Source organism: Arthrobacter sp. P4_F10, assembly GCF_056401435.1.
In genome coordinates this window covers 1-56,583 of the sequence record NZ_JBFUJJ010000017.1, presented here as the reverse complement: position 1 = coordinate 56,583, position 56,583 = coordinate 1, and the positions used below count along the sequence as shown (strand labels likewise).

Annotated in this window: 52 protein-coding genes, 7 tRNA genes and 1 riboswitch (1 of these 60 only partly in view); of the genes, 38 read left to right on the top strand and 21 right to left on the bottom strand. The window is 67.7% G+C overall.

Translation table 11 applies throughout. From position 1 onward, the window contains the following. The 3 genes from AC1DR1_RS16235 to AC1DR1_RS16225 form a co-directional block, all read left to right on the top strand. Window positions 1–226: the end of an aconitate hydratase gene (locus tag AC1DR1_RS16235; RefSeq protein WP_229993269.1), read on the top strand. Its footprint begins 2,588 nt before the window's first position; only the last 226 of its 2,814 coding nucleotides appear in the window; the start codon falls outside the window, past its left edge; its stop codon occupies window positions 224–226. Window positions 227–437: 211 nt separating this feature from the next. Beyond that, window positions 438–2,411 carry a 1-deoxy-D-xylulose-5-phosphate synthase gene (dxs, locus tag AC1DR1_RS16230; RefSeq protein ID WP_229993270.1) on the top strand — a complete coding sequence of 658 codons (1,974 nt, stop codon included), beginning with the start codon at window positions 438–440 and terminating at the stop codon, window positions 2,409–2,411. Window positions 2,412–2,485: 74 nt separating this feature from the next. Then, entirely contained in the window at window positions 2,486–3,043 is a 558-nt protein-coding gene (locus tag AC1DR1_RS16225; RefSeq protein ID WP_229993271.1) for a hypothetical protein, read from the top strand. Window positions 3,044–3,071: 28 nt separating this feature from the next. Here AC1DR1_RS16225 and AC1DR1_RS16220 read toward each other — a convergent pair whose 3' ends face one another. Next, complete coding sequence (locus AC1DR1_RS16220; RefSeq protein ID WP_229993272.1) at window positions 3,072–3,383, bottom strand: hypothetical protein; 312 nt, start codon at window positions 3,381–3,383, stop codon at window positions 3,072–3,074. Between AC1DR1_RS16220 and AC1DR1_RS16215 the strand changes: the two genes are divergently transcribed. From AC1DR1_RS16215 to AC1DR1_RS16195, 5 genes are all read left to right on the top strand, one after another. Continuing rightward, a complete protein-coding gene (locus AC1DR1_RS16215; protein ID WP_229993273.1) occupies window positions 3,382–4,359 on the top strand; it encodes an aldo/keto reductase in 978 nt (325 codons plus the stop codon). The genes AC1DR1_RS16220 and AC1DR1_RS16215 overlap by 2 nt on opposite strands. 71 nt (window positions 4,360–4,430) lie before the next feature. Beyond that, window positions 4,431–5,459, top strand: a complete 1,029-nt coding sequence (locus AC1DR1_RS16210) for a nucleoside hydrolase (protein WP_476992889.1) — start codon at window positions 4,431–4,433, stop codon at window positions 5,457–5,459. A 144-nt stretch (window positions 5,460–5,603) separates the two neighbouring features. After that, on the top strand, window positions 5,604–6,425 hold the full coding sequence (locus AC1DR1_RS16205; protein WP_229993275.1) for an ECF transporter S component: 822 nt from the start codon (window positions 5,604–5,606) through the stop codon (window positions 6,423–6,425). Between the two features lie 64 nt (window positions 6,426–6,489). After that, window positions 6,490–7,248, top strand: a complete 759-nt coding sequence (locus tag AC1DR1_RS16200; RefSeq protein WP_364744490.1) for an energy-coupling factor transporter transmembrane component T — start codon at window positions 6,490–6,492, stop codon at window positions 7,246–7,248. After that, a complete protein-coding gene (locus AC1DR1_RS16195) occupies window positions 7,245–8,816 on the top strand; it encodes an ABC transporter ATP-binding protein (RefSeq protein WP_364744493.1) in 1,572 nt (523 codons plus the stop codon). The genes AC1DR1_RS16200 and AC1DR1_RS16195 overlap by 4 nt, the downstream gene beginning before the upstream one ends. 259 nt (window positions 8,817–9,075) lie before the next feature. Here the strand turns inward: AC1DR1_RS16195 and AC1DR1_RS16190 are convergent, their stop codons facing one another. The 9 genes from AC1DR1_RS16190 to AC1DR1_RS16150 all read right to left on the bottom strand — a co-directional run bounded on the left by AC1DR1_RS16190 (window position 9,076) and on the right by AC1DR1_RS16150 (window position 19,531). Continuing rightward, window positions 9,076–11,253 (bottom strand): 3-hydroxyacyl-CoA dehydrogenase NAD-binding domain-containing protein, encoded by a 2,178-nt coding sequence (locus AC1DR1_RS16190; RefSeq protein ID WP_364744496.1) that lies wholly within the window; start codon window positions 11,251–11,253, stop codon window positions 9,076–9,078. After that, the gene (locus tag AC1DR1_RS16185) at window positions 11,250–12,647 is read right to left on the bottom strand and encodes a thiolase family protein (protein WP_476967660.1); all 1,398 of its coding nucleotides are present in this window, start codon (window positions 12,645–12,647) and stop codon (window positions 11,250–11,252) included. Before AC1DR1_RS16185 ends, AC1DR1_RS16190 begins: the two co-directional genes overlap by 4 nt. Before the next feature lie 151 nt (window positions 12,648–12,798). Next, entirely contained in the window at window positions 12,799–14,157 is a 1,359-nt protein-coding gene (locus tag AC1DR1_RS16180; protein ID WP_229993279.1) for an HRDC domain-containing protein, read from the bottom strand. 61 nt (window positions 14,158–14,218) lie between these two features. Continuing rightward, on the bottom strand, window positions 14,219–14,866 hold the full coding sequence (locus AC1DR1_RS16175) for a DUF3000 domain-containing protein (RefSeq protein ID WP_476967659.1): 648 nt from the start codon (window positions 14,864–14,866) through the stop codon (window positions 14,219–14,221). A 72-nt stretch (window positions 14,867–14,938) separates the two neighbouring features. Continuing rightward, window positions 14,939–16,039, bottom strand: a complete 1,101-nt coding sequence (locus AC1DR1_RS16170) for a threonine aldolase family protein (RefSeq protein WP_476992888.1) — start codon at window positions 16,037–16,039, stop codon at window positions 14,939–14,941. A 99-nt stretch (window positions 16,040–16,138) separates the two neighbouring features. Beyond that, a complete protein-coding gene (locus AC1DR1_RS16165; protein ID WP_476967658.1) occupies window positions 16,139–16,921 on the bottom strand; it encodes an SDR family NAD(P)-dependent oxidoreductase in 783 nt (260 codons plus the stop codon). Then, window positions 16,918–18,336: a DUF6421 family protein gene (locus AC1DR1_RS16160; protein ID WP_476967657.1), complete on the bottom strand. Its 1,419-nt coding sequence runs from the start codon at window positions 18,334–18,336 to the stop codon at window positions 16,918–16,920. Before AC1DR1_RS16160 ends, AC1DR1_RS16165 begins: the two co-directional genes overlap by 4 nt. Window positions 18,337–18,500: 164 nt before the next feature. Beyond that, window positions 18,501–19,028, bottom strand: a complete 528-nt coding sequence (gene msrB, locus AC1DR1_RS16155; protein WP_229993283.1) for a peptide-methionine (R)-S-oxide reductase MsrB — start codon at window positions 19,026–19,028, stop codon at window positions 18,501–18,503. Window positions 19,029–19,042: 14 nt separating this feature from the next. Next, window positions 19,043–19,531 carry a hypothetical protein gene (locus AC1DR1_RS16150; protein WP_229993284.1) on the bottom strand — a complete coding sequence of 163 codons (489 nt, stop codon included), beginning with the start codon at window positions 19,529–19,531 and terminating at the stop codon, window positions 19,043–19,045. A gap of 121 nt (window positions 19,532–19,652) precedes the next feature. Between AC1DR1_RS16150 and AC1DR1_RS16145 the strand changes: the two genes are divergently transcribed. Then, on the top strand, window positions 19,653–21,035 hold the full coding sequence (locus AC1DR1_RS16145; protein ID WP_476992887.1) for an alpha/beta hydrolase family protein: 1,383 nt from the start codon (window positions 19,653–19,655) through the stop codon (window positions 21,033–21,035). 74 nt (window positions 21,036–21,109) lie between these two features. Here the strand turns inward: AC1DR1_RS16145 and ybaK are convergent, their stop codons facing one another. From ybaK to AC1DR1_RS16130, 3 genes are all read right to left on the bottom strand, one after another. Continuing rightward, on the bottom strand, window positions 21,110–21,607 hold the full coding sequence (gene ybaK, locus AC1DR1_RS16140; RefSeq protein WP_229993286.1) for a Cys-tRNA(Pro) deacylase: 498 nt from the start codon (window positions 21,605–21,607) through the stop codon (window positions 21,110–21,112). A 26-nt stretch (window positions 21,608–21,633) separates the two neighbouring features. Further along, on the bottom strand, window positions 21,634–22,107 hold the full coding sequence (locus tag AC1DR1_RS16135; RefSeq protein ID WP_229993287.1) for a SufE family protein: 474 nt from the start codon (window positions 22,105–22,107) through the stop codon (window positions 21,634–21,636). Window positions 22,108–22,207: 100 nt separating this feature from the next. Beyond that, a complete protein-coding gene (locus AC1DR1_RS16130; RefSeq protein WP_476992886.1) occupies window positions 22,208–23,125 on the bottom strand; it encodes a sulfurtransferase in 918 nt (305 codons plus the stop codon). Window positions 23,126–23,351: 226 nt separating this feature from the next. On the opposite strand from AC1DR1_RS16130, the gene zapE reads away from it, so the two are divergent. After that, the gene (gene zapE / locus AC1DR1_RS16125; protein WP_364748973.1) at window positions 23,352–24,389 is read left to right on the top strand and encodes a cell division protein ZapE; all 1,038 of its coding nucleotides are present in this window, start codon (window positions 23,352–23,354) and stop codon (window positions 24,387–24,389) included. Between the two features lie 182 nt (window positions 24,390–24,571). Here zapE and AC1DR1_RS16120 read toward each other — a convergent pair whose 3' ends face one another. The 6 genes from AC1DR1_RS16120 to AC1DR1_RS16095 all read right to left on the bottom strand — a co-directional run bounded on the left by AC1DR1_RS16120 (window position 24,572) and on the right by AC1DR1_RS16095 (window position 25,563). Beyond that, entirely contained in the window at window positions 24,572–24,841 is a 270-nt protein-coding gene (locus AC1DR1_RS16120; RefSeq protein WP_229995682.1) for an antitoxin, read from the bottom strand. Window positions 24,842–25,017: 176 nt separating this feature from the next. Further along, a tRNA-Val gene (locus AC1DR1_RS16115) sits at window positions 25,018–25,092 on the bottom strand. Between the two features lie 38 nt (window positions 25,093–25,130). Continuing rightward, window positions 25,131–25,203: transfer RNA gene (locus tag AC1DR1_RS16110), tRNA-Gly, on the bottom strand. Window positions 25,204–25,259: 56 nt separating this feature from the next. Further along, window positions 25,260–25,334: transfer RNA gene (locus AC1DR1_RS16105), tRNA-Val, on the bottom strand. Window positions 25,335–25,373: 39 nt separating this feature from the next. Further along, window positions 25,374–25,444, bottom strand: a tRNA-Cys gene (locus AC1DR1_RS16100). 46 nt (window positions 25,445–25,490) lie between these two features. After that, a tRNA-Gly gene (locus AC1DR1_RS16095) sits at window positions 25,491–25,563 on the bottom strand. A gap of 378 nt (window positions 25,564–25,941) precedes the next feature. Here AC1DR1_RS16095 and AC1DR1_RS16090 point away from each other — a divergent pair. From AC1DR1_RS16090 to hisF, 15 genes are all read left to right on the top strand, one after another. Beyond that, window positions 25,942–26,013 (top strand) — tRNA-Val (locus tag AC1DR1_RS16090). A gap of 86 nt (window positions 26,014–26,099) precedes the next feature. Next, window positions 26,100–26,945, top strand: coding sequence for a cytochrome (locus AC1DR1_RS16085; RefSeq protein WP_229995681.1), 846 nt, complete (start codon window positions 26,100–26,102; stop codon window positions 26,943–26,945). A 235-nt stretch (window positions 26,946–27,180) separates the two neighbouring features. Further along, window positions 27,181–27,753 (top strand): peptide deformylase, encoded by a 573-nt coding sequence (gene def / locus AC1DR1_RS16080; protein WP_476992885.1) that lies wholly within the window; start codon window positions 27,181–27,183, stop codon window positions 27,751–27,753. Next, complete coding sequence (fmt, locus tag AC1DR1_RS16075) at window positions 27,750–28,670, top strand: methionyl-tRNA formyltransferase (RefSeq protein WP_476992884.1); 921 nt, start codon at window positions 27,750–27,752, stop codon at window positions 28,668–28,670. The genes def and fmt overlap by 4 nt, the downstream gene beginning before the upstream one ends. Beyond that, a complete protein-coding gene (locus tag AC1DR1_RS16070) occupies window positions 28,667–30,268 on the top strand; it encodes an RsmB/NOP family class I SAM-dependent RNA methyltransferase (RefSeq protein ID WP_476992883.1) in 1,602 nt (533 codons plus the stop codon). The genes fmt and AC1DR1_RS16070 overlap by 4 nt, the downstream gene beginning before the upstream one ends. A gap of 67 nt (window positions 30,269–30,335) precedes the next feature. Continuing rightward, window positions 30,336–30,992, top strand: a complete 657-nt coding sequence (gene rpe / locus AC1DR1_RS16065; RefSeq protein ID WP_229995677.1) for a ribulose-phosphate 3-epimerase — start codon at window positions 30,336–30,338, stop codon at window positions 30,990–30,992. A gap of 135 nt (window positions 30,993–31,127) precedes the next feature. After that, window positions 31,128–31,279: riboswitch (FMN riboswitch) on the top strand. Window positions 31,280–31,373: 94 nt separating this feature from the next. After that, entirely contained in the window at window positions 31,374–32,072 is a 699-nt protein-coding gene (gene pnuC / locus AC1DR1_RS16060) for a nicotinamide riboside transporter PnuC (RefSeq protein ID WP_476992882.1), read from the top strand. 131 nt (window positions 32,073–32,203) lie between these two features. Continuing rightward, window positions 32,204–33,319 (top strand): bifunctional diaminohydroxyphosphoribosylaminopyrimidine deaminase/5-amino-6-(5-phosphoribosylamino)uracil reductase RibD, encoded by a 1,116-nt coding sequence (gene ribD / locus AC1DR1_RS16055; RefSeq protein WP_476992896.1) that lies wholly within the window; start codon window positions 32,204–32,206, stop codon window positions 33,317–33,319. Then, window positions 33,319–34,005 carry a riboflavin synthase gene (locus AC1DR1_RS16050; RefSeq protein WP_229995675.1) on the top strand — a complete coding sequence of 229 codons (687 nt, stop codon included), beginning with the start codon at window positions 33,319–33,321 and terminating at the stop codon, window positions 34,003–34,005. Before ribD ends, AC1DR1_RS16050 begins: the two co-directional genes overlap by 1 nt. Next, window positions 34,002–34,721: a 3,4-dihydroxy-2-butanone-4-phosphate synthase gene (ribB, locus tag AC1DR1_RS16045; protein ID WP_229995674.1), complete on the top strand. Its 720-nt coding sequence runs from the start codon at window positions 34,002–34,004 to the stop codon at window positions 34,719–34,721. The genes AC1DR1_RS16050 and ribB overlap by 4 nt, the downstream gene beginning before the upstream one ends. A 13-nt stretch (window positions 34,722–34,734) precedes the next feature. Then, window positions 34,735–35,430 (top strand): GTP cyclohydrolase II, encoded by a 696-nt coding sequence (gene ribA, locus AC1DR1_RS16040; RefSeq protein WP_229995673.1) that lies wholly within the window; start codon window positions 34,735–34,737, stop codon window positions 35,428–35,430. 138 nt (window positions 35,431–35,568) lie between these two features. Continuing rightward, on the top strand, window positions 35,569–36,054 hold the full coding sequence (gene ribH, locus AC1DR1_RS16035) for a 6,7-dimethyl-8-ribityllumazine synthase (RefSeq protein ID WP_229995672.1): 486 nt from the start codon (window positions 35,569–35,571) through the stop codon (window positions 36,052–36,054). A 149-nt stretch (window positions 36,055–36,203) separates the two neighbouring features. Then, window positions 36,204–36,467 (top strand): phosphoribosyl-ATP diphosphatase, encoded by a 264-nt coding sequence (locus tag AC1DR1_RS16030; protein ID WP_018772463.1) that lies wholly within the window; start codon window positions 36,204–36,206, stop codon window positions 36,465–36,467. Window positions 36,468–36,571: 104 nt separating this feature from the next. Beyond that, window positions 36,572–37,414, top strand: a complete 843-nt coding sequence (hisG, locus tag AC1DR1_RS16025; protein ID WP_229995671.1) for an ATP phosphoribosyltransferase — start codon at window positions 36,572–36,574, stop codon at window positions 37,412–37,414. 70 nt (window positions 37,415–37,484) lie between these two features. Next, window positions 37,485–38,261 carry an imidazole glycerol phosphate synthase subunit HisF gene (gene hisF / locus AC1DR1_RS16020; RefSeq protein WP_476992881.1) on the top strand — a complete coding sequence of 259 codons (777 nt, stop codon included), beginning with the start codon at window positions 37,485–37,487 and terminating at the stop codon, window positions 38,259–38,261. Window positions 38,262–38,353: 92 nt separating this feature from the next. Here the strand turns inward: hisF and AC1DR1_RS16015 are convergent, their stop codons facing one another. After that, a complete protein-coding gene (locus AC1DR1_RS16015) occupies window positions 38,354–38,998 on the bottom strand; it encodes a TIGR03085 family metal-binding protein (RefSeq protein WP_229995670.1) in 645 nt (214 codons plus the stop codon). Window positions 38,999–39,175: 177 nt separating this feature from the next. Between AC1DR1_RS16015 and hisI the strand changes: the two genes are divergently transcribed. From hisI to pyk, 11 genes are all read left to right on the top strand, one after another. Continuing rightward, on the top strand, window positions 39,176–39,604 hold the full coding sequence (hisI, locus tag AC1DR1_RS16010; protein ID WP_476967585.1) for a phosphoribosyl-AMP cyclohydrolase: 429 nt from the start codon (window positions 39,176–39,178) through the stop codon (window positions 39,602–39,604). 156 nt (window positions 39,605–39,760) lie between these two features. Next, window positions 39,761–41,326 carry an anthranilate synthase component I gene (locus AC1DR1_RS16005; RefSeq protein ID WP_364748951.1) on the top strand — a complete coding sequence of 522 codons (1,566 nt, stop codon included), beginning with the start codon at window positions 39,761–39,763 and terminating at the stop codon, window positions 41,324–41,326. Beyond that, on the top strand, window positions 41,326–42,006 hold the full coding sequence (locus tag AC1DR1_RS16000; RefSeq protein ID WP_229995249.1) for a Trp biosynthesis-associated membrane protein: 681 nt from the start codon (window positions 41,326–41,328) through the stop codon (window positions 42,004–42,006). Before AC1DR1_RS16005 ends, AC1DR1_RS16000 begins: the two co-directional genes overlap by 1 nt. Window positions 42,007–42,109: 103 nt before the next feature. Beyond that, window positions 42,110–42,397 carry an HGxxPAAW family protein gene (locus tag AC1DR1_RS15995; protein ID WP_229995248.1) on the top strand — a complete coding sequence of 96 codons (288 nt, stop codon included), beginning with the start codon at window positions 42,110–42,112 and terminating at the stop codon, window positions 42,395–42,397. Window positions 42,398–42,399: 2 nt separating this feature from the next. Next, window positions 42,400–43,218: an indole-3-glycerol phosphate synthase TrpC gene (gene trpC, locus AC1DR1_RS15990; protein ID WP_229995247.1), complete on the top strand. Its 819-nt coding sequence runs from the start codon at window positions 42,400–42,402 to the stop codon at window positions 43,216–43,218. Window positions 43,219–43,343: 125 nt separating this feature from the next. Continuing rightward, the gene (gene trpB, locus AC1DR1_RS15985) at window positions 43,344–44,708 is read left to right on the top strand and encodes a tryptophan synthase subunit beta (protein WP_229995246.1); all 1,365 of its coding nucleotides are present in this window, start codon (window positions 43,344–43,346) and stop codon (window positions 44,706–44,708) included. Beyond that, the gene (trpA, locus tag AC1DR1_RS15980; protein ID WP_229995245.1) at window positions 44,705–45,538 is read left to right on the top strand and encodes a tryptophan synthase subunit alpha; all 834 of its coding nucleotides are present in this window, start codon (window positions 44,705–44,707) and stop codon (window positions 45,536–45,538) included. The genes trpB and trpA overlap by 4 nt, the downstream gene beginning before the upstream one ends. Before the next feature lie 3 nt (window positions 45,539–45,541). Further along, complete coding sequence (lgt, locus tag AC1DR1_RS15975; protein ID WP_476967584.1) at window positions 45,542–46,831, top strand: prolipoprotein diacylglyceryl transferase; 1,290 nt, start codon at window positions 45,542–45,544, stop codon at window positions 46,829–46,831. 265 nt (window positions 46,832–47,096) lie between these two features. Next, window positions 47,097–51,713 carry a glutamate synthase large subunit gene (gene gltB / locus AC1DR1_RS15970; protein ID WP_364748940.1) on the top strand — a complete coding sequence of 1,539 codons (4,617 nt, stop codon included), beginning with the start codon at window positions 47,097–47,099 and terminating at the stop codon, window positions 51,711–51,713. Beyond that, the gene (locus tag AC1DR1_RS15965; protein WP_476992880.1) at window positions 51,706–53,163 is read left to right on the top strand and encodes a glutamate synthase subunit beta; all 1,458 of its coding nucleotides are present in this window, start codon (window positions 51,706–51,708) and stop codon (window positions 53,161–53,163) included. Before gltB ends, AC1DR1_RS15965 begins: the two co-directional genes overlap by 8 nt. Before the next feature lie 85 nt (window positions 53,164–53,248). Continuing rightward, window positions 53,249–54,757, top strand: a complete 1,509-nt coding sequence (pyk, locus tag AC1DR1_RS15960; protein ID WP_476992879.1) for a pyruvate kinase — start codon at window positions 53,249–53,251, stop codon at window positions 54,755–54,757. Between the two features lie 104 nt (window positions 54,758–54,861). On the opposite strand, the gene AC1DR1_RS15955 is transcribed toward pyk, so the two are convergent. Next, window positions 54,862–55,467, bottom strand: a complete 606-nt coding sequence (locus AC1DR1_RS15955) for an ANTAR domain-containing response regulator (RefSeq protein ID WP_476992878.1) — start codon at window positions 55,465–55,467, stop codon at window positions 54,862–54,864. A gap of 205 nt (window positions 55,468–55,672) precedes the next feature. Here AC1DR1_RS15955 and AC1DR1_RS15950 point away from each other — a divergent pair. Further along, window positions 55,673–55,754 (top strand) — tRNA-Leu (locus AC1DR1_RS15950). An 85-nt stretch (window positions 55,755–55,839) separates the two neighbouring features. After that, a partial coding sequence (locus AC1DR1_RS15945) for a site-specific integrase (RefSeq protein ID WP_476992877.1) occupies window positions 55,840–56,583 on the top strand: 744 nt, incomplete at its 3' end.

The window sequence follows — 56,583 nt, the reverse complement described above, 5'->3', positions numbered from 1 at the left end:
TGCTGCCAGCCTGGGCCTGACCGGCACGGAAACCTACGCAGTTGAGGGCGTCACCGCCCTGAACGAAGGCACTACGCCGAAGACCCTCAAGGTCACAGCCACGGCCGAGGACGGCACCGTCACGTCCTTCGACGCTGTGCTGCGCATCGACACCCCGGGCGAGGCGGACTACTACCGCAACGGTGGCATCCTGCAGTACGTCCTGCGCCAGATCTCCGCGCACTAGGCGGAGCTGCCGGCCAGTTTCGGTAACGCACGCAACGGCCCCGGCCGGTCASTGACCGGCCGGGGCCTTTGCGTTCCCGGTTCTGGACCGGTCTGGACCGGTTTTGGACAGGTTCCGGGACGGTGCGGGGGACCGGTGCAGGCTCCGGCGCGGCGGCTCGCCCGGAGGCGTTAGAGTTAAAAGGTATGTCTACCACCCGAAGGAGGGGCCGTTGGGAATCTTGGACACCATCCGGAATCCGCAGGACCTGAGTAAGTTGTCCGGGGCGCAGCTGGATCAACTGGCAGCCGAGGTCAGGGATTTCCTGATCGGCAACGTCTCCCAGACGGGAGGGCACCTGGGCCCCAACCTCGGCGTCGTCGAGCTCACCATCGCGGTGCACCGGATCTTCGATTCCCCCCGCGACAGCATCGTCTTCGACACAGGGCACCAGTCCTACGTGCACAAGCTCCTCACCGGACGGCAGGATTTCAGCACGCTCCGCCAGCAGGGCGGCCTGTCCGGCTACCCCGACCGCGGCGAATCCGAGCACGACATCGTCGAAAGCTCGCACGCGTCCTCGTCGCTGTCCTGGGCCGACGGCATCTCCCGCGCCCGGCAGCTGACCGGCGACGGCGACCGCTTCGTCGTCGCGGTGGTGGGCGACGGCGCCCTGACCGGCGGTATGGCCTGGGAGGCCATCAACAACATTGCGGCGGACAAGAAACGCCGCGTCGTGATTGTGGTCAACGACAACGGCCGTTCCTACGCCGCGACAGTCGGCGGGTTCGCCGACTACCTCGCGTCCCTGCGCCCCACCATCGATTCCCTCCGCGCCGCCCCCTCCTACGAAGGCACCCTCGAGTGGTGGAAGCGCAAACTGCAGAACGGCGGCCCCGCGGGCCAGTTCACCTACAAGAGCCTGCACGCCATGAAGAAGGGCCTCAAGGACTGGTGGGCCCCGCAGGGCATGTTCGAGGACCTTGGCATGAAGTACATCGGTCCCGTCGACGGCCATGACCTCCAGGCCATGGAAAACGCACTCTCCACAGCCAGGAACTACGCCGGCCCCGTGATCGTGCACGCCATGACGGAAAAGGGCCACGGCTACGCCCCGGCCCGCGCCCATGAAGCTGACCAGTTCCATGCCGTGGGCATTATTGATCCGGAGACCGGCGCACCCACCGAGGCCGGCGGCGCCAAATCCTGGACCGCCGTGTTCGCCGACGAGATCGCCGACATCGCCGACGAGCGCCAGGACATCGTCGGGATCACCGGCGCCATGCTGATTCCGGTCGGGCTGCACAAGTTCGCCGCCCGGCACCCGGAGCGTGTGTTCGACGTCGGCATCGCCGAGCAGCACGCCCTCACCTCGGCTGCCGGCATGGCGTTCGGGGGACTGCACCCGGTGGTCGCGGTCTACGCGACCTTCCTGAACCGTGCGTTCGACCAGTTGCTGATGGATGTGGCCCTGCATAAAGCCGGCGTCACGATCGTGCTGGACCGGGCCGGCGTCACCGGACCAGACGGCGCGAGCCACCATGGCATGTGGGACATGGCCATGGTCCAGATCGTCCCCGGGCTGCACCTCGCGGCACCGCGCGACGCCACCCGGCTGCGGGAGGAACTGCGCGAGGCCGTGGCCATCGAAGACGCCCCGAGCGTGATCCGCTATTCCAAGGGCAGCGTCGGTGCCGAAATCGAGGCGGTCGAACGCCTGGACGACGGCGTGGACGTGCTGGCACGCCGTCCCGCGGGCTCCAGCGAGAACGACGTCCTGATCGTCAGCGTGGGCGCCATGTCTGAACTCGCGCTGGACGTCTCCAACCGGCTCGGTGCCCAAGGCATCAGTTCCACGGTGGTGGATCCGCGCTGGGTCCTCCCGGTCCGGCGTTCCATCATCGATCTCGCCGCACGCCACCGCTTGGTCATCTGCATCGAGGATGGTGTGCGGGCCGGCGGCGTCGGCTCCCGGATCCGCCAGGAGATGCGTGCCGCGGGCGTGGACACCGCCCTCAACGAGGTCGGCCTCCCGGTGGAGTTCCTCGATCACGGCACCCGCAACCAGGTGCTCGAACGCGTCGGGCTGACCGCCCAGAAGATCACGCACGACGTCGTCGCCCAGGTCCTGGGCACAAAGGTGCCGTTTGCGCGCCCCTTGCCCGGCCAGGAACACCCCAGCACCGGCAGCCTGCCGACGCTGTAGCCAGCACATCTGTTGAGCATTACCCCGTGCGGCGCCATCCTTGGCGGCGGGACGGCCCAGGAAGGAACTGGCATATGAGTGGAATTATCCGGGTTTACAGGCGCGACGAAGAGGGCGCCCTGCAGTTTAGGGAAGCCTGGTTTGACGAGGACTACAGCCAGTTCGTGATGAACCACGGCGTCGTTGGACACCAGAGCACCACCGACGAGACCGACGTCGAAAATGCCGAAGCCGCCGAGCGCCTCATGGACGCCTTCGCGGTGCAGTGCGCCGAGGACGGGTACGCCGAAATCCCCGAGGAGGAACAGTTCTGGGTGGTGGCCCAGTATGCGCTGAAGACCAAGGACGGAACCAGCCGCGACCGCTACCTCGAGGAAAAAGCCAAGGACGCCCTGATCAGCCACCTGGCCTGGCGTGGCCTGGGGATTGTGGACCGCAGCGAGTTTTCCGACTCCAGGCTCAATATCTTCTGCCTCACCCCGGACGTCAACAAGACGGTCAGCGCCATCAAGGTCTGCATCCGCGGCGAGGACCTGGACTTTACCAAGCTGAGCATTGGCGCCGCGCCGTTTGGCGAGGACACTTATAAGCTCAAGCACTCACCGAAACCGGCCAACAGCTTCACGCTCTAGGCCACACCGGTAAGGAGCCGGGCACGGCTCACATCAGTTTGGGGGCAACCGACTGGAAGGCAACGCAGTGACGCGAAAATCCTCTCGACCAGGCAGCACTCCACTCCCCGCAGGACTGGCGGCGCCCGCGCGCAAGTCGCTTGCACACGCGGGGGTCGAAACCCTCGAAAACCTCGTGCAGCTTGGCCAGCGCCGGCTTGCGGGGATGCCTGGTGTCTGCCCGCGCACGGTCGCGCAGCTCCAGGATGCCATGGACGAGCACGGGCTGGAATTGCCCGCAGGGTAGTGCTGCCGCGGCCTTGGCCGGCACGCCCGCCCGGGCGATATAGGCTAAATCCATGACTGAATACCGCCGCGTAGGAAATTCCGGACTGTCCGTCTCGGTCGTGGGACTTGGCTGCAACAACCTGGGCCGCCCCGGAACCGTGACCGAATCGCAGGAAGGCACGGACGCCGTCGTCCATGCGGCCCTCGACGCCGGGATCACTTTCTTTGACGTCGCGGACACCTACGGCCGGGAGCCGGGCCTCAGCGAGACGATGCTCGGCAGGGCCCTCGGCGCCCGCCGGGATGACGCCGTCATCGGCACCAAGTTCGGCATGGACATGCGCGGCGCCAACGGCGAGGACTTCGGTGCGCGCGGATCCCGCCGCTATATCATCAAGGCTGCGGAAGCCTCGCTGCGCCGGCTCGGCACGGACTGGATCGACCTCTACCAGTTCCACACCCCGGACCCGCTCACGCCCATCGATGAGACGCTCTCGGCCCTCGAAGACCTCGTCACCAGCGGCAAAGTCCGCTACATCGGCCACTCCAACCGGGCCGGCTGGCAGATCGCTGAGGCCGAGTACGTGGCCCGCGCCCGCGGGGGAGCCCGCTTCATCTCCAGCCAGAACCACTACAACCTGCTGGACCGACGCGCCGAGCTCGAGGTGACCCCTGCGGCCGAGGCCTATGGCCTGGGCGTCCTGCCGTACTTCCCGCTCGCCAACGGCCTGCTGACCGGCAAATACTCGTCCGGGCAGGCCCCTGAGGGAACCCGGCTCAGCCACACCCGCACCAATCTGGTCCACGACGCCGACTGGGAACAGTTGGGTGCCTTCGGCAAGTTCGCGGCCGAACGCGGGCTCAACGAAGTCCAGGTGGCGTTCTCCTGGCTTGCCGCCCAGCCGTCCGTCAGCAGCGTCATCGCCGGAGCCACCACGCCGGAGCAGGTGCGCCAGAATGCCGCTGCCGTGGCCTGGGTCCCCAGCCACGCCGACCTCGCCGAGCTGGACGTCCTCTTCCCGCGCACGCCCAAGGTGGCACTGTTCTGAACGGTCCGCCCCTGAATGAGCCGGCCCTGGGCGCCCCCGGGGCCGGTCCTGAGGTCACGCATTCGATCCTGATGGACGTCGACACCGGGATCGACGACGCCCTGGCCCTGGTCTACCTGTTGTCCCGGCCCGAGGTCCGCCTCCAGGCAGTCACGTGCACCGCGGGGAATGTCGGGGCCCGGCAGGTGGCGCTGAACAACCTGGCCCTGCTGGAGCTGTGCGGCCGCGTGGGCATCGAGGTGGCCATCGGCGCCGAGGTCCCCCTGGAGATCCCGCTGGTCACCACCGAGGAGACCCACGGGCCGCAGGGGATCGGCTACGCCGAGCTGCCGCCGCCGCACCAGCAGATCTCGGCGCGGCACGCCGTCGACGTCTGGGTGGAGGAGGTACGGGCGCACCCGGGGGAGCTCACCGGGCTGATCACCGGTCCGCTGACCAATTTCGCCCTGGCCCTGCGCCGCGAGCCGGAGCTGCCGCGGCTGCTCAAGGGACTCGTCATCATGGGCGGCAGCTTCTACTACCAGGGCAACACGACCCCGACGGCAGAATGGAACACCTCGGTGGACCCGCATGCCGCCAAGGAAGTGTTTGCTGCCTACCGGGGGATGCCCGAGGACAAACTGCCGATCCTGTGTGCCCTGGAAATGACGGAGCGGATCGAGATGCGCCCGGAGCACCTGCGCCGCCTCGGCGAGGCTGCGGGCGCGCCGGAGCCTGAACTCGTCCTCCCGGACCAGCCCGAAGGCCAGCGCAGCCAGTCAGGCAACCCCCTCGTCGCCTGCCTGTCCGACGCCCTGCGTTTCTATATGGAATTTCACCGGCTCTACGACCAGGGCTATGTGGCGCACGTGCACGACGCCTTCGCGGCCTGCGCTGCCGCGGGACGCACACCGTTCGCCACCCGGCTGGCCACGGTCGACGTCGAAACGGATTCGCCCCTGCTGATGGGTACCACGGTGGCCGACTTCCGCGGGCTGTGGGGGCTACCGCCAAACGCGAGGATTGTCTCGGACAACAACCCCGGGCACTGCTTCGACGAACTGATTTCCTCGGTCGGCGCCCTTGCCCGCGCGGTGGGCCCCCGGTCCCCGACGCCCTGAAGCCGGACATTTTTGCTGGGTCAACGCGGGGAGTTCCCGGGCGGGTCTGCAGATCGCTAGAACCGTCGCTGCTCGCTAGGATGGTAGCTGCGCCGAGGTGACATGAGGCGGAACTTGTTGCACCCAGCCAAAGGAACACCGCCCATGTCACAGCCAGCCCTCACCGTCACTGCCCCTGGACAGGCGGCCGGCCGCAGGCGCCGCCTGCTCGAAATCGCAGGCGCCGCCGCCATCGCCGCCACGTACATCTTCCTGGTGCTGACCCAGCCTGTGGACATTGCCAACGGCCCGGCCAGTTTCTCCGCACTCGTGGCCCTCGGCGGCTTCCTGCTTGGCGCGGTGCTGCTGATTGTGGCCGTCTTGCCCGTTCTCCCCACTTCCACCGTGGTCCTGATCCCGGTGGCGCTGGTCCTGAACGTTGTCCTCGGACAGCTGATGGGCAGCACCGGCCTGCCGTTCTACCTCGACGCGATCGGCACCGTCCTGATCGCCGTTCTCGCCGGCCCCGCGGCCGGTGCCGCCACGGGCGCGCTGAGCAGCATCGTCTGGTCCTTCTTCAACCCCACCGTGCTGCCCTTCGCCGCCGGTGCTGCGCTCATCGGTTTCCTGGCCGGCATGGCCGCCCGCGGCGGCCTGTTCCGCCGCTTCTACTTCGCCCCCATCGCCGGGTTCGTCACCGGCATCCTGGCCGGCGTCGTCTCCGCCCCGATCGCAGCCTTCGTCTTTGGCGGTACCTCGGGCCTGGGCACCGGGGCGATCGTCAGCGCCTTCCGGGCCATGGGGGACACCCTCCTGGCCGCCATCACCAAGCAGGCGCTGATTTCCGATCCCATGGACAAGGCGATCGTCTTCACGATCGCGGCGCTGCTCGCCTACGCCCTGCCCCGCCGCACCACCTTCCAGTTCCCCTTCGTGCGCCGCTACCGGGTGCTCGCCGGCAAGGCTCCGGCAGCGCCGGAGGCCTGAGCCCTGTGACCACTGTGACCTCGTGACAGTGAGACCCTGACACCGTGCCTATGAGACCGTGCCTATGAAACCGCGTCTCCACCCCTTCACCGCGCTGACCGCCGCCGCCAGTGCCGCCGTCGTCACGACGGCGGCTGCTTACTGGCCGCTGTCTGTCGCCGTGGCCCTCGCCGCGGTGTTTCTCGCGGTGCGCACTGGAGTTGCGGGCCGGGTCCTGCCTGCCGCGGCGGTGATCCTGACGCCCCTGTGCCTGTCCTTGCTGGTGCTGCACGGCCTGTTCTTCCCCGAAGGCCAGATCGTGCTGGCCCACTGGGGCCCTGCCAGGGTCACGGCCGAGGGCCTGGGCTTCGCGCTGGAACTCGGAACGCGGACCACCGCCTGCGTCCTGGTTTTCCTGCTCTTTTCCTTCGCCGTGAGCGTTCCCGACCTTGTCTCAGCCCTCGCCGGGCGCAGGATCCCGCCGCAGTTCGGCTTTGTCCTGGCATCCACCCTCACCCTCCTGCCCGCCGTTGCCGTCCGCCTGGACCGGATCCGGCAGGCCCAGGAAACGCGCGGGATGGAGGTCCGGCGCGGCCTGCTGTCCCGCCTCGGCGCGCTCCGCCTGCAGATAGTGCCGCTGGTCCTGGCCCTGATCGACGACGCCGGCAGCCGCGCCCAGGCGCTCGACGCCCGCGGCTTCGGCAGCCCGGGACCCCGCACCAGTTACCGCGAAGTCGCCGACCCGCCCGGCCAGCGTCGCTTCCGGACTGCCGCGCTGCTCTTCGCGGCAGCCGCCGTCGCCGGACGGATAGTGGCCTCCTGGCCTGCCGGGGTGCCGACGTGACGGCCACCACCCGGACGGCGCTCCAGATCCGGATCGAGGCGTTCACGTTCCACGGCGAGGGCACCCCGGTGCTGAGCAGTGCGTCGGTCTCGGTCACGCCCGGCTCCCTGACCGCTGTCCTGGGCGGCTCCGGGAGCGGAAAATCCACGCTGGGCAAACTCATGGCCGGCTGGCTCCGGGCCGGTCACGCGGGAGCATTCCGCGGCAGCCTGGAGCTTGACGGCACCCTGCTGGAATTCCGCGGCGCCCCTGACGATCCCCGGATCAACCCCGCCGAATGGTCGCGCCGCGTGGCCTTCGTCCCGCAGGACCCCGCCGCGATGCTCTCCTCGGTTCGCGCCACCGTCGCCGAAGAGCTGGCCTTCGGCTTGGAAAACCGTGCGACGCCGCGGGACGACATGCTCCGCGCGGTGGGGCGGACGGCTGCGCGCACGGGACTCTCGAACCTGCTGGACCGGGACCCGGCCACGCTCTCCGGAGGAGAGCTGCGCAGGCTCGCCGTGGGCTGCGCCGTCATCGCGGAACCGGACATCCTCATCCTGGACGAGCCGCTGGCATCGCTGGATGCGGCCGGAGCCGCACAGGTTGAGGATCTGGTCCGCAGCCTCCGCGGCACCGGGACCGGCGTCGTCCTGCTGAGCCAGGCGGCGGACCGCCTCGCCGGCGAAGCAACGCACTGGACAGTTCTCGACGGCGGGACGGTCACCGCTGCGGGAACGCCGGCGCAGCTGTCCGGCTCGGCCGAGCTGGAGCGGGCCGGTGTGATTGGCGTGCGCGGCCATGGCATTCCTGGCCCTCCCGTATCTGGTCCCGGCGTTCTGGGGCCCGGTGTTACCGCCGGAGCCCGCGGCCCCGGTCCGGTGCCTGTCGCTGCGCCCGGCCCCGGGCCGGCAGCGCTGGAATTGCACGGGGTTGGGTTCGGCTACGGCCAGGACCCGCGGCGGCCAGGCACCGCTACGCAGGCTCGGGTCCTCCGGGACGTGGACTTCGCCGTGCAGCGGGGCGAGATCATCGCCGTGACCGGGCCCAACGGCGCCGGCAAGTCGACACTGCTGCGTCACTTCAACGGACTGCTCCGGCCCTCGGCCGGGGACGTGCGGGTCTGCGGGCGCAGTATTGCCGGCGTGCCGGTGGGAACCGTCGCGGCCTCCATGGGCCTGTTGTTCCAACACCCCCGGGACCAGCTGTTCGAACGGACCGTCCTGCGCGAAGCCGCGTTCGGACTCCGGCAGCTGTTCGGGAAAGCCGAAGCCGAGGGCAAGGCCCGGGCGGCGCTGGCGGCGGTGGGGCTGTCCGGTACCGGGGAGGTCCACCCGGCTGAACTGTCGGCCTCCCAGCAACGTCTGCTCGCCCTGGCCACGGTCCTGGCCCGTGAACCGGCAGTGTTGGCCCTGGACGAGCCCACCGTCGGGCTGGACCGGCACGGGCTCGAGGCGCTGCAGGCCGCCGTTGTCCGCGCCGCCGCGCGGGGCGCCGCGGTCGTCATGGTCACCCATGACCTGGCCTACGCGCGGATGAACGCGCACCGCGTCCTGGAACTCACGGACGGCCGGCTGAGCGAGATCTGACTCCGGCGGGGTTTCTCCGCTACTCGCGTTCGAGGGAGCGATCGCTGCACACGCTCTCCACCAGATCCGCCAGCGCATCGATGCCTCGCTGGCACCCGGAAAATGATCGCCGTACCTGACAATCACGCGGCACAGGCACACTCAGCCTGAACACGCGCGGCACCAACGAAAGCGGCGCCGCCGCCCGGACCAAAGTCCAGGCAGCGGCGCCATAAGGCAGGGCCGGTTCAGGCTGGCGCCTGACCGCCGAACGCCGGAGTTAGGCCGGTTCGGACGCCACGCCCGGCGCCAGGAATTTCTTCCCGTTGACCCGCTCCGAGGCGCCCACCCGGTCCAGGTACGGCGTAATGCCGCCCAGGAACATCGGCCAGCCCGCGCCAAGGATCATGCAGAGGTCGATGTCCTCGGGGCCGGCCACGACGCCCTCCTCGAGCATGAGTCCGATTTCCTCAGCCAGCGCGTCCTGCGTCCGGCGCAGCACTTCCTCGCCGGTGGACGGTGCGCTGCCAAAGGACATCAGCGCCAGGGTCTCGGCCGGGATGAATGGCTTGCCGTCCGGGCCCGGCACCGGCGCCCCATTCTGCACGGCCCAAATGGACGTCACACCGTTGTCGATCAGCGCCTGCAGGTTCCTCGAAACCCTGAAGCGGTCCCCGAACGCCGCGTGCAGCGATTCCTGGACGTGCTGGGCCACGGGCAGGCCCACCATGGCACCGAGCACAAAGGGAGTCATGGGCAAGCCCATCGGCCGCAGCGCGTTATCCGCCACTTCGGCCGGCGTGCCTTCGTCGAAGGCCGCGGTGACTTCGCCCATGAGGCGCAGCAGGACGCGGTTGACCACGAACGCCGGGGCGTCCAAGACCCGCACGGCGGACTTCTTGAGGCCCTTGGCGAGCTCGAACGCGGTGGCCAGCACGGCGTCGTCGGTCTTCGGTGCGCGCACGATCTCCAGCAGCGGCATCACGGCCACCGGGTTGAAGAAGTGGAAGCCCACCAGGCGCTCCGGGTGCTCCAGATCTTCCGCCATCGCGGTGACGGACAGCGAGGACGTGTTCGTGGCGAGGATGCACTCGGCCGAGACGATCGCCTCGACTTCCTTGAAGACCTGCTTCTTGATGTTGAGTTCCTCGAAGACGGCCTCAATGACGAAGTCGGCGTCGGCAAAGGCCTCCTTGGAAACGGATCCCGTGACGAGCGCGCGGGTGCGGTTGGCGGCGTCGGGGCTGATCCGGCCCTTCGCAAGGAGCTTGTCCACCTCGGCGTGGACGTAGCCCACGCCCTTGTCCACGCGGGCCTGGTCAATGTCCGTCAGTACAACCGGAACCTTGAGCTGGCGGGCGAAGAGCAGTGCCAGCTGGCTCGCCATCAGTCCGGCGCCCACGACGCCGATCTTCGTGACCGGGCGTGCGAGCTTGCGGTCCGGGGCGCCGGCGGGACGCTTGGAGCGGCGCTGCACGAGGTCCAGGAAGGCGTAGACGGTGGAGCGGAACTCGTCAGTCTGCATGAGGTCCGCCAGTGTCTCGCATTCGAGCCCGGCGGATTGCGCCTGGGTCAGGGTGCGGTTGGCTTCCATTACGTCCAGGACCTTGGCCGGCGCCGGTGAGGCGTTGGAGGTCTTGGCCTCCACGAAGGCCCGGCCCTTGGCGACGGCGGCCGACCAGCGTGCGGCGACCTCTGGGGCGGACGGGTCCACGGCGTTCGCCCGCTCCGGCGCCACGGCRCCGGCAATGACTTTCGCGGCCCACGCGAGGGACTGTTCCACGAAGTCAGCCGGTTCAAACATCGCGTCCGCCATGCCGAGCTGGTAGGCCTGCGGCCCGGTGAGGGTGCGGTTGTTGGTCAGCGGGTTTTCGATCATGACCTTGAGGGCGTTCTCCGGCCCGATCAGCCTCGGCAGGATGTAGACCCCGCCCCAGCCCGGGATGAGTCCGATGAACGCCTCGGGAAGGGCCAGCGCTCCGGCGCCGGTGGAGACTGTGCGGTAGGTGGACTGGAGTGCGATCTCCAGGCCGCCGCCCAGGGCAATGCCGTTGATGAACGCGAAGCTCGGCACGCCCAGGGTGGCCAGGGTGGAGTAGACGTCGTGGCCGAGCTGGGCCATCCACTTGCCTTGCTCGCGTCCGCTGACCGACTTGACCGTTGACAGGTCTGCGCCGGCCACGAGGAAGTACGGCTTGCCGGTGACGCCGACGCCGGCAATCTCGCCGCGGGCGGCGCGTTCCTTCAGCCCCTCGAGCACCGTGCCGAGCTCGATCAGGGTGTTGGGTCCGAGGGTGGTGGGCTTGGAGTGGTCCAGGCCGTTGTCGAGGGTGACCAGTGCGAAGGTGCCGGGGCTTGTGCCGTCGACGGGAGGCAGTTCGATGTCCTGGACATAGGAGTGGGTGACCGTCTCGTTCGGGAAGAGGTCGGCAAGCTTGCGGAAATCAGCGGCGCTCATGCTGTGGCTCCAGTCTCGGTGGTCGTAGTCTCTGCCTGATCTGCTTCGGTGCTGTGTGTTTCGGTGCTGTGGGCGTCGGTGCCGTAGTCCGCGTGATGCGGGTTCTCCCAGATGATGGTGGCGCCCATGCCCAGGCCGATGCACATCGTGGTCATGCCAAAGCGGACCGAGGGGTCCTCCTCGAACTGCCGGGCCAGTTGGTTCATCAGCCTGACCCCCGAGGACGCCAGCGGGTGCCCGACGGCGATCGCGCCGCCGTAGCGGTTGACGCGGGGGTCGTTGTCGGCGATCCCGAAGTGGTCCAGGAAGCTGAGGACCTGGACGGCGAAGGCCTCGTTGATTTCGAAGAGGCCGATGTCCCCGATGCCGAGTCCGGCGTTCTTGAGGGCCTTTTCGGTCGCCGGGACCGGGCCGATGCCCATGACCTCGGGTTCCACGCCGGCGAAAGCGTAGGCGACCAGGCGCATCCTGACCGGCAGCCCGAGTTCCTCGGCGGCATCGGCGGAGGCCAGCAGGGCCGCCGTTGCGCCATCGTTCAGGCCCGCGGCGTTGCCCGCCGTGACCCGGCCGTGGGCGCGGAACGGGGTCTTGAGGGCCGCCAGGTCCTGCAGTGAGGTTCCGGGGCGCGGGGGTTCGTCCACGGTGTTGACGGTCCAGCCCCTGCCCGGCTTCATCGTGGCGACGGGCACGAGGTCGGGCTGGATCTGGCCGCTGGCGTAGGCGGCGGCGAGCTTGTCCTGCGAGGCGACGGCGTAGGCGTCCGTGCGGTCCTTGGTGATGGCCGGGAAGCGGTCGTGCAGGTTCTCGGCCGTGTTGCCCATGTTGAGGGCGGCGGGGTCCACGATCCGTTCGGACATGAAGCGCGGGTTGGGGTCCGCGCCGACGCCCATCGGGTGGTTGCCCATGTGTTCGACGCCTCCGGCGATGACGACGTCGTACGCGCCGAAGCCGATGCCGCTGGCCGTCGTGGTTACGGCCGTCATGGCGCCGGCGCACATGCGGTCGATCGCGAAGCCGGGCACGGTCCGGGGGAGTCCGGCCAGCAGCGCGGCGGTGCGGCCGATGGTCAGGCCCTGGTCGCCGGTCTGGGTGGTGGCGGCGATCGCGACTTCGTCGATCCGGTCCGCAGGTAGAGAGGGGTTGCGGCGCATCAGTTCGCGGATGCACTTGACCACCAGGTCATCGGCGCGGGTGCCGGCGTAGATGCCTTTTTCGCCCGCGCGGCCGAAGGGGGTGCGGACGCCGTCGACAAAGACGACGTCGCGGACCGTGCGGGGACTCGCGCCGCGGGGACTAGCGCCGCGCGGACTCGCGCCGCTGTTTGTTCCGCTGCTGTTTTGTCCGCTTTTGTTTGTTCCGCTGCCGGGGGTTCCACTGCTGTGGGCTTGGCTCACGTGTTACTCCTCATTGAGACATGGTTGCCGGAACCCCGCCGGTGGCCGGGCTTGCCACGGGCGGGAGGGATCCGAACGACATCATGAATTATGTTACTCGCCAGTAACATGGCTGGCAAGGAGGAGGGGGGTACCGCCCCGGGAGGATCTGCTAGAGCGTGGAAGCCGATGGCGCCTCTGCGGGGGCCTTGGGCTCCTTCACGGGCAACGGCTCGGGGTGCAGGAAGGCCTCGGCAATGAGCGGGGCAGTAATTTCGATCTGCCACTGGCGCGCCCCGAGGTTCGCCAGTTCCTCGGCGACGCCTTCCTCGCTGAGCTCTGCCGGCGGACGCCACGCGACCCGCCGAAGATAGTCCGGAGTCAGCAGGTTTTCCACCGGCAGGTTCAGCTCCTCGGCCCTGGCCTGGAGTTTCGGACGTGCGGTGGCAAGCCTGGCGGCCGCCTCCGGGTCCCGGTCTGCCCAGACGCGCGGGGGTGGGGGAGCGTTGGTGGGCAGGTGCAGCGGCGGCAGGTCTTCCAGGGCCCTGGCAATGCCGATGCAGCGCAGCCAGCGGGGCGCCTCGCGCTGGGCGGCGCGGCCGTGGAACCCCTTGGTGCCCAGAAGTTGGGGAACCGTGGAGGGCATCGCCTTCGCGGCAGCGACGAGGGCGGAGTCGGGGATCAGTCGGCCGGGGGCGACGTCGCGCTTCTGGGCCAGGGAATCGCGTTCCAGCCACAGCTCCCGGACTGCGGCCAGCTGGCGGCGGTCCCGGATCTGGTGCAGTCCGGACGTCTTGCGCCACGGATCAACGCGTGGCGGGGCCTGTCCGGCCTCGAGGATGGCGGCGAATTCCTGCTCGGCGTATTCCAGCTTTTCGTCCGCGACGAGGAGTTCGATCAGTTCCTCGCGAAGCTCGGTCAGGACTTCGACGTCGAGGGCCGCATAGCGCAGCCACGGTTCCGGCAGCGGGCGGGTGGACCAGTCGGCGGCGGAATGTTCCTTCGCCAGGCCGAAGCCCAGGAGCTGTTCAATGACGGCGGCGAGGCCCACCCGGGGCAGTCCGGCCAGGCGCGCGGCGAGCTCGGTGTCGAAGAGCTTGTCCGGCCACATCCCGAGTTCGGACAAGCAGGGCAGATCCTGGCTGGCGGCGTGGAGGATCCATTCGACGCCGCGCAATGCGTCATTGACGATGCTCAGGTCCCCGAAGGGCTCTGGATCGATCAGCCAGGTCCCGGAGCCTTCGCGCCGGATCTGGACCAGGAAGGCGCGCTGGCCGTAGCGGAAGCCTGAGGCCCGCTCCGCGTCCACGCCCGCAGGGCCGTGGCCGGCGGCGAGGGCCGCGGCGCAGCGTTCGAGTCCGGACTGGGTTTCAATGACCAGCGGCACGCCATCGCGGGGAACGTCGAGGTCGATCACTTCAGGGACCAGGCTGTCGAAGCCTTCCACGGTGATGTGGGCTGTGGTGTCAGCAGCCTCGGCCGTATTGCGAATGGCGGCGGCCGTGCTGATTTCCGGATTCTGAGGGGTCATGGTCTCTACAGTTTACCGACAACATGGCGTCTAAGGCCGTGACCGTGGCCGAACAAGCGCCTCATGCGTATCCGCGGGGGCGCCGGGGAAGGGGCGTCACGCCCTCGGGCAGCGGCGGCAGTCCGGCGAAGGTGCAGACCATGTCCGACCACGCCTCCAGGTGCGAGGTGATGTCCGGAGTGGCCGGGGTCCAGGAGGCCCGGAGCTCAATGTCGATTGAATTCGGCCGGTCCGACAATGTTCCAAAGCTCTCCGAGAGCACCCTCGTGGCGGTGCCGCCGGCGGAGCGGTACGGGGCCTGATGGTTGTCCAGTGCCTCCACCAGCCACGTCCACGCCACGGACCCCAGGAGTTCGTCGTTGCCCATCTCCGGTTCCAGCTGGGCACGGATGTAGGTGACGATCCGGAACTCCCCGTCCCACACGGCGGAGCCGTCGGGATCGTGGAGCAGAATAAAGCGGCCAGTGGCCAGTTCGACGTCGTCACTGCCGGACGCCCGTTCCAGGGCCGCGGCAGCCGGGCCGTGGACCGGCCCGCCGGCGGGGGACTCGCCCGGTCCGATCACCTCGGCACCCAGGGCCACCGCGAACGGCGCCAGCCGCGACGGGGCCGGAATTTCGTCCAGGTGCAGCTCGCTGCGGCAGCGTGCCTGTCGAAGGGTCCCCAAGGCGAAGAGGAAATCTGCCGGAACCTGATCAAGGGAGCTCACCTTGGAAGGTTATGCAACGGCCAGGCCCCCGCCCGGCAGACTCGCCGCCGGGCAGGGGAAGCCGTGCAGGGCTCAGGCCGCGGCGAGCTCGCGCTTGATGGCCGCAATGAAGGAATCAACGTCTTCCTCGGTGGTGTCGAAGGAACACATCCAGCGGACCTCGCGGGCAGCCTCGTTCCAGTCATAGAAGCGGAAGGACTTGCGCAGCCGGTCCGCGACACCGGCAGGCAGGACGGCGAAGACGCCGTTGGACTCGGTCTTCTGGCTCAGTTCGACGCCCGGGATCGCCTCGACGCCGGCGCGCAGCCGGGCGGCCATGGCATTGGCGTGCGAGGCCGACCGCAGCCACAGGTCCCCCTCGAGGAGGGCAATGAACTGGGCGGACATGAACCGCATCTTGGACGCCAGCTGCATGTTCATCTTGCGCAGGTAGACCAGGCCGTGGGCGGCTTCGGGGTTCAGCGCGACCACAACCTCGCCGAACAGCAGGCCGTTCTTCGTGCCGCCGAAGGAGAGGATGTCCACGCCGGCGTCGCGGGTGAAGGCCCGCAGCGGGACGCCCAGGTGCGCGGCGGCGTTGGCCAGCCGGGCGCCGTCCATGTGCAGTTTCATGCCCTTGGCGTGGACATGCTCCGCGATGGCCCGGACCTCGTCCGGGGTGTAGCAGGTACCCAGCTCGGTAGTCTGGGTGATGGAGACGGCCAGCGGCTGGGCGCGGTGCTCGTCGCCCCAGCCCCAGGCCTCCTGGTCGATCAGCGCGGGCGTGAGTTTGCCGTCATGGGTGGGGACCTGCAGCAGTTTGATGCCGCCGATCCGCTCCGGTGCACCGTTTTCGTCCATGTTGATGTGGGCGGTGGAGGCGCAAATGACGGCGCCCCAGCGCGGCAGCAGGGACTGCAGGGACAGGACGTTAGCGCCGGTGCCGTTGAACACCGGGAAGCACTCGATGCCTTCGCCGAAGTGCCCTTCCATCAGCTGCTGCAGGCGCGCGGTGTAGTCGTCTTCGCCGTAGGAGACCTGGTGGCCTTCGTTCGCGGCGGCCAAGGCCGCGAGGACCTCCGGGTGCACGCCGGAATAGTTGTCCGAGGCGAAGCCGCGGACGGAAGGATCGTGGAGCCGCACCGAAGTGCTGGCAGGGACAGTTTCAACTGTGCTGGTCRTCGTTTTGCTCACGCTTTCAGTCTAAGAGGTCGGGCCCCAAGGGCTAAGTCAGGGGGCTAAGTCCGGCGGCAGTCCGGGCCACTGAGCCGGGGTCAGTGGATCCGGATCTGTTCAGCGGCTGAGCAGCAGCCGCTGGCCGTTCAGCTCGCCGGCAGGAGTGCTGAAGAGCCCGGCTGCGGCAGCCGCCAGGTCAGCCACGTCCGTGAAGCCCGGGAACGACCGTTCCGGGGCCTTGGCCCGCATTCCGGGGTCAACGAGGGCCTTCACCACGAAGATGGTGGCGGCGCTGCGCAGCTCCGGCTTTTCCTGCTGGGTGCTTTCCTGATCCGGGCTTTCCTGCCCGGTGTTGCCGGCACCGGCGGCCGCGGCGTGGGCCCGCCGGAAGCCGTCAGCGACCGCGAGCGTCCAGGCTTCCGCGGCGGCCTTGGCCGCGGCGTAGCTGGCCCCGCCCGCCGTCGGGGTGCTCACGGCCGTGGAGGACACCATGGCAAAGCGTCCGGTGTCTGACGCGGCGAGGTCGTCGAAGAACACGCGCGTGACGTTCCGCAGTGTCGTGACGGCATTGCGTTCCAGGAAGTCCCAGTCCTCGTCGCTCTGGTCCGTGATGCCTTTGGCGCCGCGCCAGCCGCCCACCAGGTGGATGACGCCGTCGACGTTTCCGGCCATGCCCGCAACGCTCGCCCGCAAGGCCCTTACCTCCGCCAGGCTGGCGAGGTCGCTCACCAGCGCGGTGACGCCGCCGCCGGCTTCGGCGGCGGCGGCCTCGATGCGGGCGGCATTCGACCCGACGGTGAAGACCCTGTGGCCGGCGTCGCGAAGGGCCCGGGCCGTGGCGATCCCAGACGGCCCGCTGCCGCCGGTGACCAGCACGTTCAAGGTGCGTCCGTTGCTCATCCGGCGTTCAGGGCCCGGGCGCCGCTGGCCTCGCCGGTGTCTGAAGATCCGGTGTCTGAAGATCCCGTGATGCCGGCAGTGGATTCGATGACCGGCCGCATCTTCTTCTCCAGCGCTTCGTAGAACATGGAGAGCGGGAACTCGTCGTCGAGGACCTGGTCCGTGAGGCCGCGGGGCGGGCCGTCCAGGGGAAGGGCGTCCGGACCCTTGGCCCAGACCGAGGCCGGGTTGGGCGTGACCGTGCCGGAGATGAGCTCGTAGGCGGCGAGCCAGTGGGCCATCTTGGGGCGGTCGATCGAGCGCCAGTACAGTTCCTCGATCTTGGCGCCGAGTTCAACCACGACCCCGGCCGCCTCGTCCCAGTCGATGCTGAGTTTGCTGTCGGTCCAGTGCAGGACGTGGTGCTGGTGCATCCAGGCGAAGAGCAGCTGGCCGCCGAGGCCGTCGTAATTGCGGACGCGGGTGCCGGTGATGGCGAAGCGGAAGATGCGGTCGAAGATCACGGCGTACTGGACAAGCTTGGCGTGCCGGCGGGCCTCCGGGTCGGCGTCCTCGTCCTTCTCGATTTTCACCGATTCGCGGAAGGCGGTGAGGTCGCAGCGCAGTTCCTCCAGCGAGTAGAGGAAGTACGGCATGCGCTGCTTGATCATGAACGGGTCGAAGGGCAGGTCCCCGCGCATGTGGGTGCGGTCATGGATGAGGTCCCACATGACAAACGTTTCCTGCGTCAGCTCCTGGTCCTCCAGCAGCCCGGCGGCGTCCTTGGGCAGCTGCAGGGAAGTGATCTCGGCGGCGGCACGCAGGACGCGGCGGAAGCGGGCGGCCTCGCGGTCGGCGAAGATCGCGCCCCACGTGAACGTCGGGGTCTCGCGGACAGCGACGGTCTCCGGGAAGAGGACTGCTGAGTTGGTGTTGTAGCCCGGGGTGAAGTCGAGGAAACGGATCGGGACGAAGAGCTTGTTGGAGTATTCGCCCGTTTCCAGGCCGCCTATGAACTCGGGCCAGATGACCTCGATCAGGACGGCCTCGACGAGGCGGCTGCTGCTGCCGTTCTGGGTGTACATCGGGAACACGACGAGGTGCTGGAGCCCGTTGACCCGGTGCTGCTGCGGCTGGAAGGCCTGCAGGGAATCCAGGAAGTCCGGCACGCCAAAGCCGGCGTCGGCCCACCGGCCGAAGTCGGTGACGAGCAGGTCAAGGTAACGGGCATCGTGCGGGAAGGACGGGGCCAGGGCCGTGACCGCCGCGGTGATGGTTCCAACGTGGCCGGCCGCGGCGTCGTGGGCTTCGGCATCCGGCACGGATCCGTCCTTGACCTGGAGGGCCTGCAGGGCCGTGGCCGCAGCCTTGAGCCGCAGCCATTCCTGGTTGCTGGCAGTGATCGGGGCGGGGGCGGTGAGAGCAGTCGTGGTCATCGTCGACGGTCGCCTTTCTGGTTGCTGTGGAGCGTGTCGCTGGATCTGAATCGAGCGTAGCAAGCAAACAGAGGCGCTAATGCAAAATTGCTTCGAGCATAAGAAAGTCTGGGGCAAGTGATTCTGAAAGCCCGTTCCAGCGGAAGGAGAGGAAGGGCTGCGGGCTACTGCCCGGCGCCGTCCGCGGGAACGAGTTTCAGGGAGACCGAGTTGATGCAGTACCGCTGGTCCGTGGGGGTGCCGTAGCCCTCGCCGTCGAACACGTGTCCCAGGTGGGAATCGCATGTGCCGCAGCGGACTTCCACCCGGTCCATGCCCATGGTGCGGTCATGGATGTAGCGCACGGTTCCCTCGGCGAGCGGAGCCCAGAAGGACGGCCAGCCGCAGTGCGAGTCGAACTTTTCGTTGCTGGTGAAGAGCTCGGCGCCGCAGGCCCGGCACTGGTAGACGCCCCGGGTGTGGGTGTCCCAGTATTCGCCGGTGTACGGCCGCTCGGTGCCGGCCTGGCGGAGTACGCGGTACTCCTCGGGCGTCAGTTCCTCGCGCCACTGGGCGTCCGTCTTTTCGACCGGCTTTTGGCCCGGCGTGTGTTCGCCGGAGGGCTGTTCAAGCGGCGCAGCGGCAGGCGCCGCGGCGGGGTCAGCGGCGGGCACTGCGGAGGGCATGGATTTGGACCTGTTAAAGATGCTCATAGCCTCAATAACGCTCAGGAGTCCCCGATAAATCCCGAACCGGCGTACAGATGCAGGACGGGCAGCCCCAGCTTGTCCTGTGCCTTGGTGGCCCAGTCGGTGTGGAAAGTGTCTGCGACAGCGTGCGGGCGCGTGATGACCACAGCCTGTCCGGCACTGAGTTCCTTGACCTTGGCAACCAGGCCGTCGACGGCCTTGCCCTCGACGACTTCGCCCGAGACGCCGCCGCCCAGGCCGGCCAGTGCGGCCAGCGACGCGGCCAGGGTGTCGGCGGCTTCGGCCCGCTCCACGGCGGGGTCGGAGTGTGCCGTCAGTTCACGGAAGGCTTTAGCGATTTCAAGCAAGGAAAGGTTCTCCAGGAAATCCACCACCAGGTGCCGCTCGGTGTTGGCCGGCACCAGGATCAGCACGGGCGCATCACCGCCGGCAATCAGGGTTTCAATATTGACGCGGTCATCCGCACCGAGGGGCTCTTCTGTCAAAATGACGATTGGATCACTCATGACCCCAGCCTAGTCGCGCTCGTGTTGCCCCGCATGGTTGTGCCCCGCGGCAGCCTGGCGTGTCCATGCCGGCTGCCGTGCCAATGCCACGGTTGGGCTGCGGTTCAGTCAGAATGGTGCCATGGCATCCTCCTTGCGCCTCCGCCCGGACCTCCGCCCGGACCTCCGCCCGGACCTCCGCCCGGATCTTCGCCGGACCGCCGCCCGCCGGACCGCTGCCCGCGAAACAGCAGTCCACCTCGCAGTGGCCACCGGCGCCACCGCGTCCGGAAGCGCCAAGTGGGCGGTGGGCGGCATCATCGGCGGCAGCGCCGCTGCGGGCGTGCTGGCCGCCGGGTCCTCCGCCCTCGCGCTCTATTTCGCCCGTCGCGTCATCACCCCGGCCCGGTTCCGCGCTGAGGACCAGGAAGTGCTGGCCGTCATCCGCGAAGGCCGGGCGCTGCACGTCATTCTCGCCGCCACCCCGGATTCCACAGTGGACGGGGTCTATGGTTTCTTCTTCGACGGCGGCCGTGGCCATGCGCGGATCGGCCGGATCCTGTCCTACTCGCCGGCCGAACGCACCGTGCTGCGCGAGGTTGAGCACGTCTACAGCGGGGACATTGCCACCGCCCGGCGCGGATGGTGGAGCGGGGCGGCCTATCCGGATCCGGCCGCGCTGGGGCTTCCGGTGGAGGACGTGCTGATCGACGTCGATGCCGGGACCGCGCCGGCCTGGCTGGTCCCCGCCACGCCGGCGGAGGATCTGGCCCCGGATGTCTGGGCGATCATGGTGCACGGCCGCGGCGCCACCCGGCAGGAGGGACTGCGGGCCCTCCAGACCGCCAGGGAACTGGGCATGTCCAGCCTGCTGATCTCCTACCGAAACGACGGACTGGCCCCGTCAGCCAGCGACGGGCGCTACGGCCTGGGTTCCACCGAATGGCGCGACGTCGAGGCCGCCATCGGCTATGCCCTGGAACAGGGCGCCCGCGAGGTAGTCCTGTTCGGCTGGTCGATGGGCGGCGCGATCTGCCTGCAGACGGCTGACCTCTCCCGCCATCGCCACCTGATCCGGGCAATGGTCCTGGACGCGCCGGTCATCAACTGGGTCAACGTGCTGGCCCACCACGCGGAGCTGAACCGGATCCCGTCGTCCGTGGGCCGCTACGGACAGCTGATGCTCAGCCACCGCCTCGGCCGGCGGCTGACCGGGCTGGCCGCCCCCGTTGACCTCAAGGCGATGGACTGGGTTTCGCGGGCCGTGGAGCTGCGGACGCCGACCCTCATTGTGCACAGCGTGGACGACGAATACGTGCCGTTCGGGCCTTCCGCCGCGCTGGCCGAGAAGAATCCGGAGATGGTCACGTTCGAGCCCTTCGACAGGGCCCTGCACACCAAGGAATGGAACGTGGATCCGGAGCGCTGGGACCGGCAGGTCGCGGCCTGGCTCCGGCAGCAGCTGGCGCCCCGTGCCAACCCCGGCGACCAGGAGACGGCGGCCGGAAACGCCACACCCAACTAGCAGTTCACGGCAGTGTTTCGCGCGACCACTGCCGTGATCTGTCGTCTCGACGGGGACAGCAGTCTGAGACCGGGTCAGTCGCGCCGGGTCCCGATCCGGGCGGTGCGGGCAGCCGTGAGCCGAATGAGTTCGGCCGGATCCAGCTCGATGTCCAGGCCGCGCCGTCCGCCCGAAACGAGAATGGTCTCCAGCTCCAGGGCGCTGTCATCCACCACCGTGGGGGAGGACTGGCGCTGCCCCAGCGGTGAGATACCCCCGAGCACGTAACCGGTCCGCCGCTGCGCCGCTGCCGGGTCCGCCATCTCTGCCTTCTTGCCGCCCAAGGCTGCGGCCATCGCTTTGAGGTCCAGGCTGCCGCTCACGGGCACGACGCCGACGGCGAGCCGGCCGTCGACGTCGACCATCAGGGTCTTGAAGACCCGGGCAGGGTCGACGCCGAGCACTTCGGCCGCTTCCAGGCCATAGCTGGCCACCGCGGGGTCATGTGAGTAGGGGTGGGCGACAAAGGGAACCCCGGCGGCCGCGAGTGCTGCGGTGGCCGGAGTTCCCTGCGACGCGTGTTTGCGGGCCATGTGCTCTGGCTGTCCGGCGCTGGAAGTTAGGACTGCACCGGCAACTGCCGGGTTCCCGAGGCGACGACTTTCCGCTTGATCCGGCCCAGCATGGCTGTCATCCCGCGCATGCGCAGGGGAGTGATGGCCCGGGTGAGGCCCAGCAGTTCGGGCATGTCGTCCGGGACTGCCAGGATTTCCGCGGCGCTGAGCCCGTCGAGTCCTTCATGGAGCACCCCGGCAAAGCCACGGGTGGTCGGGGCCTCCCTGGGTGCCTTGAAGTAGAGCCGGACGCGCTCCGGGGCGCCGCCGTCGGCCTGTTCCGTCTCGACGGTCAGGAAGAGCGGCGTCTGGCACTCCACTACCTGCTCCAGCAGCTCCGGGTGGTCCCGGAGCCGCTCCGGAAGTTCCGGAAGTCCTTGCGAGAACTCGAGGAGAAGCTGCAGGCGGTCCGCTTCGGTCAGGGCCTGGAAATCGTCGACAATGTCCGCCAGCGCGGCGGGGAGGGCTGAAGTATTCATCATTCCCAGCTTACGCACGCGTGACGATTGTGTCCTTGTCGCTGTCGCTGTCGCTGTCCCTGTCCCAGTCGCTGACGGTTCCGGTCCATCATGGCCGTAACTACCGGCCGGCCGGAACCGCGCCGCGCTCGGCACCCTTGACGATCGGGACGCGCACGGCGTTGCCCCATTCGGTCCAGGAACCGTCGTAGTTCCGTACTGTCTCGAAGCCCAGCAGGTACTTCAGCGCAAACCAGGTGTGGCTGGACCGCTCACCGATCCGGCAGTAGGCCACGACGTCGTCGCCTGCCTTCAGGCCGGCCTCGCCGAGGTACAGGGCCTCGAGTTCGCCGCGGTTCCGGTAGGTGCCGTCGCCGGCCGCCGCGCGGGCCCAGGGGATGGAGGCCGCGGTGGGGATGTGGCCGCCGCGCAGCGCGCCCTCTTCCGGATAGGCGGGCATGTGGGTCCGCTGGCCCGTGTATTCCTCGGTCGAGCGGACGTCGATCAGCGGCTTGCCGAAGTGGGCCAGGACGTCGTCCTTGAAGGCGCGGATCGGGGCGTCGGTGCGCTCCACGACGGGGTAGTCAGCGGGGGAGGCCACGGTTGTTACGGTGGACAGGGCCCGGCCCTCGGCGATCCACTTGTCCCGGCMGCCGTCCAGGAGCCGGACGTCCTCGTGGCCGAAGAGCGTGAAAACCCACAGGGCGTACGCGGCCCACCAGTTCGATTTGTCGCCGTAAATCACCACGGTGCTGTCCCGGGAAATGCCCTTGGCCGCCGCCAGCGCGGCGAAGGCTTCGCCGTAGATGTAGTCGCGGGTCACTTCGTCGTTCAGATCCGTGTGCCAGTCAATTTTCACGGCGCCGGGGATATGGCCGGTCTCGTACAGCAGGACGTCTTCGTCGGATTCGACCACCACCAGGTTGCCGCCGTCGAGGGCGCCGTCCTCGATCGCCGTGGCCAGCCACTCCGTGGACACCAGGCGGTCGGGGTGGGCGTAGGCGGCGAATTTCTCGTTCTGCTCAACGGGGTAGGACATTGTGATGGCCTTTCACTGGAACGGTCAGGAGGCCGGGCGCGGAAAGCGTTCGCGGCGCCGGGCCTGTTACAACACTAGTCACGGGCCAGTGGGAATGCTCCACCGGGTTCACACGGGGAAATGTGGTCTTCCTCACGCCGGCCGCGGATCCGCACCCGCGCACGCGGGCCGGGCATGCTTTGCCGGTATTCTTGCTGGGGACAAGAGACCAGCAGAACGGACCACCTTGGTACAGATCGAACAGCTCGCCGCCCGTACGCCGGCAGTTTCCGTGGACGAACTCCTCAACGGGTTCTATCCGTCGCCGCGGTTCGGTGAGGTGTCGTTTTCCAGCTACCGGCCCGATCCCTCCCAGCCCAGCCAGGCCCACGCGGTTCATTCCCTGCAGCATTTCGCGGCGGGCGTGGGTGCCCGTGACGGAGACGGCCTGTTCAAGCGGCTCTTCGGCAAGAAGGACACGTCCCGGGCCGGGATCTACCTCGACGGCGGATTCGGTGTGGGCAAGACCCACCTGCTGGCGTCGCTGTGGCACGCCGCCCCGGGCCCTAAGGCGTTCGGCACATTCGTCGAATACACCAACCTCGTCGGGGCGCTGTCCTTCCGCAAGACCGTGGAGGCCCTGAGCCACTACAAGCTGGTATGCATCGATGAATTTGAGCTCGACGATCCGGGCGACACTGTGCTCATGTCCCGGCTCATGCGCGAACTCGCCGACGCCGGCGTGAAACTTGCCGCGACATCGAACACCCTGCCGGGCTCCCTCGGCGACGGGCGCTTCGCCGCCGTCGACTTTGCCCGCGAAATCCAGGTGCTGGCTGACCAGTTCGACGTCGTAAGGATCGACGGCGAGGACTTCCGTCACCGTGGCCTGCCGGCCGCGCCCGCGCCACTGCGCAATGATGACCTGACCCACCACATGCATGCCGAATTCGACGGCAAGACCGTGGCCCGCGATGAGTTCAGCACTTTGATCAACCACCTGGCCGGCGTGCACCCGAGCCGCTACCGCCAGTTGCTGGAAGGGATCGAAGGCGTCGTCTGGAAGAACGTGCACACGATTACCGAGCAGGCCGTCGCGCTGCGCTTTGTGGTGCTGGCGGACCGGCTGTACGACAAAGACGTGCCGATCCTTGCCAGCGGTGTGCCGTTCGACCAGCTCTTCACTGAGGAAATGATGACCGGCGGGTACATGAAAAAGTATTTCCGCGCCGTCTCCCGGCTCACAGCACTGGCCCGCGAGGGCCAAAACCACGAACCGTCCTAGCGTCCAACCCCTCCACCTACAACGCGGGGTCACTTGCGGCCCATTCTGGGCGCGATGTGACCCTGCGTTGCTTCGATAAGTGCCGCTGGGCGGCGTGCGGCCGAACGCCGGAGCCGCCCTTAAATGCCGGAGGTGCCGGCGCCACCTCTCGGCGGGACCGGCACCTCGCTGACGTATCTGGGTCAGAGGCCTGGCTGGCGGGGATCCCCGGTTACGGGGGGCTCGCCGGCTACGGGAGTCTGATCGGCGACGGGGGCCGTGCTCGGCCGGTCGTTCGCCTTGTCCACGAAGTCGGAAGCGCCCCGCTGCACGGCATCGATCTTGTCGGCGTGCTTTCCGCCGGTCTTAGAGTCGACGAAGTCGCCGGCCTTTTCGATGCCGTCCTTGATGGCTTCTTCGTTGCCACCAATTACTTGCTGAGCCTTGCCCTTTAGATCGTCAAGTAAACCCACGGGCACCTCCCTTCGGTCGCGGAGCCAGATCGCTCCTAGCGATTTCTACCCTAGCGGGAGGTGGCGGGGGTGCCAAGGGTGTCCGCCCAGAGGATAAAAGATGCCAGGGCCAGGTGCACAGGGTAGAAGGACCCCCAGTGCACAAAAAAGAGCACCTCCGGGGGGAGCTGCTCTTGTGGTGGGCGATACTGGGATCGAACCAGTGACCTCTTCCGTGTCAGGGAAGCGCGCTACCGCTGCGCCAATCGCCCGCAACCGGAAGGATCCGGAGTGGATTTGTAATGAAGAGAGCGGACGACGAGATTCGAACTCGCGACATCCACCTTGGCAAGGTGGTGCTCTACCAGCTGAGCTACGTCCGCATTTTAGTCCATGCCGGCTGGGCCGGTGGTGCTGCATCAAGCAAGTTGCCTTGCTTTGGTGGGCGATACTGGGATCGAACCAGTGACCTCTTCCGTGTCAGGGAAGCGCGCTACCGCTGCGCCAATCGCCCCTTGCATCCGGCCGAAACCGGAAACCAGGGTTTTCACCGAGGTGGGTACGGGATTCGAACCCGTGTATACGGCTTTGCAGGCCGCTGCCTCGCCTCTCGGCCAACCCACCGTGTAGACAGGATCCCGAAGAACCTTTGCCGTGACAGTGTCCTGCGAGCGGACGACGAGATTCGAACTCGCGACATCCACCTTGGCAAGGTGGTGCTCTACCAGCTGAGCTACGTCCGCATTGTCGGCGTGCGTTTCCGTGCCGCATTCGGCAATTCCTCGCGTTCCAACGAGTAAGAACTCTATAGGAGGTTCCGGGAATCTACAAATCGAGGCTCATTGGACCGCGTTCGATGGCCTTACTTCCTTGATTTCTAGGGGATTTTGCTAATTACAGCGCTGTAATTAGCGTCCAACTCATGCCGCGGCTCGAAGCAGTACGGGACCGGTGCACTGCACTGTCGCACTGGGCTGCTGAACTGGACTGCGGCGGGGGAGATCGGTGCCCGTATGAGTGGAGGCTGAGGCGCAGCATGAGTGGCGGATGAGTGGCGGAGCCGGGTTCCCCGGGCCCGATTTCTAAAATCCGCCCGGGTGGGCTAGCATTCAATGTCGTTAGGGCGATTGGCGCAGTGGTAGCGCGCTTCGTTCACACCGAAGAGGTCACTGGTTCGAACCCAGTATCGCCCACTAACGAAATGGTCCGTTCCGCTGACTCAGCGGGGCGGACCATTTTGCTTTTCACCGTTGTCTGACCCCCGTGAAAGAGTCTTCATATGACCGCTCCACTCCTCGCCCACGCCACGGACTATGGCCGCATGTACGCCCGCTCCACATCGGCACAGTTCTCCGTCCCTTCCATCACCACGGTGATCGGCCAGCAGCCACACGGCCTGGATGGCTGGTTTGGATACATGGGTGCGAACAGCCTGGCCCAGAATCCAGAGCTCCCCGGCATCCTGGGGAGCCCCGCCAAGCTGCGCCAGGCGGTCAGCCGGGCTGCCAAAGCGGCGGAGTCATACCGGGACGACGCCGCCAAGCGCGGCGACCGGGTCCACAACTACTGCGAGCAGGTTGCGCTGCGCGCACTCGGCCGGCCGCACCAGCTGAAGGAAACACGGGAGGCCCTGGCCGCCAACGGTGAGGAAGCCTTCGCGGCACGCTTCGACGAATGGTGGGAGCTCTTCGAAGTTGAACCCATCGCCCCGGAGATTACGGTGTGGAACAAGACTGTCGGCTACGCCGGCACGCTGGACCTCGTGGCAAGGATCAATGGCAGGACCTGTCTTATCGATTACAAGACCAAGGGCACCAGCCGGGACGGCACCGTCAAGCCGCTGGATGACAAGGTGGTCATGCAGCTCGTGGCCGGCATGAAGGCAGAAGAAAGCCTGGTCGATCCCGTGGCGGGGGAGTGGGAGGCCTGGCAGCACGGTGAATCCCCCATCCTCCTTGCCGTGGCGGTGGGCGAGACCGAAGTCCGTCCGCAGCGGGCCAACCCGGAGGTCCTGAAACACCATTGGTGGAAATTCTGCGCGCTGCGCCGCGTGTGGGAGATGTCAGCGGACACGGCGACCGCCGGGGCAGCACTGCTCCCGCTGGCGCCGCCCGTGAAGCGCTGAGCCGGAAGCACTGAACCGTCAGCAATGGATCGGCATCGCTGAACCGTCAGCACTGAACCGTCAGCAATGGATCGGCATCGCTGAACCGTCAGCACTGAACCGTCAGCACTGGATCGGCAGACCTGGACCGAAGCGCTGTGCCGGCATCCCGGAACAGGCATCCAGAGCAGGAGCCCGGCAGCTGCAACTAAACTGGACTGGATCCCTAGCCGCTCACCGTGAGGACAGACTGCACATGGCCATTTTGAATATCCGCATCATCGGGGATCCTGTGCTGCGCACAGTTGCCGATCCCGTGACGGAATTCGGGCCTGAACTGGCAAAGCTCGTCGCCGATATGACCGAAACCATGGAGGACGTCGAGGGCGCCGGCCTGGCCGCACCCCAGGTTGGAGTCAGCCTGCGCGTCTTCACCTACCGGATCGGCGGCGTCGAGGGTCACATCATCAACCCCGTGCTGGAAAACAGCGAGGACTTCCAGCCGGACCAGGTCGAGGGCTGCCTGTCCATCCCGGGCCTCGGCTTCCCCGTCCGCCGGTATCGCCATACCCGGGTGACCGGCGTCGACCTCCACGGCAACCCCGTCGCCGTTGAGGGCGAGGACATGCTGGCGCGCTGCTTCCAGCACGAGACCGACCACCTGGACGGCATCCTCTACACCGACCGGCTTGAGGGCGATGACCGCAAGGCCGCCTTGCGCGCCATGCGCAATGCCAACTACGACGCCATTACGGAACAGACAACCAGCAAGCGCGCGAAGAGCGTCGGGACGAGCTTTGGCGGGTCCAGCTTCGGAATCACCCCGTGAGGGTCCTTTTCGCAGGGACTCCGGCCGTCGCCGTGCCGTCCCTGGACGCGCTGATTGACGCCGGGTTCGACGTCGTCGCTGTCCTCACCCGCCCTGATGCCCCGCTGGGACGCAAACGGGTCCTGACGCCGTCGCCCGTGGCGGCCCGGGCCGCAGAACTCGGCATCGAGATCATCCACGCCGCCAAAGTAGATGCCGGGGTCACTGCCCGCATTGCCGCCGCCGCACCGGACGTCGCGGCGATCGTTGCCTACGGCGGCCTGATTCCCCGTGCGGCCCTCGCTGTTCCCCGCCACGGCTGGGTGAACCTGCACTTCTCCCTGCTGCCGGCCTGGCGCGGCGCCGCCCCCGTGCAGCGCGCCGTCATCGCGGGCGACGACGTCACTGGCGCCGTCACCTTCCGTCTGGAGGAGGGGCTGGACACCGGTCCGGTCTTCGGAACCCTCACCGAGACCGTGCACGCCGGCGACACCGCCGGGGCCTTGCTCGAACGGCTCTCCCACAGCGGTGCGGTCCTGCTGGCCCAGACCCTGTCCGCCATCGACGCCGGCAAGGCCGTCGCGCTGCCGCAACAGGGCGATGTCAGTCTGGCACCCAAACTCAGCCTCGAGGACGGCCGGCTCGACTGGCAGCAGCCTGCACTGGCGATCGGTCGCCGGGCCCGCGGAGTCACGCCGGAGCCTGGCGCCTGGACCATGCTGGACGGCCAGCGGATCAAGCTGGAGCCGGTGCTTCCGGTCCCGGAGTCCGCCGCGCTTCGGCCCGGACAGCTGGCCATGGAGGGGAAACGGGTCCTCGTAGGTACGGGTTCGCACCCGGTGGAACTGACGCGGGTCCAGCCCGCGGGCAAGAAAATGATGACCGCCGCTGATTGGGCGCGTGGGCAGGCAACACTTGAAAGCGTGGTATTCGAATGAGCGAGTCCGGGACCAGCGGCAGCAGCCGAGGCAGTGGCCAGGGCGCCCGCGGCGGCAGCCGGCGCAACGCCCAGGGCAGGGAACGCAACCGCGGCCCGCAGCGCGGCTTCACCGAGAGCACCCCGTCCCAGCGGACCCGCCGCGCCGATCCGGCCCGTCTGGTGGCCTTTGAGGTGCTCCGCGCCGTGGAGGCCGAGGACGCCTACGCGAACCTGGTGCTGCCTGCCCGGATCCGGCACCACGGGCTGGACAAGCGCGACGCCGGATTCGCCACCGAGCTCAGCTACGGCGCCCTCCGCGGCCAGGGCACGTACGACGCCATCCTGGCGCGCTGCGTCGACCGGCCGCTGGACCAGCTGGATCCCGCGATCCTCGACGCCCTGCGGATCGGCGCGCACCAGCTGCTCGCCATGCGCGTGCCCGCCCACGCCGCCCTGGACCAGACTGTGGGGCTGGCCCGCGCGGTAATCGGTGCCGGTCCCTCGGCCCTGATCAATGCGGTGCTGCGCAAAGTCTCCGCCCGCACCCTTGACGAGTGGCTCGAGCTGCTGCTCAGCACCGAGACCGACGCCACCACCATCGCGTCCATCCGCTACGCCCATCCAGCGTGGATCGTGCGTGCGCTCCGGCAATCGCTCGTGGCCCACGGCCGCCCGGCCGCTGAGATTGACGTGCTCCTCGAAGCCGACAACGCCGCGCCCGTGGTGAACCTCGTGGCGCTGCCGGGCGTGGGCAGCCTGGACGAAGCCTTGGAAATGGGGGCTATCCCGGGTGAACTCGTTGAGGGTTCCGCGCTCTCCAGCGGCGGGGACCTCGGCCGGCTCGCCTCGGTCCGGGACGGAAGCACCCGTGTCCAGGACGTCGGCTCGCAGCTAATGGCCCGCGCCATGGCCGCCGTCGATCTCGGCACAGGCCCCGGCACAAAAACCAGCGCAGACCCCGGCACAACAACCGGCACATGCCCCGATGGGCAAGCGGAGACGGACAGCGGGAGTGCGGGGGAGCGCTGGCTGGATCTCTGTGCCGGCCCCGGCGGCAAGGCCGCCCTGCTCGCTGCCCTCGCCCGGCAACGCGGCGCGCACCTGTTGGCCAACGAATCCGCCCCGCACCGTGCCAAACTCGTACGCCAGGCCCTCTCCGCGGTCCCGCGGGACGCCTGGGAGGTCAGGACCGGGGACGGCCGCGACATCGGCGCCGAACAACCCGAATCCTTCGATCGGGTCCTCGTCGATGTCCCGTGCACCGGCCTGGGCGCCCTGCGCCGGCGCCCGGAGTCGCGCTGGCGGCGCACGCCCAAGGACCTCGTGGACCTTGGCCCGCTGCAGCGCCAGCTGCTCAACTCCGCGATCGACGCCGTCAAGCCCGGCGGCGTGGTGGCCTACGTGACATGCTCGCCGCACCCGGCAGAGACGACCGCCGTCGTGAGTGATGTCCTGCGCAAGCGCGAGGATCTCGAGCTCCTCGACGCCGGCGCCGCGCTGGACAGTGTCAGCCTCACCGGCCACCTCGAGGCCGGGCACGAGCTCACCGCCCAGCTCTGGCCGCACGTGCACCAGACGGACGCCATGTTCCTGGCGCTGATTCGCAAGTTGGCCTGAGTTTCACTGATACTGGGGCACTGCCAGCTACATATGAACCAGCTAAGTACGAACGAGAAGGAAATCCATGGCCCAGTGCTGCATCAACCCGAGCATCCTTTCGGCTGACTTCGTCAATCTTGAGGCCGAACTGCGCCGTATCAGCAATGCGGATGCGGTGCACGTGGACGTCATGGACAACCACTTCGTGCCCAACCTGACAATCGGGCTGCCGGTGGTGCAGCGCATCCAGGCCGTCAGCCCGGTGCCGCTGGACGCCCACCTGATGATCGCCGACGCTGACCGCTGGGCACCGGGCTTCGCCGACGCCGGAGTGGCCTCGGTGACGTTCCACGCCGAAGCCTCGATCGCGCCGATCAAACTCGCGCGGGAACTGCGCGCCCGCGGCGCCAAGGCCGGCATGGCGCTGCGTCCGGGGACTGCCGTGGAGCCCTACCTGGATATGCTCCCGGAACTGGATCTGCTGTTGATCATGACGGTGGAGCCAGGATTTGGCGGGCAGTCCTTTTTGGACCTGACGCTGCCCAAGATCCGGCGGGCGCGCGCGGCCATTGACGGCTCCGGCGTCGCAGTGGCGCTGCAAGTCGACGGCGGCATCACCGAGGAGACGATCGTGCGTGCCGCCGAGGCGGGAGCGAACGTCTTTGTGGCAGGGTCAGCCGTCTACGGCGCGGAGGATCCGGCGCAGGCCGTCGAAAGGCTCCGGGCCGCAGGAAGCCGCTGACGCGACGGGCCGGGGCGGTCCCCGCGATGGCTCCCGGCTGCCGCCCGGCCCAGCGCGAAGATGACGCCCGGCGTAACATCGGCATCCCGGGAATAGCCCGGTCAGCCCGGCAGTTGTGTCAGAATAACAACACACATACGTGCTCCGGGGTCGGTGTAAGTCCGAACCGGCGGTGACAGTCCGCGACCCGCGCGCCAGCGCCTTCCCTCGGGAAGGATGCCGGCAAACGGTTGAATCGGTGAAATTCCGGTACCGACAGTTAAAGTCTGGATGAGAGAAGCACGTACAGCTGTTACTGCGGCGCCCAGAAGGCGCCGCATAATTGTGCTGTCGTATACCCCCGGAGCCATCGCGGTTCTTGAGGGAAGGAACGACACACGCATGGACCTCTTGCGATGGCTCTTCGAAGCGCAGATCCCGGTAGGCGGATCTGTCCTGATTCTTCGTGAAGTGCTAGGCAACATCTTTGGCCTCGCCAGCGCCTTCGGCGGCATGCGCCGCCGGGTCTGGGCATGGCCGGTCGGCATCGCCGGCAACCTACTGCTGCTGACGGTCTTCCTGGGCAACGTCTTCGGCTCCGCCACGCCCGCCACGCTGTGGGGCCAGGCCGGACGCCAGATCATGTTCATCGGCGTCGCCCTCTACGGCTGGTACCGCTGGCAGCAGGGCAAGCAGTCCGCCAGCGGCGGGGCAGCCGTCGCGCCGCGCTGGGCCAGCAACAGGACCCGGGTAATTCTGGCCCTCAGCCTCGTGGCCGGGACTGCCGCGCTGACGCCGCTCTTCGACTCGCTGGGCTCCTACCCGCCGGTCTGGGCAGACGCCTGGACGTTCATGGGCTCGCTGCTGGCGACTTACGGCATGGCCCGCGGCTGGACGGAGTTCTGGCTCATCTGGGTGGCGGTGGACATCGTCGGTGTGCCGCTGCTGTTCAGCGCGGGCTACTACGCCAGCGCCGTCATGTACCTCTTCTACGGCTTCTTCACGCTCACCGGATTCTTCGTCTGGTGGCGTGCCTCGAAGGTGGCGAACCGGCCGGTCACGGTCGAGACCGCCTTCCCCGACCCGCTGGTGGTCAAGTGAGTGCCCGCAGCGGCGCCGGCGTGAGCGCCGGATTCAACCCCGCCCCGCTCAATCCGGCCCCGCTCAATCCGGCCCCGCTCAATTCTGCCCCTCTCAAGGCAGCCCCGTTCAGCGCTGCCGAAAACGCTGCAATGCAGGCTGCCCTGGCCGCCGCGGCGCAGGGTCCGCGGGGCGCCAACCCGCTCGTGGGTGCCGTCGTCGTTGGCCCCGACGGAACGGTCCTCGCCACCGGATACCACCGCGGAGCCGGGACTGCCCACGCCGAAGCCGACGCCATCGCCCAGGCGAAGGCGGCGGGACTGGACCTCCGCGGCGCTGCGATCGTGGTCACCCTGGAGCCCTGCAACCACTGCGGGCGCACCGGCCCTTGCGCGCAGGCGATCATCGACGCCGGCATCACCGACGTCATCTACGCCGTCGACGATCCCCATGATCCGGCCGCCGGCGGGGCCGTGACGCTCCGCACCGCGGGTGTCCGGGTCCGCTCCGGACTGGCGGCCGAGGCCGCGCTGGACCTGAACCGGCGCTGGTTCGATGCCGTCGCCGCCAAACGGCCCTTCGTCACGCTGCACATCGCGCAGACCCTCGACAGCCGCATCGCTGCCAGCGACGGCACCAGCCAGTGGATTTCCAGCCCGGAATCGCTCGCGGACAACCACGCCCTGCGGGGACGGATTGATGCCATCCTGGTGGGCACGCAGACGGTGCTGATCGACAACCCCCGGCTCACCGCACGGAACTCCGACGGCGAAGCAGACGGCAAACAGCCGCTGCGGGCCGTCATGGGCTACCGGGGAATTCCCGACGACGCCGCCATCCACGGAGCGGACGGCAACGTCCTGCACCTGGCCACCCGCGATCCGCGCGAAGCCCTGGACCAGCTGTTCGAGAACGGCGTCCGGCACCTCATGGTGGAAGGCGGCTCACGGATACTGAGCGCGTTCCTTGCGGCCGGCCTGGTCGACGAACTCATCGTCTACCTGGCGCCGACACTGCTCGGCTCCGGCACGGCCGCCCTGGAGGGCCTCGGCATCACCACCCTGGCCGATGCCCAACAGTGGGAATGGGATCCGGCGTCCGGGGGAGCCGTCCAGGCCTTCGGCCGCGACCTCCGGCTTCATCTTCGCCCGGCCACCACGGCCGATCCGGCTACTCCGGCTACCCCGGCCGATCCGGCCGCCACCCCTACTTCATCCGATACAACCCCGCGCCGCACCGGCGCGGACACCGCCGCAGGAGGCAATTGATGTTTACCGGAATTATCGCCGAGCAGGGGAAGGTGCTGTCCGTTGAGCGCAACGGGGACAGCAGCGCCACCGTTCGGCTCCACGCGCCCGGCACCACTGACGGCCTCGCCCTGGGTGGCTCCATAGCGGTCAACGGCGTCTGCCTCACCGCCACGCAGATCGACGGCAGGGACTTCAGCGTCGACGTCATGGGCGAGACCCTTGTCCGCAGCACCATCGGAGAGCTCACTGCGGGCGATCCGGTCAATCTGGAACGTTGCGTCCCCGCCGGGGGACGGCTGGACGGTCACGTGGTGCAGGGACACGTCGACGGCGTCGGCCAGCTTTTGGAGCGTGAAGGCCTCGGCAACTGGGACCGGCTCCGGTTCGCTGTGCCGGCCGGACTGGCCCGGTACATCGCCGAAAAGGGGTCCATCGCCGTCGACGGCGTCTCCCTTACCGTCACGACGGTCAGCCCGGCCAACGAGCCGGCGCCCTGGTTTGAAGTGGGGCTGATCCCCACCACCTTGGCCGAGACGGGGCTGGGCCAGAAGCCCCTCGGCGGCCATGTAAACCTTGAGGTCGACGTCCTGGCGAAGTACACCGAGCGCCTGCTGTCCTTTGCCGGTGGAACGTCGCCCGCAGCGCACAGAGCGCCCGACGGCACCGCCGCAGTATCCGCACCCACGGAAGGGGACGCGAAATGAGCCGCGTCAAAGACCACGTGAAAGACCAAGCCGGCCTGGCAGAGGCGCTCCGCGCCGCCGCTTCCGGCGCCGGCCGGGTAGGCCTCGATCCGATCGAGGACGCCATCAGCGCCATGGCAGCCGGGCGCCCGGTCCTGGTGGTGGACAACGAGGACCGCGAGAACGAAGGCGACATCATCTTCGCCGCCGAGCACGCGACCCCGGCGCTGATGGGCTGGACAGTCCGATACAGCTCCGGAGTGATCTGCGTACCGCTCGACGCCGAGCGCGCCGACGCGCTGGCCCTGCCGCCGATGGTGGCAATCAACGAAGATGCCAAGGGCACCGCCTACACCGTGTCCTGCGACGCCGCGGTGGGTATCAGCACCGGAATTTCCGCCACAGACCGCGCCCTGACGGCCCGGATCCTGGCCGACCCGCAAAGCCAGCCAAATTCCTTGACCCGTCCCGGGCATGTTTTTCCTCTCCGCGCCGTTAAGGGGGGAGTGCGGGAACGTCCCGGCCACACCGAGGCGGCCGTGGACCTGTGCCGGCTGGCCGGCCTGGAGCCCGTGGGAGTGATAGCAGAGCTTGTGTACGACAACGGAGAAATGATGCGGCTGGACGGATTGCGCGGCTTTGCGGTTGAGCATGGCTGCCCGCTGATTTCGATTGCGGATCTGGTGGCGTACCTTGAAGCAGGACAGCACGGCAGCCACGCAACGGACCCCGTCTGATGGAGGAGAAATAATGACGACTTCGGAGACCCGCGAAGAGACGGCCATGGCCCGCCAGCCGCATCCGGTCAGCGCAGGACCCATCGTCCAGCTGCCCACCGCCTTTGGCGATTTCGTGGCACAGGCATGGACCGATCTGGCCACCGGCGCGGAGCACTTGGCGGTCAGTTCACCGATGGCCCCGGCTGATGGCCAGCCCCCGCTGGTCCGCCTCCATTCGGAATGCCTTACCGGCGATGTGTTCGGGTCCTTCCGCTGCGACTGCGGCGAACAGCTGGCCTATGCCCTCGAGCTGATCAACGAACTCGGCGGGACTCTGCTCTACCTGCGTGGCCAGGAGGGTCGCGGAATCGGCCTGGCGAACAAGATGAAGGCCTACGCCCTGCAGGAGGCCGGTTTTGACACCGTCGAGGCCAACGAGCAGCTCGGGCTGCCGGTCGACGCGCGCTGCTACAAGGCCGCCGCCCAGATCCTCGCGGAGATGGGACTTCACGAGATCCGGCTCCTGAGCAACAACCCGGACAAGCAGGACCGGCTCGCCCAGGCAGGCGTCAAGGTAGTGGAGATGGTCCCCACGGAGGTTCCCTCCCGGGAGCAGAACATCCGATACCTGCAGACGAAGAAGGACCGGATGGACCATCGCCTGGTCCTGGACGGTGAACCCGCACCGGCCGCCGGCCTGCCCGGATTCGAACACGACCAAGACTGACCGGGCGGCCCCGCAGGCTGCCCGCAACCGCTTCGCCCCGCTTTACCTGCCAGCCCGTCCGGCCCGTCCTGCTTAGGACAGCCGGCAGGGCGGCCGGTCGGCGGCCCAACCACCAGACTCAACAGCAAGGAATACCCTATGAGCGGCCACGGCGCCCCCCAGATCGATCTCAGCACTTTCAAGCCCGAGGAAACCTCACGGCTCAAGCTGGCCATTGTTGCTGCGAGCTGGCACACCCAGATCATGGACGGACTGCTCGACGGCGCCCTGCGCGCCGCGAAGGACGCCGGGATCAGTGAGCCGACGGTCCTGCGCGTGCCCGGCACGTTTGAGCTTCCTGTCGCTGCGGCCCGGCTGGCACCGCACTTCGACGCCGTCGTGGCGCTCGGCGTCGTCATCCGGGGCGGCACGCCGCACTTCGAATATGTCTGCGAGGCGGCCACCCTGGGCCTGACCGAGGTCAGCGTCCGTACCGGCATCCCCGTGGGCTTCGGCGTGCTGACGTGCGACACCGAGCAGCAGGGGATCGACCGGGCCGGCCTGCCGGGGTCCACCGAGGACAAGGGGCACGAGGCGGTTACCGCTGCCCTGGCCACGGCAGTGACCCTCAAGCAGTTCGGCTGAGTCCCCAAGCTGCAGCCACGGCCGGCGCGGGCGCCACCCTGGCCGCCCGCGCCGGCCGTGGTTGACGTGCTGTGCAATACCTCACATCCTCACCGTCATGCAACGGCCCGGCAGGCGTTCCCGCGCCGGGAGCAAGTAGGCTTGGGGGCGTGAAGAATTTCGAGTCGCTGTTCGCAGAACTGAGTGAAAAGGCAGCCGTCCGCCCGGAGGGCTCCCGCACCGTCGCCGAACTGGATTCCGGAGTCCATGGCATCGGCAAGAAGGTCGTGGAGGAAGCAGCCGAGGTTTGGATGGCTGCCGAATATGAATCCGATGAGGCCGCCGCGGAGGAAATTTCGCAGCTGCTGTACCACCTGCAGGTTCTGATGCTCGCCAAAGGACTCACCCTGGAAGACGTCTACAAGCATCTTTAGCCGCGCCCGCACCGGAAACCGCCATGACTTTGCTGGCGGATCCCGTGCACCGCGTGGCCGATGTGCCCCAACAGATCCTTCCGAATCCAAGAGAGACTTTTCCCATGCTTAGAGTTGCCGTCCCGAACAAGGGATCCCTGTCCGAAGCTGCCGCGGCGATGCTGGCCGAGGCCGGCTACCGCCAGCGCCGCGATACCCGCGAGCTTGTCATGGTGGACCCGGACAACGATATTGAGTTCTTCTTCCTGCGCCCGCGCGACATTGCCGTGTATGTGGGCCAGGGAACGCTCGACGTCGGCATCACCGGCCGCGACCTGCTGCTCGACGCAGAGGTCGAGGCTGAGGAGCTGCTGCCGCTGGGCTTCGCCGCTTCCACCTTCCGCTTCGCCGGCCCGATAGGCGACTTCACCGAGGTCGCCCAGCTCGAGGGCAAGCGCCTGGCCACGAGCTACGACGGACTGTTGCGCGGCTACCTGGCCGAGCGCGGCATCAACGCCAAGGTGGTCCGCCTTGATGGCGCCGTGGAATCCTCCGTCCGCCTCGGCGTCGCGGACGCGATCGCCGACGTCGTCGAGACGGGCACCACGCTCAAGGCCGCCGGCATGGAGATCTTCGGCGAGCCGATCCTGAATTCAGAGTCGGTGCTGATCGGCCGCAAGGGCGAGCAGAATCCGGCCACCGAGGTACTGATCCGCCGGCTCCAGGGCGTCCTCGTGGCCCGGCAGTACGTGATGATGGACTACGACATCCGCAAGGAACTCGTGGAGCAGGCCGCCGGACTCACTCCAGGCCTGGAATCGCCCACCGTCTCGCCGCTGCGCGATTCGGACTGGGTGGCCGTCCGCTCGATGGTCCCCAAGCGGGAAACCAACCGGATCATGGACGAGCTCTACGACCTCGGCGCCCGCGCCATCCTGGTCAGCAGCATCCACGCCTGCCGCATCTAGGCGCCCACCCGCCGGGTCCCACCGCTAAATCCCTGCAGCAATTACCCGCCAGCCATTACCAGGAGAAGTCATGACTGTTGCCGTGCGCGTCATCCCGTGTCTCGACGTCGATGCCGGCCGCGTGGTCAAGGGCATCAACTTTGAGGGGCTCCGCGACGCCGGGGACCCGGTGGAACTGGCGCACCGCTACGACAACAGCGGCGCCGACGAGCTGACGTTCCTTGACGTCACGGCGTCCTCCGGCAACCGGGAGACCACGTTCGACGTTGTCCGCCGCACCGCCGAGGAAGTCTTCATCCCGCTGACGGTCGGCGGCGGCGTCCGCGGCGTGGCTGAGGTGGACAAACTCCTGCGCTGCGGCGCGGATAAGGCTGCCATCAACACCGCGGCCGTGGCCCGGCCGGACGTGATCGACGAGATCACCCGGCACTTCGGTTCCCAGGTCCTGGTGCTCTCCCTCGACGCCAGGCGCACCCGTCCGGGCTCGCAGCCCACGGCGTCAGGCTTCGAGGTCACCACGCACGGCGGACGGCAGGGGACCGGAATCGATGCCATCGCCTGGGCGCGGGAAGCGGCCGACCGCGGGGTGGGTGAAATCCTGCTGAACTCGATCGACGCCGACGGCACCAAGGACGGCTTCGACCTGGAACTGATCCGCCTGGCGCGGGCCGGGGTCAAGGTCCCACTCATCGCCTCCGGCGGCGCCGGCAGGCCGGAGCACTTCCCGCCGGCCGTGGCAGCAGGCGCAGACGCCGTCCTGGCGGCCTCGGTCTTCCACTTCGGCCCGCTGGACATGATCGCGCAGGTCAAGGCGGCGATCCACGAGGCAGGCTTCGAAGTCCGCTGATTCCGGACTTGAGACTGCGGACAAAAAACGCGGGGCTGGTATCTGGTACCAGCCCCGCGTTTTCGTTTGTACTCTTAGGCTGCAGCGGTGGGTTAGAGGCCGACTTCGGCGGACTGCAGGAGCGCGACCGCGTCCGGCTGGCCTTCGAACGTCACGAGGGCGTGGCGGGTGCGGCCGTGGGCGTGCATGAGGAGCTCGCCCGGCTCGCCCACGATGGCCACCGACACGGGGGCGCGTTTGGCCACATGCCGCGGACCGGAGGGGCTCACCAGCACAATGCCCAGGTCCACACCGCGGTACAGGATGGCCGCCCGCTTGACGAGCTCATCCCACAGGGCGTCCGAGTATGCCTGGTCCAGGGCCCGCGGGGCCCAGCGGTCCACAGCGCGGCGGACGTCCTCGGTGTGCACGAAGTACTCGATCAGGTTGGAGCTCTCGTCCAGGGCCTTGATCCGCAACGGAGACAGGGCCGGGGGACCGGCACGGAAGTCGTTGACCAGCTTGGCGTAGTCCTCTGAGGTCTTCAGCGTGCGCGCCAGTTCGGCCGTTGCCTGGTCTGACGCCTTGGAGAGGCGTTTGATCAGCAGGCCCAGTCCGACGGCGATTTTGCGCTCGCGCAGGTACAAGTGCGCGGCAAGATCGCGGGTGAGCCAACCTGTGCAGAGCGTGGCGGCATCAGGGCCGGCCGCCAGCAGGGTTTCGGCCAGGACTTCTCGGGACGGTTCGACGAAATGCATCACTTGTGAAACTAGCACGAGACGGCCGTGCGTGGGCACAGGAATCGCCGCCGCAACCGTCCCTGGCGGCATCATCCGGCGGGGGACCGCGGCGGGCGCCCTGATTGGGCCACAGTGTTAAGCGGCGGGACGGACCCGCAGGCCGACCGCCTGCCCGGAGGCACTAGACTTGATCTGATGTCTGAGCAGCCCGCCCCCGCCCCCAGCCCCGTCAACGGCAGCGCCGTCGATGGCAGCCCCACCAACGGCAGCCCCCTTCCGGCCGGGCTGGCGGACGCCCTCAAACGGGACAGTACCGGCCTGGTGGCCGCGATCGTCCAGCAGTTCGATACCCACGAGGTACTGATGCTGGGCTGGATGGACGACGAGGCGCTGCACCGCACCATGACGAGCGGACGCGTGACCTTCTTTTCGCGGTCCCGCCAGGAGTACTGGCGCAAGGGCGACACCTCCGGCCACGTGCAATGGGTCAAGTCGCTCGCCATGGACTGCGACGGCGATGCCCTGCTGGTCCGGGTCGACCAGGTCGGCGCGGCCTGCCACACCGGAACCCGGACCTGCTTCGACGGGCGCGAGCTCGACGCCGTCGTCGGCCACGGAGGCTAAACGCCCCCGGCGAAGGACCCCGGCAAACGCCACAGGCAAAGGAACACCGGCAGAGCGCCCCGGCGCTTCCACAGCTTCACGAACCGGACCCCACACTGGATCCCATCACCGGATCCTGTGACAGGTCCACCTAAAGAACAGGCGGAAAGCACAGCCATGCAGGACCTTGGAATCATCAGCCCCGGCCTCGAAGAGTTCCGCGAACTCGCAGGCCACAGCCGCGTCATCCCTGTCCGGCTCAAGGTGCTGGCTGACGCCGAAACCCCGATCGGGCTCTACCGCAAGCTCGCCCAGGGCCAGCCCGGGACGTTCCTGATGGAATCGGCGGCGGTCGGCGGCGCCTGGTCCCGCTATTCCTTCATCGGCTCCCGCTCCCGGGCCACCCTGACCACCAAGGACGGCAACGCGCACTGGCTGGGCGAGCCCCCGGTCGGTGTGCCGCTGGACGGCAACCCGGTGGACGCCATCCGCGACACCGTCGCAGCGCTGCGCACCGAGCGCTTCGACGGCCTCCCGCCGTTCACGTCCGGCCTGGTCGGATTCCTGGGCTGGGAAACCGTCCGGCACTGGGAGAAACTGACCAGCCCGCCGGAGGACGACCTCCAGCTGCCGGAAATGGCCCTCAACCTCGTCACGGACATGGCGGTCCACGACAACATGGACGGCACCGTCCTGCTGATCGCCAACGCCATCAACTTCGACAACAGCACCGAACGCGTCGACGACGCCTGGTACGACGCCGTCGCCCGCGTCAAAGCCCTGCTGGAAAAGATCAGCCGTCCCGTGGAGCAGCCTGTCTCCGTACTCGAAACAGCCGCCCTGGATTTCGCGTCGAGCGTGCAGGAACGCTGGGACGAATCCGAGTACCTGGCCGCCCTGGACCGCGGCAAGGAGGCGATCGTGGACGGCGAGGTCTTCCAGGTGGTGATCTCCCGCCGCTTCGAAATGGAGTGCGGCGCCGACCCCCTCGACGTCTACCGGGTCCTGCGGAACACCAACCCCAGCCCCTACATGTACCTCTTCAGCTTCGAGGACGCCGCTGGCCGCGAGTACACGATCGTCGGCTCCTCGCCGGAGGCCCTGGTCACCGTGACGGGGGATGAGGTCATCACCCACCCCATCGCCGGCTCACGGCCGCGCGGCAAGACGGTGGAGGCGGACAAGGCCCTGGCCGAGGAACTGCTGGCAGACGAGAAGGAACGCGCCGAGCATCTGATGCTGGTCGATCTGTCCCGCAACGACCTCTCCAAGGTCTGCGTCGCAGGATCTGTCGACGTCACGCAATTCATGGAAGTGGAACGCTTCAGCCACATCATGCACCTGGTGTCCACGGTGGTGGGCGAGCTGGCCCCGGCCGCCAAGGCCTATGACGTTCTCAAGGCCACGTTCCCGGCCGGCACCCTCTCCGGTGCCCCTAAGCCGCGGGCCCTGCGCCTCCTGGACGAACTTGAACCGCACCGGCGCGGTATCTACGGTGGCGTGGTGGGTTACCTGGACTTCGCCGGGGACATGGACATGGCGATCGCGATCCGCTCGGCCCTGCTCCGGGAAGGACGCGCCTACGTCCAGGCCGGCGGCGGGATCGTGGCCGATTCCGTCAACCCCACCGAGGCCCAGGAAACCGTGAACAAGGCCGCCGCCCCGCTCCGCGCCGTGCACACCGCCACTTCGCTGCACAACATCACCGCCGACACGGTGCCCGACGCCGGGGCGGACAACTGATGGAGCAGCCGCACGCCTCTGCCAAGGACACCGCCAAGAACACCGTGAAAACCACCACGCTGCCCGCCGTTCCCGGCTGGGCCCGCAAGTCCACCCTGGTCCTGGTGATCGCTGCCCTGGCGCTGGCTGTGTTCGGGACCACCACCCAGACCTGGCTCACAGTGCACCTTGACCCCACGCAGCTCGGCGCGGCCGTGGCCAGCCAGGACGGCCTGCAGGTCCAGGGCAGCAAGGCCGCGACCACTGTGACGGCCCTGGCGCTTGTTGCCCTGGCCGGCGGCCTGGCGGCCTCCATCGCTGGCCGCGTGGCCCGCTGGGTCATCACGGCGATCATCCTCCTCGCGGCCGCGGGTATCGTCGCCGCGGCAGCGGTCGTGCTGGCGGACCCTCTGTCCGCGGCGCAGGGATCAATCGCGGCCGCCACCGGGATCAGTGGCAGCAGTGTGCAGGTGGACGTAACAGTGTTCCCCGTTCTCGCCGTCGTCGCCGGGGCCCTGTTGGGACTCAGCGCCTTGGCGATCGTGCCGGCCGGCCGTTACTGGAAGAGCCGCACCAAATATGACGCGGCAGCCGCCGGGCCCGCCGCCGGCGGGACTGCAGTTGGTGGTACTGCCGCGGCCGCCCCCGCGGACGAGATCGACAGCTGGGACCGGTTGTCCCGCGGCGACGACCCCACCTGAGCCGATGCCGCGGGCGCGGCCAGCGACGCGACTAGCAACGCGGCCAAAACACACAGCCAAAAAATGGCAGAATGTAAGCAGTATTCATCCTGAGGAGATTTCAATGAGCAAAGCCACTGTTTCCGCATCCACGTCCGCTGCGCCGAAGGGCGTCTACGACGACGTCGACCACAGCGAAGCACCGGGTCACGGCAACAGCCCGGCCGCGTGGACTTGCGTGATCGTGATGCTGGTCGGCGCCCTCATTGCGTCCATCGCCTTCGTCATCGCCAACACGCCGATCTTTGTCGCGGGTGCGGCGATCATGGTGATCGGGCTGCTCGCCGGCTGGGCCATGCGCAAGGCCGGCTACGGCGTCGGCGGCAGCAAGCTGAAGAACTCCGGCCACTGAGCGTGAGCGTTCTCGACGACATCAATGCCGGTGTCAGGGAGGATATGCAGGCGCGCCAGCGTCTGGTCACGCTCGCGGAACTGAAGGAGCGCGCCGCCGCGGCGGCGCCCGCCCGTGACGCCTGGGCCGCCCTGGGCGGCACCTCCAGCACCCGGGACCAGCTCAAGGTCATCGCCGAAGTTAAGCGCCGCAGCCCGTCCAAGGGCCGGCTGGCGGACATCGCCGATCCCGCGTCCCTCGCCGCGCAGTACGCCGACGGCGGGGCCGCCGTGATCAGCGTCCTGACCGAGGAGCGCCGCTTCGGCGGCTCCCTCGCCGACCTCGACGCCGTACGGGCCGCAGTGGACATTCCGCTGCTGCGCAAGGACTTCATGGTTGACGAGTACCAGATCTGGGAGGCCCGTGCCCACGGTGCCGACCTGATCCTGCTGATCGTGGCTTCGCTCTCGGACGCCCAGTTGCGCGAATTTACGGCCCTCAGCCGCGAGCTCGGCATGAACGTGCTGGTGGAGACGCATACCGCCGGGGAAATCGAGCGTGCGGTGGCCGCGGAGGCCCGGATCATCGGCGTCAACGTGCGCAACCTCAAGACGCTCGACGTCGACCGTTCCGTCTTCGCGGAGCTGGCCGGCAGCATTCCCGCCGGCGCCCTCGTGGTCGCCGAATCCGGTGTGCGCAACGTTGAGGACGTCAAACACTACGCGGCCCGCGGCGCCAACGCGGTCCTGGTCGGCGAGGCGCTGGTCAGTGACGCGACGCCCCGCAAGCGGATCGCCGAGTTCATGGCTGCCGGCGCAACGGCAATCGCCGCCCGCGCCTGAGGCCGGCCGGTCCTGGCGCCTCCGTCCGGACCGTAAGCGGTACCGGGCCCGCCATTTGCCCGGACAATGAGCGGATCTCGTCTGCAGATCCGCAAAGCTAGCAGTGGAACAGGATGGTGAGACTGATGGTCGATGCGCCAGCAGCCGGCTCTGACGAAAGTGCCGTGGACGCGTTCCTGCAGGGCGAACGCCCCCAGGAGCATCCCGCGCAGGGCGAACCGTCCCTGCGGCACGCCCCGGGGCCATACTTCGGGAACTACGGCGGCCGCTGGATGCCCGAGTCGCTCATCGCGGCCCTGGACGAGCTCGAGGACACCTTCGAGAAGGCCAAGGCCGATCCGGAGTTCACAGCCCAGATCGCCGACCTGAACAAGAACTACTCGGGCCGCCCGTCCCTGCTGACCGAGGCCAAGCGCTTCGCCGAGCACGCCGGCGGGGTTCGGATCTTCCTGAAGCGCGAAGACCTCAACCACACCGGCTCGCACAAGATCAACAACGTCCTGGGCCAGGCGCTGCTCGCCAAGCGGATGGGCAAGACCCGCGTCATCGCCGAAACCGGTGCCGGCCAGCACGGTGTTGCCAGCGCCACGGCGGCAGCCCTGCTGGGCCTGGAATGCGTGGTCTACATGGGTGCCGAGGATTGCCGCAGACAGTCCCTCAACGTGGCCCGGATGGAGCTCCTCGGCGCCACGGTCATCCCGGTGACCAACGGATCCCAGACGCTCAAGGACGCCATCAACGAGGCCCTGCGCGACTGGGTTGCGAACGTGGGCAACACGCATTACCTGCTGGGCACTGCCGCCGGCGCACACCCGTTCCCGGCCATGGTCCGCTACTTCCACGAAGTGATCGGCGAGGAAGCCCGGGCCCAGATCCTGGATCAGACGGGCCGGCTTCCGGACGCCGTCTGTGCCTGCATCGGCGGCGGCTCCAACGCGATCGGCATCTTCCACGGCTTCCTCGATGACCCGTCGGTCAAGATCTACGGCTTCGAGGCCGGCGGCGAAGGCGTCGAAACCGGACGCCACGCGGCAACCATTACGCTCGGCAAACCCGGTGTGCTGCACGGCGCGCGTTCCTACCTGATGCAGGACGACGACGGCCAGACCATCGAGTCGCACTCCATCTCGGCGGGCCTGGACTACCCCGGGGTCGGCCCCGAGCACTCCTACCTCGCCGACATCGGCCGGGTCAGCTACGAGCCCATCACGGACAGCGAAGCCATGGAGGCCTTCCGGCTCCTGTGCCGCACCGAGGGCATCATCCCCGCCATCGAGTCCGCCCACGCCCTCGCCGGCGCCATCAAAGTGGGGCAGCGGCTCGCCGCGGACGCGGCCACAGGCAACGCAACAGGCGCGGCCGACAAGATTGTGATCGTGAACCTCTCCGGCCGCGGCGACAAGGACGTGGCCACCGCCGCGGAATGGTTCGACCTGCTGGACAAGGACTCACCTGAAGCAGTAATCGCCAAAGAGGGGGAACAGCTGTGAGCACCAGCCAGGACGGCAACCAGAACGCCGCGCAGCACGCCAGCAAGTCGGCGGCGGCCATTGACCGCGCCCGCGCCCAGGGAAGGGCGGCCCTGATCGGCTACCTGCCGGCCGGCTACCCGAGCGTTGAAGACACCATCGCCGCCGGCATCGCCCTGGCCGAGAACGGCGCCGACCTCATCGAGATCGGCATCCCGTACTCCGACCCGGTCATGGACGGCCAGGTCATCCAGGCGGCCACGACTGAGGCCCTCGCGAAGGGCTTCCACGTCCGGGAGGTCTTCGACGTCGTCCGCGGCATCACGAGCAAGACCGACGCCGCCGTGCTGGTCATGACCTACTGGAACCCCGTAGTCCGGATGGGCGTGGACGAGTTCTCCCGCCGCCTGGCCGAGGCCGGGGGAGCCGGGCTGATCACCCCCGACCTCATCCCGGACGAGGCCGCCGAATGGATGGCCGCCTCCGACAAGTACGGACTGGACCGGGTGTTCCTCGTGGCTCCCTCGTCTTCCCCGGAACGCATGAAACGCACTGTCGATGCGAGCCGCGGCTTCGTGTACGCCGTCTCCATCATGGGCGTCACCGGCGCCCGGACCTCGGTCAGCTCGGCGGCCAGGAACGTAGTCGCCGCCGCGCACGCCGCGGGCGCCGAACGCGTCTGCGTGGGCCTCGGCGTCTCCAACGCAGGCCACGTCCGCGAGATCGCCGAGTATGCGGACGGCGTGATTGTGGGCACCGCCCTCGTCGCGGCTATCCGGGACGGCGGCGTGGATGCGGTAGCGTCCTTGACGAAAGACCTCAGCACCGGCCTTACCAGGGAAGAAGCGTAAGCAATGCAGTCAGTCCTCCACGCGGCGGCGATGATTCCCGCGAGCATTCCGAGCCCCAGCTGGTCCGGATTCGACATCCCGCTGCCGTGGGGGGCCCTGCGCATCCACGCCTACGCCCTGTGCATCCTCGCCGGCATCATTGCCGGCCTGTGGCTCACCTCCGTCCGCTGGGCGCGCCGCGGCGCACCCGAGGGCAGCGTCTGGGACATCGCCATCTGGGCCATCCCGTTCGGCATCATCGGCGGACGGCTTTACCACGTGTTCTCCTCGCCGGATGCCTACTTTGGTCCCGGATTCGATGGCACGGGCGATCTGTCCTTGATTCCGCAGATCCAGCGCGGCGGCCTGGGCATTTGGGGCGCCGTCCTGCTGGGTGCCGTGGGCGCCTGGATCGGGTGCCGGCGTGCCGGGGTGAAGCTGAGCGCCTTCATGGACGCGGCGGCCCCCGGGCTATTGCTGGCCCAGGCGATTGGCCGGTGGGGCAACTACTTCAACCAGGAGCTCTTCGGCGGCCCCACCACGCTTCCGTGGGGGCTGCAGATCGATCCCAACAACCCGAACTTCCCGGCTGGCATGCCGGCAGAGACGCTTTTCCACCCGACGTTCCTCTACGAGTCGTTGTGGAACCTGGCCGGCGTGCTGATCCTGCTGGCCCTGGACCGGAAATTCAACTTCCGCCGTGGCCGGCTCTTCTGCGTCTACGCCATGTACTACACCCTTGGCCGCGTCTGGATCGAGGCCATGCGGATCGACGACGCCGAGCAGATCACCCTCTTCGGGCTCACCACCAGGCTCAACGTCTGGACCAGCATCATTGTCTTTGCCGGAGCCCTGCTCGCCTTCATCATCCTGGGCCTGCGCAAGCCCTCCGAGCCGGACACCCCGTTCCTCCCGGGCCGCGAACCGGCGGAGAGCAAGCCGTTGGAGTCTAAGTCGGCAGAGTCAAAGACGGACACTGAAGCGGCCGACGCCGACCGCACCACCGGCGCGGCGGGCGCTGCCGGACCGGCCGCCGTCTCCGGGGCCAACGCCCGGGCCAATGACGCCGCCGAGGGGGACCGCACCACCGTTCCCGCGGAGGCAACAGTTGTCCGCCATGCGGACTCTGCTGTCTCAGATAGTGAATCCCGTGCTAATCTCCGGAATAATCAAAGCGGACCAGTTCGCGCATCCGAGGATGCGGACAAGGACTCCACCGGCGGCACCGCGCCCGCCAACGGAGCTCCGGCAGCCGGAGTAGTATCCGGCCGCCAGGGATCTGGAACCGCGCCGGAGGCTGAGGGCACCAAGTAGCTCAGCACCGGCAGCTCGGGTTGCGGAGCCACCGCTCGCAAGACCCGACTCCACAGCGTCGTGGCAAGAGGGCTTGCTGCGGACAGCAGATAGACGCTGTCCTTGCAAGCCCGGGCCAGCACCTGCGTAACTGTTAGTACAGGAGGCCGGGCTGGCCTACAATTCCAGTTAGAAAACACTCTGTTGCGCCCGTCACACACCGGCGTTCCGAGTGGGGCCAATGTTGTCCCTCCCATACGCACGATCAGGAGGAAGGACGTCTCCAATGACCCAAACTCTTCACAGCCCCAGCTGGTCCGATCCGGACCCGACCCCGGCTGCCGCGTCACCCTTCAGCCGGTTCGCGGCGATTCCGGCAGCCGCCGGACTCTACAACCCGGAGAACGAAAAGGACGCCTGCGGCCTGGCCATCATCGCCACGCTCCGCGGCGAGCCTGGCTATGACATCGTCGACGCCGCCCTGACCGCCCTGCGCAACCTCGAGCACCGCGGTGCCGTGGGCGCCGATGAAGGTACCGGCGACGGCGCCGGCCTCCTCATGCAGGTGCCGGACGAATTCTTCCGCGCGGTCACGGACTTCGAACTTCCGGCCCCCGGACAGTACGTCGTGGGAACCGCCTTTCTGCCGGCCGAGCAGCGCGAATCGGACGCCGCCCGGTCCGGCATCGAAGGCCTCGCCGCGGACGAGGGCCTGACCGTCCTTGGCTGGCGCGAAGTCCCGATCGTGGCCGACCTAGTCGGGGCCATGGCCCGGGCCTGCATGCCGCACTTCTCGCAGCCCTTCTTCGCTTCCAGCACCGGGGAAACCCTCGAGCGCAACGAGCTCGATTCCCGCGCCTGGCGGATCCGCAAGCGCGCCCAGAACAAGTTCGGCGTGTACTTCCCGTCGCTGTCCTCCCGGACCATCGTCTACAAGGGCATGCTCACCACCGCGCAGCTGGAACCGTTCTACCCGGACCTTTCGGATAAGCGCTTCAAGACCAAGCTCGCGATCGTCCACTCGCGCTTCTCGACCAACACGTTCCCGTCCTGGCCCCTGGCCCAGCCGTTCCGCACCATCGCGCACAACGGCGAGATCAACACGGTCAAGGGCAACCGCAACTGGATGCGGGCACGGCAGTCGCAACTGTCCAGCCCGCTGCTGGGGGACTCACCCGAAGAGCTGTACCCGATCTGCACCCCGGGCGCCTCGGACTCGGCTTCGTTCGATGAGGTGGCGGAACTGCTCTGGCTCTCCGGCCGGCCCATCACGCACTCGATCATGATGATGATCCCGGAGGCGTGGGAAAACCACGCCACCATGGATCCGGCCCGCCGCGCCTTCTACGAGTACCATTCGATGCTCATGGAGCCGTGGGACGGCCCGGCGGCCGTCTCCTTCACGGACGGCAACCTGGTCGGCGCCACGCTGGACCGCAACGGGCTGCGCCCGGGCCGGTACTGGATCACCGAGGACGGCCTCATCATCTTCGCCTCCGAGGTCGGCGTGATCGACGTCGAACCCTCCAAGGTGGTCAAGAAGGGCCGCGTCTCACCGGGCAAGATGTTCCTGGTGGACACCGGGGCCGGCCGGATCATCGACGACGCCGAGGTCAAGGCCGAGGTCGCCGCCGCGAACCCCTGGGCCGAATGGGTCAAGGACAACCTGATCGACCTCAACCACCTGCCCGAGCGCGAGCACGTCGTGCACACCGCCGCCTCGGTCAACATCCGCCAGCGGACCTTCGGCTACACCACCGAGGAACTGAAAATCCTGCTGGGCCCGATGGCCCGCACGGGCGCAGAACCTCTCGGCGCAATGGGCTCCGACACTCCGGTGGCCGTGCTGTCCAAGCGCCCGCGGCTGCTCTTTGACTACTTCGTGCAGTCCTTCGCACAGGTCACCAACCCGCCGCTGGACGCCATCCGTGAAGAACTCGTCACGTCCCTGACGTGCGCGATCGGCCCGAACGGCAACCTGCTGGACACCAAGCAGGTCCGCCAGCCGCAGGTCTCGCTGCCGTTCCCCGTGATCAACAACGACCAGCTCGCCAAGATCGCGAACATCGAGAGTGCCGACGGCGGCAAGGTCGCCATGAAAGTCCGCGGACTGTACCGCCCGGAAGGTGGCGAGAACGCCCTCCGCGCCCGGCTCACCGAAATCTGCGAGCAGGTCTCCGGCGCCATCAACCGCGGCGTCCAGTACGTGGTGCTCTCGGACCGCGACTCGAACGCCCAGTGGGCGCCCATCCCGTCCCTGCTGCTCGTCAGCGCCGTTCACCACCACCTGCTGCGCAGCGCCAACCGCACCAAGACCGCCCTCGTGGTGGAGGCCGGCGACGTCCGCGAGACGCACCACGTCGCCGTCCTCATCGGCTACGGCGCCTCCGCCGTGAACCCGTACCTGGCCATGGAATCCGTGGAACAGCTCATCGCCTCCGGCGACGTCGTGGGGGTCACCCCGCAGGACGGCGTCTACAACCTGATCAAGGGCCTCGGCAAGGGCGTCCTGAAGATCATGTCCAAGATGGGCATCTCCACCGTGGCCTCCTACACCGGTGCCCAGACCTTCGAAGCCCTCGGCCTCGGCCAGGACCTGGTGGACGAGTACTTCTCCGGCACGCATTCCCAGCTCGGCGGCGTCGGCCTCGATGTCATTGCTGCCGAAGTCCTGGCACGGCACCGCATGGCCTACCCCGAGAACGGCATCGAACTGCCGCACCAGCCCCTGCTCGGCGGCGGCGAATACCAGTGGCGCCGCGACGGCGAACCCCACCTGTTCAACCCGGAGACCGTCTTCCGGCTGCAGCACGCGACGCGTGAACGCCGCTACGACATCTTCAAGGCCTACACCCGCGGCGTGGACGACCAGTCCGAGAACCTCATGACCCTGCGCGGACTGCTGAAGTTCAAGGCCGGTCTTCGTCCCGCGGTGCCGCTTGAGGAAGTGGAAGCGGTTTCGAGCATCGTCAAGCGGTTCTCCACCGGTGCCATGAGCTACGGTTCCATCTCCAAGGAAGCCCACGAGACCCTCGCGATCGCCATGAACCGGCTGGGCGGCAAGTCCAACACCGGTGAAGGCGGCGAGGACGTGGACCGCCTGCTCGATCCCGCACGCCGTTCCGCGGTCAAGCAGATCGCCTCCGGCCGCTTTGGCGTCACCAGCCTGTACCTGTCCAACGCGGACGACATCCAGATCAAGATGGCGCAGGGTGCCAAGCCCGGCGAAGGCGGCCAGCTGATGGCGCAGAAGGTCTACCCCTGGGTGGCCCGCACGCGGCACTCCACACCCGGCGTCGGCCTCATTTCGCCGCCCCCGCACCACGACATCTACTCGATCGAGGACCTCGCGCAGCTGATCTACGACGCCAAGCGCGCCAACCCGTCGGCGCGGGTGCACGTCAAGCTCGTCTCCGAGGTCGGGATCGGCACCGTGGCGGCCGGCGTCACCAAGGCGAAGGCCGACGTCGTGCTGGTTTCCGGACACGACGGCGGTACCGGCGCCTCGCCGCTGAACTCGCTCAAGCACGCCGGTGTCCCGTGGGAACTCGGCCTCGCTGAGACCCAGCAGACGCTCATGCTCAATGGCCTGCGCGACCGTGTGGTGGTGCAGGTGGATGGCCAGCTCAAGACCGGCCGCGACGTCGTGATCGCCGCGCTGCTCGGCGGCGAGGAGTTCGGTTTCGCCACCGCTCCGCTGGTGGTCTCCGGCTGCATCATGATGCGTGTCTGCCACCTGGACACCTGCCCGGTCGGCGTCGCGACGCAGAACCCCGAGCTGCGCTCCAGGTTCAACGGCAAGCCCGAGTTCGTGGTGAACTTCTTCGAATTCCTTGCCGAGGAAGTCCGCGAAATCCTCGCGGAACTGGGTTTCCGCAGCATCGAGGAGGCGATCGGCCATGCCGAGATGCTCGACTCCCGCGACGCGATCAACCACTGGAAGGCCGAAGGGCTGGACCTGGATCCGATCCTGCACGGCCTCGAGTTCGACGACGACGCGCCGCTGCGCAATCTCACCGGCCAGAACCACGAACTCGACAAGCACTTCGACCAGCGCCTGATCGCCATGGCGGCCGAAGCCCTCAGTGACCGCACGCCGGTGAAGATCTCCGTGAACGTCATCAACACGGACCGCTCGGTCGGCACAATGCTCGGCCACGTGGTCACGAAGACCTTCAGCACCGACGTCCTGGCCACGGACACCATTGACATCACGCTCAATGGCACCGCCGGCCAGTCGCTCGGGGCGTTCCTGCCGGCCGGCATCACGCTGCGCATGTTCGGCGACTCCAACGACTACGTCGGCAAGGGACTGTCCGGCGGCCGCATCATCGTCCGGCCGGACCGCACCAACGTTTTCCCGGCCGAGCGGAACGTGATCGCGGGCAACGTGATCGGCTACGGCGCCACGAGCGGTGAAATGTTCCTGCGTGGCCAGGTGGGCGAACGCTTCCTGGTCCGCAACTCAGGCGCCACCGCGGTGGCCGAAGGCATCGGCGACCACGGCTGCGAGTACATGACCGGTGGCCAGACGCTCATCATCGGCCGCACCGGCCGCAACTTCGGTGCCGGCATGTCCGGTGGCACGGCCTATGTGCTGGACCTGCAGACCGAACGCGTCAACAAGCAGGCCCTCGAGTCCGGCGAGCTGCAGCTGCTCGAGCTCGACGCCGAGGACCGCGACATCGTCCACGGGCTGCTCGTCAAGCACGTCGAGGAAACCGAATCGCTCCACGCGGCCCGGCTCCTCGAGAACTTCGATGACACTGCAGCCCGCATAACCAAGGTGCTGCCGCGCGACTACGCGGCAGTCCTGCAAACCCGTCTTGACGCCATCGAAGAGGGCCTGGACCCCGACGGCGAAGAAGTTTGGTCTCGAATCCTGGAGGTGACCGGTGGCTGATCCACGCGGATTTCTGAAAGTACGTCAGCGCGAAACCCAGCCCCGCCGTCCCGTTCCGGTCCGCATCATGGACTGGAAAGAGGTCTACGAGGCCCAGGAAAAGGGTGTCCTCAAGAGCCAGGCCGGCCGCTGCATGGACTGCGGTGTCCCCTTCTGCCACCAGGGCTGCCCGCTGGGCAACCTCATTCCGGAATGGAACGACCTCATCTGGCGGGACAAGGGCGAGGAAGCGATGGAACGGCTGCACGCCACCAACAACTTCCCCGAGTTCACGGGCCGGCTGTGCCCGGCCCCCTGCGAGGCGTCCTGCGTGCTGGGCATCAACCAGCCCGCGGTGACCATCAAGCAGGTCGAGGTATCCATCGTGGACCAGGCCTTCGAGAACGGCTGGGTCAACCCCCTGCCGCCGGCGCGACTGACCGGCAAGACGGTCGCCGTCGTCGGTTCCGGCCCCGCCGGGCTCGCCGTCGCCCAGCAGCTGACCCGGGTGGGCCACACTGTGGCCGTTTACGAGCGCGACGACAAGATCGGCGGACTCCTGCGCTACGGGATCCCCGACTTCAAGATGGAAAAAGAGCAGGTGGACCGCCGGCTGGAGCAGATGAAGGCCGAAGGCACCCGGTTCCGCACCGGCGTGGCCGTCGGCACCGACGTGACCTGGGAGCAGCTGCGCCGACGGTACGACGCCGTCGTGATCGCCACCGGCGCCACCGTCCCGCGCGACCTGCCGATCCCGGRCCGCGAGTTCGAGGGAGTCCACTTCGCCATGGACTACCTCGTGCCGGCCAACCGGGTGGTGGCGGGGGAGACCGTGGAGAACCAGATCAACGCCGCGGGCAAGCACGTCGTCATCCTCGGCGGCGGCGACACCGGCGCCGACTGCCTCGGTACCGCGCACCGGCACCAGGCCGCGTCCGTGACCACCCTCGCGATCGGCAAGCAGCCGCCCGTCGAGCGTGCCGGCCACCAGCCGTGGCCGACGTTCCCCACCCTGTTTGAGGTCGCCAGCGCGCACGAGGAAGGCGGCGAACGCACTTACCTCGCCTCCACCGTGGAGTTCGTGGGGGAAAACGGCAAACTCACGGGCGTCAAGGTGGCGGAGACGGAATTCGTCGACGGCAAACGCCTCCCGAAGGCCGGCACCGAGCGGATCATCCCCGCGGACCTCGTGTTCCTGTCCCTGGGCTTCACCGGCCCCGAGCCTGCCGGGATCACGGAGCAGGTCCAGGCCGACTTCGACGGCCGCGGCAACGTGGCCCGGGACGGCTACTACATGACCAACACTGAGGGTATCTTCGTCGCCGGCGACGCCGGTCGCGGCCAGTCCCTGATCGTCTGGGCCATCGCCGAAGGGCGCGCCTGCGCGGCCGCGGTGGACAAGTTCCTGATGGGCAGCACCATCCTGCCGGCACCCGTGGCGCCGACCGACCGTGCGATGGCCGTTCTGTAGTCAAACAGGTCACTGATCCAACAGGCCCTCTGGGATTCACACTCGCTTCAACTTCATCCATGCAACAGACCACTAGGGTAGGTATATGAGACGCGCTAAAATCGTGGCCACGTTCGGACCGGCAATCGCAAGCTTTGACAACACGCTTGCCGTGCTGGAAGCCGGCGTCGACGTGGCACGCATGAACATGAGCCACGGCGATTACTCCGTGCACGACAACACCTACGAGAACGTCCGTAAGGCTGCGGGCCAGCTCGGCAAGGCCGTGGCCATCATGGCCGACCTGCAGGGCCCGAAGATCCGCCTGGGACGCTTCGTCGACGGACCGCACCTTTTGGAGGTCGGTGACACGTTCACGATCACCACCGAGGACGTTCCCGGCACCAAGGACATCTGCTCCACGACGCTCAAGAGCCTCACCGAGGACGTCAACCCGGGCGATGCCCTGCTGATCGACGACGGCAAGGTCGCCCTCCGCGCGATCGACGTCGACGACGTCAAGGTGGTTGCCCAGGTGATTGTTGGCGGCTGGGTCTCCAACAACAAGGGCATCAACCTGCCCGGCGTTGCTGTCAACGTGCCGGCGCTGAGCGAAAAGGACGAGGACGATCTGCGCTGGGCCATGCGCCGCGGCGTGGACATGGTTGCCCTGTCCTTCGTGCGGGATGCTTCTGACATCGTCCGCGTGCACGAGATCATGGACGAGGAAGGCCGCCGCGTGCCGGTGATCGCCAAGATCGAGAAGCCGCAGGCCGTCGAGCAGCTGCACGAGATCATCGACGCCTTCGACGCCATCATGGTGGCCCGAGGCGACCTCGGCGTGGAACTTCCCCTCGAGGAAGTGCCGATCGTGCAGAAGCGCGCCATCGAACTGGCACGCCGCTGGGCCAAGCCTGTCATCGTGGCCACCCAGGTCCTGGAGTCCATGATCGAGAACCCGCGCCCGACCCGCGCCGAGGCCTCCGACTGCGCCAACGCCGTGCTCGACGGAGCCGACGCGGTCATGCTCTCCGGCGAAACCAGCGTGGGCAAGTACCCGATCGAGACGGTCAAGGTCATGGCCCGGATCATCGAATCCACCGAAGAGCACGGCCTGGAGCGCGTTCCCCCGCTGGGCACCAAGCCCAAGACCCGCGGCGGTGCCATCACCCGCGCCGCCGTCGAGATCGCCGACCAGCTGGAAGCGAAGTACATCTGTACCTTCACCCAGTCCGGTGACTCGGCACGCCGCCTCTCGCGTCTGCGCCCCATCAAGCCGGTCTTCGCTTTCACCCCGGTGGAGCACGTCTGGAACCAGCTCGCACTGACGTGGGGCATCCAGCCGGTCCTGGTCCCGATGGTTGGCCACACCGACGAGATGACGGCCCAGGTTGACCGCAGCCTGCTGGAGCTGGACGTCGTCGAGGACGGTGACCTGGTGGTCATCGCCGCCGGTTCGCCTCCCGGAAAGGCCGGTTCGACGAACCTGCTGAAGGTCCACAAGGTGGGCGACCTCGCCGACATCGGCGGCCAGGGCGAAGCCGCCGTGGCCAAGGACAAGCTCGGCCCGTGGCCGGAAAAGAAGAAGAAGAACCGGGTCCAGGCCCAGTTCTGAAAGCTTGAATGCAAAAGGGAGGATCCCCGCCGGTTGGCGGGGATCCTCCCTTTTTGGTGCTTTGTGGCTGTGTTGCTTGGTGCTGAGTCGCTTCGAGCCCGGCGCTAGTTGACCTGGTTGATGATGGTTTCGGCGACCTCGCGCATGCTGAGGCGGCGGTCCATCGAGGTCTTCTGGATCCAGCGGAAGGCTTCCGGCTCCGTCAGGCCCATCTTGGTGGTCAGGAGGCTCTTGGCGCGCTCCACGAGCTTGCGGGTGGCGAACTGCTCCTGCAGGTCGGTGACCTCGCTCTCGAGGGCCTTGATTTCCTCGTGGCGGGAGAGCGCGATCTCCAGAGCCGGGATGAGGTCCGCCGGGGTGAACGRCTTGACCACGTACGCCATGGCGCCGGCGTCGCGGGCGCGCTCCACGAGTTCTTTCTGGCTGAAGGCCGTCAGGAGGACCACGGGGGCGATCCGGGCCTTGACGATCTTCTCTGCGGCCGAGATGCCGTCCATGACGGGCATCTTGACGTCCATCAGGACCAGGTCGGGCTTGAGTTCCTCGGCGAGCTGCACGGCCTTCTCGCCGTTGTCCGCCTCGCCGACGACGTCGTAGCCTTCGCCGCGCAGGATCTCGATGATGTCCAGGCGAATGAGAGTCTCATCCTCGGCGACAACAACGCGGCGAGCCGGCTGGGAAGTGGGGGATGACTCCGTCTGTTCTGACACGGGAACTCCTTGGAAAGGTACGGCGGGAACTACACCATCATAGGTTTCGTCCGCCGATGTACTTGGACCGGTTTGGTTCGATGCGGCGTCACTGGCGCGATTCTGGAATTCAGCCTATCTGCATGTAGAGTAATTTCGCGCACTGGAAGCGATCGCGTTGCTCACAGCACTGTGGTTGAGTGATTGTTACACCGGTGTACTCCGCGCCCGAGTGGCGGAATTGGCAGACGCGCCGCACTCAAAATGCGGTATCGAAAGGTGTGTGGGTTCGAGTCCCACCTCGGGCACAGTGTTTCCGCAGGTCAGGGGCCTTCGGGCCGCTGAATGTGTACAAAACTACAAAAAGTGTGTACAGCGGCGTAGCATTTTGCTGTGGCCAGCATCAGCACGCGCGTGAAAAAAGACGGTTCCAAGTCGTTCATCGTGCGCTGGCGTGACCCGGGAACACGTAGGAATCAAGGCCTGACAGTCGCAACTCAGGCGGAGGCCGAAACCCTCAAGCGCTTGTTGGATGCAAACGGGCAATCCTTCGCAATTGCCCAGCAGGCCATACTTTCCAACCAGGCCCGGGTTCCAACCGTCGCCGAGGTTGTCCAGGAACACATCGACCTGCTGATTCGCCCGTCCAGCGGAACCATCAAGACCTACCAGGTGATGCTGGACCTTCATATCCGGGACGTTATTGGCCACCTTCCCGTGGACAAACTCGACTATCGTCACCTGAACCATTGGGCGAAGTCGATGATGGCGAAGGGCAAGTCCCCGAAGACGATCCATAACGTCCACGGCCTCATCTCCGCAGCCATGAACACTGCAGAAATGCTGCACTACATCCCCCGGAATCCCTGCCGTGGTGTTCAGCTGCCCACAATCGACAAGGCTGAGGACGAAGCCATGTTCCTCACGCACTCGGAGTACAACATGATCCTTGAAGTCATGGGGGAGCGGTACAAGACGTTCACGAACTTCTTGGTTATGACAGGAACCAGATTCGGGGAAGCCACAGCCCTGAAAGTGGCAGACGTCGATTTGCTCTCCAAACCGCCCACGGTGCGGATCAACAAGGCCTGGAAACGGGACGGCGAGTCGCAGTACTACATCGGAGCCACCAAGACC

Excerpts from the sequence above, each read along its gene's own strand:
- AC1DR1_RS16005 (WP_364748951.1), top strand. The coding sequence starts at position 39,761 with ATGCAGGACCTTGGAATCATCAGCCCCGGCCTCGAAGAGTTCCGCGAA.
- AC1DR1_RS16165 (WP_476967658.1), bottom strand. The coding sequence starts at position 16,921 with ATGAGCAACGGACGCACCTTGAACGTGCTGGTCACCGGCGGCAGCGGG.
- AC1DR1_RS16220 (WP_229993272.1), bottom strand. The coding sequence starts at position 3,383 with ATGGATTTAGCCTATATCGCCCGGGCGGGCGTGCCGGCCAAGGCCGCG.
- AC1DR1_RS16050 (WP_229995675.1), top strand. The coding sequence starts at position 33,319 with ATGTTTACCGGAATTATCGCCGAGCAGGGGAAGGTGCTGTCCGTTGAG.
- hisI (WP_476967585.1), top strand. The coding sequence starts at position 39,176 with ATGTCTGAGCAGCCCGCCCCCGCCCCCAGCCCCGTCAACGGCAGCGCC.
- ribD (WP_476992896.1), top strand. The coding sequence starts at position 32,204 with ATGCAGGCTGCCCTGGCCGCCGCGGCGCAGGGTCCGCGGGGCGCCAAC.
- AC1DR1_RS16015 (WP_229995670.1), bottom strand. The coding sequence starts at position 38,998 with ATGCATTTCGTCGAACCGTCCCGAGAAGTCCTGGCCGAAACCCTGCTG.
- AC1DR1_RS16000 (WP_229995249.1), top strand. The coding sequence starts at position 41,326 with ATGGAGCAGCCGCACGCCTCTGCCAAGGACACCGCCAAGAACACCGTG.
- pnuC (WP_476992882.1), top strand. The coding sequence starts at position 31,374 with ATGGACCTCTTGCGATGGCTCTTCGAAGCGCAGATCCCGGTAGGCGGA.
- AC1DR1_RS16215 (WP_229993273.1), top strand. The coding sequence starts at position 3,382 with ATGACTGAATACCGCCGCGTAGGAAATTCCGGACTGTCCGTCTCGGTC.
- AC1DR1_RS16160 (WP_476967657.1), bottom strand. The coding sequence starts at position 18,336 with ATGACCACGACTGCTCTCACCGCCCCCGCCCCGATCACTGCCAGCAAC.
- AC1DR1_RS16205 (WP_229993275.1), top strand. The coding sequence starts at position 5,604 with ATGTCACAGCCAGCCCTCACCGTCACTGCCCCTGGACAGGCGGCCGGC.
- AC1DR1_RS16180 (WP_229993279.1), bottom strand. The coding sequence starts at position 14,157 with ATGACCCCTCAGAATCCGGAAATCAGCACGGCCGCCGCCATTCGCAAT.
- hisF (WP_476992881.1), top strand. The coding sequence starts at position 37,485 with ATGACTGTTGCCGTGCGCGTCATCCCGTGTCTCGACGTCGATGCCGGC.
- trpB (WP_229995246.1), top strand. The coding sequence starts at position 43,344 with ATGGTCGATGCGCCAGCAGCCGGCTCTGACGAAAGTGCCGTGGACGCG.
- AC1DR1_RS16210 (WP_476992889.1), top strand. The coding sequence starts at position 4,431 with ATGGACGTCGACACCGGGATCGACGACGCCCTGGCCCTGGTCTACCTG.
- gltB (WP_364748940.1), top strand. The coding sequence starts at position 47,097 with ATGACCCAAACTCTTCACAGCCCCAGCTGGTCCGATCCGGACCCGACC.
- def (WP_476992885.1), top strand. The coding sequence starts at position 27,181 with ATGGCCATTTTGAATATCCGCATCATCGGGGATCCTGTGCTGCGCACA.
- AC1DR1_RS16145 (WP_476992887.1), top strand. The coding sequence starts at position 19,653 with ATGGCATCCTCCTTGCGCCTCCGCCCGGACCTCCGCCCGGACCTCCGC.
- ribB (WP_229995674.1), top strand. The coding sequence starts at position 34,002 with ATGAGCCGCGTCAAAGACCACGTGAAAGACCAAGCCGGCCTGGCAGAG.
- lgt (WP_476967584.1), top strand. The coding sequence starts at position 45,542 with ATGCAGTCAGTCCTCCACGCGGCGGCGATGATTCCCGCGAGCATTCCG.
- ribA (WP_229995673.1), top strand. The coding sequence starts at position 34,735 with ATGACGACTTCGGAGACCCGCGAAGAGACGGCCATGGCCCGCCAGCCG.
- AC1DR1_RS16135 (WP_229993287.1), bottom strand. The coding sequence starts at position 22,107 with ATGAATACTTCAGCCCTCCCCGCCGCGCTGGCGGACATTGTCGACGAT.
- msrB (WP_229993283.1), bottom strand. The coding sequence starts at position 19,028 with ATGAGCATCTTTAACAGGTCCAAATCCATGCCCTCCGCAGTGCCCGCC.
- rpe (WP_229995677.1), top strand. The coding sequence starts at position 30,336 with ATGGCCCAGTGCTGCATCAACCCGAGCATCCTTTCGGCTGACTTCGTC.
- hisG (WP_229995671.1), top strand. The coding sequence starts at position 36,572 with ATGCTTAGAGTTGCCGTCCCGAACAAGGGATCCCTGTCCGAAGCTGCC.
- AC1DR1_RS15995 (WP_229995248.1), top strand. The coding sequence starts at position 42,110 with ATGAGCAAAGCCACTGTTTCCGCATCCACGTCCGCTGCGCCGAAGGGC.
- ybaK (WP_229993286.1), bottom strand. The coding sequence starts at position 21,607 with ATGGCCCGCAAACACGCGTCGCAGGGAACTCCGGCCACCGCAGCACTC.
- AC1DR1_RS16085 (WP_229995681.1), top strand. The coding sequence starts at position 26,100 with ATGACCGCTCCACTCCTCGCCCACGCCACGGACTATGGCCGCATGTAC.
- pyk (WP_476992879.1), top strand. The coding sequence starts at position 53,249 with ATGAGACGCGCTAAAATCGTGGCCACGTTCGGACCGGCAATCGCAAGC.
- AC1DR1_RS16070 (WP_476992883.1), top strand. The coding sequence starts at position 28,667 with ATGAGCGAGTCCGGGACCAGCGGCAGCAGCCGAGGCAGTGGCCAGGGC.
- ribH (WP_229995672.1), top strand. The coding sequence starts at position 35,569 with ATGAGCGGCCACGGCGCCCCCCAGATCGATCTCAGCACTTTCAAGCCC.
- AC1DR1_RS16200 (WP_364744490.1), top strand. The coding sequence starts at position 6,490 with ATGAAACCGCGTCTCCACCCCTTCACCGCGCTGACCGCCGCCGCCAGT.
- AC1DR1_RS16150 (WP_229993284.1), bottom strand. The coding sequence starts at position 19,531 with ATGAGTGATCCAATCGTCATTTTGACAGAAGAGCCCCTCGGTGCGGAT.
- AC1DR1_RS16225 (WP_229993271.1), top strand. The coding sequence starts at position 2,486 with ATGAGTGGAATTATCCGGGTTTACAGGCGCGACGAAGAGGGCGCCCTG.